Annotated in this window: 34 protein-coding genes and 5 pseudogenes; 9 read left to right on the top strand and 30 right to left on the bottom strand. The window is 56.5% G+C overall.

Annotated features, from left to right (window positions below; translation table 11 throughout):
• Positions 1 to 329 precede the first annotated feature (329 nt).
• Positions 330 to 975, top strand: a pseudogene (locus tag GV818_RS35065) (endonuclease V).
• On the opposite strand, the gene GV818_RS19970 reads toward GV818_RS35065, so the two are convergent.
• The 3 genes from GV818_RS19970 to GV818_RS19960 form a co-directional block, all read right to left on the bottom strand.
• A complete protein-coding gene (locus GV818_RS19970) occupies positions 956 to 1,825 on the bottom strand; it encodes a hypothetical protein (RefSeq protein WP_161777318.1) in 870 nt (289 codons plus the stop codon). The pseudogene GV818_RS35065 and the gene GV818_RS19970 overlap by 20 nt on opposite strands.
• A 115-nt stretch (positions 1,826 to 1,940) precedes the next feature.
• A complete protein-coding gene (locus tag GV818_RS19965) occupies positions 1,941 to 2,330 on the bottom strand; it encodes a hypothetical protein (RefSeq protein ID WP_161777317.1) in 390 nt (129 codons plus the stop codon).
• A 489-nt stretch (positions 2,331 to 2,819) separates the two neighbouring features.
• Positions 2,820 to 3,173 carry a hypothetical protein gene (locus GV818_RS19960; protein ID WP_161777316.1) on the bottom strand — a complete coding sequence of 118 codons (354 nt, stop codon included), beginning with the start codon at positions 3,171 to 3,173 and terminating at the stop codon, positions 2,820 to 2,822.
• Positions 3,174 to 3,519: 346 nt separating this feature from the next.
• On the opposite strand from GV818_RS19960, the pseudogene GV818_RS19955 reads away from it, so the two are divergent.
• Positions 3,520 to 3,800, top strand: a pseudogene (locus GV818_RS19955) (hypothetical protein).
• 168 nt (positions 3,801 to 3,968) lie between these two features.
• Here the strand turns inward: GV818_RS19955 and GV818_RS19950 are convergent.
• The 13 genes and pseudogenes from GV818_RS19950 to GV818_RS19895 all read right to left on the bottom strand — a co-directional run bounded on the left by GV818_RS19950 (position 3,969) and on the right by GV818_RS19895 (position 10,490).
• On the bottom strand, positions 3,969 to 4,403 hold the full coding sequence (locus GV818_RS19950) for a hypothetical protein (RefSeq protein ID WP_161758086.1): 435 nt from the start codon (positions 4,401 to 4,403) through the stop codon (positions 3,969 to 3,971).
• Positions 4,404 to 4,492: 89 nt separating this feature from the next.
• On the bottom strand, positions 4,493 to 4,774 hold the full coding sequence (locus tag GV818_RS19945; protein WP_161777315.1) for a hypothetical protein: 282 nt from the start codon (positions 4,772 to 4,774) through the stop codon (positions 4,493 to 4,495).
• A gap of 160 nt (positions 4,775 to 4,934) precedes the next feature.
• Positions 4,935 to 5,231, bottom strand: a complete 297-nt coding sequence (locus tag GV818_RS19940) for a hypothetical protein (RefSeq protein ID WP_256679493.1) — start codon at positions 5,229 to 5,231, stop codon at positions 4,935 to 4,937.
• Between the two features lies 1 nt (position 5,232).
• Positions 5,233 to 5,538 carry a polymorphic toxin type 50 domain-containing protein gene (locus tag GV818_RS19935; protein ID WP_161777323.1) on the bottom strand — a complete coding sequence of 102 codons (306 nt, stop codon included), beginning with the start codon at positions 5,536 to 5,538 and terminating at the stop codon, positions 5,233 to 5,235.
• A 142-nt stretch (positions 5,539 to 5,680) separates the two neighbouring features.
• Complete coding sequence (gene cdiI, locus GV818_RS19930; RefSeq protein ID WP_161777314.1) at positions 5,681 to 6,046, bottom strand: ribonuclease toxin immunity protein CdiI; 366 nt, start codon at positions 6,044 to 6,046, stop codon at positions 5,681 to 5,683.
• A 24-nt stretch (positions 6,047 to 6,070) separates the two neighbouring features.
• Positions 6,071 to 6,490 carry a CdiA family toxin C-terminal domain-containing protein gene (locus GV818_RS19925; RefSeq protein ID WP_161777313.1) on the bottom strand — a complete coding sequence of 140 codons (420 nt, stop codon included), beginning with the start codon at positions 6,488 to 6,490 and terminating at the stop codon, positions 6,071 to 6,073.
• A pseudogene (locus GV818_RS34515) lies at positions 6,423 to 6,656 on the bottom strand (hypothetical protein); the annotation flags it as partial. The pseudogene GV818_RS34515 and the gene GV818_RS19925, both read right to left, overlap by 68 nt.
• A gap of 579 nt (positions 6,657 to 7,235) precedes the next feature.
• A complete protein-coding gene (locus GV818_RS19920; RefSeq protein WP_161777312.1) occupies positions 7,236 to 7,511 on the bottom strand; it encodes a hypothetical protein in 276 nt (91 codons plus the stop codon).
• 158 nt (positions 7,512 to 7,669) lie between these two features.
• Positions 7,670 to 8,827: pseudogene (locus GV818_RS19915) on the bottom strand (IS3 family transposase).
• 59 nt (positions 8,828 to 8,886) lie between these two features.
• Complete coding sequence (locus tag GV818_RS19910) at positions 8,887 to 9,255, bottom strand: hypothetical protein (protein WP_161777311.1); 369 nt, start codon at positions 9,253 to 9,255, stop codon at positions 8,887 to 8,889.
• Between the two features lie 150 nt (positions 9,256 to 9,405).
• A complete protein-coding gene (locus GV818_RS19905; RefSeq protein ID WP_161777310.1) occupies positions 9,406 to 9,765 on the bottom strand; it encodes a hypothetical protein in 360 nt (119 codons plus the stop codon).
• Positions 9,765 to 10,100, bottom strand: a complete 336-nt coding sequence (locus GV818_RS19900; protein ID WP_161777322.1) for a restriction endonuclease fold toxin — start codon at positions 10,098 to 10,100, stop codon at positions 9,765 to 9,767. Before GV818_RS19900 ends, GV818_RS19905 begins: the two co-directional genes overlap by 1 nt.
• Before the next feature lie 66 nt (positions 10,101 to 10,166).
• A complete protein-coding gene (locus GV818_RS19895) occupies positions 10,167 to 10,490 on the bottom strand; it encodes a hypothetical protein (protein ID WP_256679492.1) in 324 nt (107 codons plus the stop codon).
• A 324-nt stretch (positions 10,491 to 10,814) separates the two neighbouring features.
• On the opposite strand from GV818_RS19895, the gene GV818_RS19890 reads away from it, so the two are divergent.
• Positions 10,815 to 11,036, top strand: coding sequence for a SymE family type I addiction module toxin (locus tag GV818_RS19890; protein ID WP_161777309.1), 222 nt, complete (start codon positions 10,815 to 10,817; stop codon positions 11,034 to 11,036).
• 65 nt (positions 11,037 to 11,101) lie between these two features.
• Here the strand turns inward: GV818_RS19890 and GV818_RS19885 are convergent, their stop codons facing one another.
• From GV818_RS19885 to GV818_RS19875, 3 genes and pseudogenes are all read right to left on the bottom strand, one after another.
• Complete coding sequence (locus tag GV818_RS19885; protein WP_161777308.1) at positions 11,102 to 11,458, bottom strand: immunity 8 family protein; 357 nt, start codon at positions 11,456 to 11,458, stop codon at positions 11,102 to 11,104.
• Between the two features lie 456 nt (positions 11,459 to 11,914).
• Positions 11,915 to 12,199, bottom strand: coding sequence for a hypothetical protein (locus tag GV818_RS19880; protein WP_161777307.1), 285 nt, complete (start codon positions 12,197 to 12,199; stop codon positions 11,915 to 11,917).
• A pseudogene (locus GV818_RS19875) lies at positions 12,196 to 15,468 on the bottom strand (DUF637 domain-containing protein); the annotation flags it as partial. The pseudogene GV818_RS19875 and the gene GV818_RS19880, both read right to left, overlap by 4 nt.
• Positions 15,469 to 15,796: 328 nt before the next feature.
• Between GV818_RS19875 and GV818_RS19870 the strand changes: the two are divergent.
• Complete coding sequence (locus GV818_RS19870) at positions 15,797 to 16,069, top strand: hypothetical protein (protein WP_178125013.1); 273 nt, start codon at positions 15,797 to 15,799, stop codon at positions 16,067 to 16,069.
• Between the two features lie 68 nt (positions 16,070 to 16,137).
• On the opposite strand, the gene GV818_RS19865 is transcribed toward GV818_RS19870, so the two are convergent.
• The 7 genes from GV818_RS19865 to GV818_RS19840 all read right to left on the bottom strand — a co-directional run bounded on the left by GV818_RS19865 (position 16,138) and on the right by GV818_RS19840 (position 30,104).
• Positions 16,138 to 16,530 carry a hypothetical protein gene (locus GV818_RS19865; protein WP_161777321.1) on the bottom strand — a complete coding sequence of 131 codons (393 nt, stop codon included), beginning with the start codon at positions 16,528 to 16,530 and terminating at the stop codon, positions 16,138 to 16,140.
• A 238-nt stretch (positions 16,531 to 16,768) separates the two neighbouring features.
• Entirely contained in the window at positions 16,769 to 16,966 is a 198-nt protein-coding gene (locus tag GV818_RS19860) for a hypothetical protein (RefSeq protein WP_161777305.1), read from the bottom strand.
• Positions 16,967 to 17,088: 122 nt separating this feature from the next.
• Positions 17,089 to 22,761, bottom strand: coding sequence for a hemagglutinin repeat-containing protein (locus GV818_RS34790; protein ID WP_372242105.1), 5,673 nt, complete (start codon positions 22,759 to 22,761; stop codon positions 17,089 to 17,091).
• On the bottom strand, positions 22,644 to 26,405 hold the full coding sequence (locus GV818_RS34785; RefSeq protein WP_306108700.1) for a filamentous hemagglutinin N-terminal domain-containing protein: 3,762 nt from the start codon (positions 26,403 to 26,405) through the stop codon (positions 22,644 to 22,646). Before GV818_RS34785 ends, GV818_RS34790 begins: the two co-directional genes overlap by 118 nt.
• Before the next feature lie 443 nt (positions 26,406 to 26,848).
• The gene (locus GV818_RS19850) at positions 26,849 to 28,699 is read right to left on the bottom strand and encodes an amidohydrolase (protein ID WP_161777304.1); all 1,851 of its coding nucleotides are present in this window, start codon (positions 28,697 to 28,699) and stop codon (positions 26,849 to 26,851) included.
• 52 nt (positions 28,700 to 28,751) lie between these two features.
• Positions 28,752 to 29,330 carry an antibiotic biosynthesis monooxygenase gene (locus tag GV818_RS19845; protein WP_161758079.1) on the bottom strand — a complete coding sequence of 193 codons (579 nt, stop codon included), beginning with the start codon at positions 29,328 to 29,330 and terminating at the stop codon, positions 28,752 to 28,754.
• Between the two features lie 132 nt (positions 29,331 to 29,462).
• Positions 29,463 to 30,104, bottom strand: a complete 642-nt coding sequence (locus tag GV818_RS19840; RefSeq protein ID WP_161758078.1) for a hydrolase — start codon at positions 30,102 to 30,104, stop codon at positions 29,463 to 29,465.
• A 161-nt stretch (positions 30,105 to 30,265) separates the two neighbouring features.
• Between GV818_RS19840 and GV818_RS19835 the strand changes: the two genes are divergently transcribed.
• From GV818_RS19835 to GV818_RS19815, 5 genes are all read left to right on the top strand, one after another.
• Complete coding sequence (locus GV818_RS19835; RefSeq protein WP_161758077.1) at positions 30,266 to 31,162, top strand: LysR family transcriptional regulator; 897 nt, start codon at positions 30,266 to 30,268, stop codon at positions 31,160 to 31,162.
• A 93-nt stretch (positions 31,163 to 31,255) separates the two neighbouring features.
• Positions 31,256 to 31,915, top strand: coding sequence for a methyltransferase family protein (locus tag GV818_RS19830; protein WP_161777303.1), 660 nt, complete (start codon positions 31,256 to 31,258; stop codon positions 31,913 to 31,915).
• Positions 31,916 to 32,549: 634 nt separating this feature from the next.
• Positions 32,550 to 33,914 carry a glutamine synthetase family protein gene (locus GV818_RS19825; RefSeq protein ID WP_161777302.1) on the top strand — a complete coding sequence of 455 codons (1,365 nt, stop codon included), beginning with the start codon at positions 32,550 to 32,552 and terminating at the stop codon, positions 33,912 to 33,914.
• A 58-nt stretch (positions 33,915 to 33,972) separates the two neighbouring features.
• Positions 33,973 to 35,286: an NAD(P)/FAD-dependent oxidoreductase gene (locus tag GV818_RS19820; protein WP_161777301.1), complete on the top strand. Its 1,314-nt coding sequence runs from the start codon at positions 33,973 to 33,975 to the stop codon at positions 35,284 to 35,286.
• 190 nt (positions 35,287 to 35,476) lie between these two features.
• Positions 35,477 to 36,439: a DUF2628 domain-containing protein gene (locus GV818_RS19815; RefSeq protein ID WP_161777300.1), complete on the top strand. Its 963-nt coding sequence runs from the start codon at positions 35,477 to 35,479 to the stop codon at positions 36,437 to 36,439.
• Between the two features lie 52 nt (positions 36,440 to 36,491).
• Here GV818_RS19815 and GV818_RS19810 read toward each other — a convergent pair whose 3' ends face one another.
• The 4 genes from GV818_RS19810 to aldA all read right to left on the bottom strand — a co-directional run bounded on the left by GV818_RS19810 (position 36,492) and on the right by aldA (position 42,291).
• A complete protein-coding gene (locus GV818_RS19810; protein WP_161777299.1) occupies positions 36,492 to 38,105 on the bottom strand; it encodes a GMC family oxidoreductase in 1,614 nt (537 codons plus the stop codon).
• Between the two features lie 80 nt (positions 38,106 to 38,185).
• On the bottom strand, positions 38,186 to 39,403 hold the full coding sequence (locus GV818_RS19805; RefSeq protein WP_161759167.1) for a mandelate racemase/muconate lactonizing enzyme family protein: 1,218 nt from the start codon (positions 39,401 to 39,403) through the stop codon (positions 38,186 to 38,188).
• Between the two features lies 1 nt (position 39,404).
• The gene (locus tag GV818_RS19800; protein WP_161759166.1) at positions 39,405 to 40,724 is read right to left on the bottom strand and encodes an MFS transporter; all 1,320 of its coding nucleotides are present in this window, start codon (positions 40,722 to 40,724) and stop codon (positions 39,405 to 39,407) included.
• Between the two features lie 142 nt (positions 40,725 to 40,866).
• Positions 40,867 to 42,291 carry an aldehyde dehydrogenase gene (gene aldA / locus GV818_RS19795; RefSeq protein ID WP_161777298.1) on the bottom strand — a complete coding sequence of 475 codons (1,425 nt, stop codon included), beginning with the start codon at positions 42,289 to 42,291 and terminating at the stop codon, positions 40,867 to 40,869.
• Positions 42,292 to 42,550 lie beyond the last annotated feature (259 nt).

The raw sequence follows: 42,550 nt of genomic DNA, 5'->3' as shown, positions 1-42,550 counted from the left end.
CAATCACCAATGAAAAATTTTCATTTGCTATTACTCCAACTAGTCTTTAGGTTTCAAGTTAAACACTTTCGCCTTGAAAATTCTGGTGAAGCCTGCCGCCGAAGACCAGGCTGAAAAGCGATTCGGTCGCCAATTAAATGCCCGCCGCTGACTTGTTCGGAGTTTCCTTAAGCATAAGACCTTCCAGACTCGCAACATGATAAACTTTCCAGCAGTCGAAAATTTCATAGTATGTATATAAAATATTAGCCTACTCAAACCAGCGCAACAGAGCTCCCCATATGCTACCCGCCATAAAACATGCTTGAGACATCCCTCCCAACTAAGCAATAGACTTACAAATAAAACTCTCAAAGCAAGTAGTCAAAAAAAACCGACTGGGAGTGGTAAACCGCATCGCAGGAATTGATGTTGCCTACCATAAAAATAACGATACACTAATTGCATCTATTGTTATAGTTGATGCACACAGCCTAGAAACTATCGAAAGCCATGCATGGGCAGGCATAGCGTCATACCCTTATGTACCTGGTCTTTTTTCGTTTAGAGAACTGCCTTCAATCGTAAGGCTTTTATCAACTATAACCCACCGACCTGATCATTTGCGACGGGCAAGGTATAGCTCACCCTCGTCGGTTTGGCTTGGCATCGCGCTTGGGAGTACTTTATGACATACCCACTATTGGATGCGGATAAAGTCGCTTCATCGGTGAATACGCACCTCCCCTTAATGAAAGGGGATGCCAATCAGGCCTGTTCGACGGCGACGAACTAATCGGGGCCGCGCTCAGGACTCAAAAAAATGTAAAACCTGTGTTCGTTTCAATCGGCCACCGAATCTCCCTTGAAACCGCCTGCCACTGGGTATTGAACGTCACACGCCACTATCGATTACCAGAAACAACTCGACTTGCAGATCGATATGGAAGGCAATTCTACGAACAGAACAAACACCTCATCGCCCCGCCAAACTAACCTTCCGATTGTTTAAATACACATCACATTCGGGTCGAAGCATCTGAAACTGTACGCACCCTTCACGCCACCAGTCAAAGCAACGCTTAGCAGCCACAATTTTCAATACACTCAACTGCTGAAGATTCTTCAAACACTGCAGGAGTTCCGGTGTCCCATTGACACCATCCAACTCCAACTCTCTGATACGCCGCTCATTTTCGCCCAAAAAAATGTAATCAATCACGGCCGTGTCAATACCATCCCCACTGAGTAAAACTCGGCCCGCACACTTAAGAGAGGAGAGCTCCGCTTTATCACATAACACAGGAAACCTTATGCAGCCAATCACTTTCGGCAACCTAGAAAAGTAGTCGCCCAACAAAGTCAACCGCTCCAGCCCTTCCAATGAGAATTTCAATGAAAACATAAAAACATTATTTTGGTGAACCGTCATCGCTTCCAGCCCGCCGCCTTCGAACCACTCATAACTCTGTGGAACATCCTCCCCGATCTCGACAGTACGCAACTGGCCATCTGGAAAGTATGTTACTTCCTCTATCACCCAGCCATATTCATACAAGCGCTCGCTGACACATACATCTCCTCTGAACTCATAGGAAAAGCCATTGTAGACCTTACCTTCCCAATAAAACTGTTCCCCCGTATAGTCTCGTTCCATTTCGATACCATTGCGCACCTCCCCAAGAATAAACTCGCTACGGTAGACATCAACAAAGCGGCCTTCCTCATACATACCGCCCCCCACCACATGACCACTCGAGAGTTCCAACACGCCCCCGGTGTATGGCACTCCCCGAAAAGTCCACAATCCACCCTGGTTGCTTAGCGCATTTTCTTTGATAATCATCAGTGCTTCCTTCCGGTAATCACATCGGCATGCTTCAGTACACCGCTGCAGTTCGAGCACGCCTCGAATTTATCCCCTTGACCCTGCCTAGGTGCCAGCTTGTAAGTGGCCACTTTCACATCATCAATTGATACCTTTGGGTACCGAGTAAGTCCTCGCTGCTGCTCTGGTGGGTGGTCAGGGTGCGGTCGTTGATCACGTCCCCCTCGGTGGTGGTCAGGGTTACGTCACGCCCGGCGATGATGCCCCCGGCGCGGTTGACCAGGTAGCAGTGGTGCTGCAGGAACTGTCGCTGGTGTGCAGCATTTTGCTGCGCGATGGGTGTGATTTGATGGATGTGACGACAAGGCGAATGCAGGAGCAGGTGCTTCAGTAAGCAAAAAAGGGCGGCTTGAAGGTCGCCCTTCTTCTCTTGTGATTGTCGGATACCGATCGACCAAAGGTCTACTGCCGCTTTAAAGTCGGCGGGACTGAAGTCGATCGAAAGTATAGGACTATTTCGCACTTTCTTAGACTACTACGTCCCCCCGGGGCTTCATGAAAAACCTTAAGAAGGGCTGAACGCCTAAACCACCGCTCTTTCTAAAGTAAAAACCCAAAAACAACTCATAAAAAACTCACAACTCATAACGTGGATCCGATTTAATATATGGCCCCACTACCTCATCCCAAGCAGCCTTTCCCTTTAGCTGTCAAGGGCTAGGGTCAAGCATATTAAAGATAAACCCCCTAACAACTCTGACAACCAAATTAAAATCAGACCGACTCAACTCATCAAAAGAATAGTACCTTAAGAAAAGTCCTTCCTCACTCTTAACTTGAGAGTGCACACCAAAATATTCCGGCAATAGTGCAGCATCCAAAAGTTCACCAAACGCATCCCATGCAGAGCCATTAACAACCCCACCAAGATATCGATACCCCTCAGGCCTAGGCATATTTTTAGATACCCAAACAGCCCCACCCATAACTACCTCACAACAATAAATCTTGACTACTGCCCAGCAGACAAAGCCTTAATATAGTCTAGAAAAACCCTCTGACTACTATCATTAAGAACTCTAAAGTCGACCGGCACAATATCCGCCTTTTCTAGATGACCAATAATATTAACCTTTTCTCTGCCGGACACCATATTTTTCTCAAAAACCTTATTTATCCCCTCAACCTCTTTAACACTCAAATGACCGGTCGGCAGGTTGTCGAGGCTGGCGGCCGCCGTGGCCAGGGTGCTGCGGCTTTCAATCAGGCCCTTGCGGTTGTTCAGGGCGCCACTGAGTTCCAGGTCGATCTGCCGGGCGCTGATCTGGCCACCGCGCTCGCCACTGCTGTCTAAGTCTACGACCAATCACCAACGCACTATCCTCAATAACAACATAATTATATATTCCTGCACCCTGGGCCAGCTTCGTGTCTACGATAAGTGTTGCCCACCCTTTTGGATGACCTGGAAACTGGTTTGAAAGGCTCGGAGCTTGTTGGTCTTTTGCAGAGACTAGTGCTCCTTTTGTAGGAAGCTGATCAAACACCGTATTCGGCGCCTTATTCGTCAGATCAGGCTCTTTCGAGTTTCTCCTAATACGCTCAAAAACCGCCTTTTCTGCATTAACCAAGGCCCCCGTTTCTTGACCATTTCCTTTTGCTGCGGAGGCTCGGGCGGTAGGGAGTTACAACGATAGATAGGAGTAAGATCCATGACGACTCTCAATCGATACATGCCTGTTACAGGCCGTAACTGCAATATTCCCTCACTGCTGATCGATACCCAAGCCCCCATTGACGTCCTGCACGATGCAGCGGCGTATCGCACTCGTGCCGTGACTCAGCTGCTGGAGAACTTCGCAACTTCTGATGAAGCGCCAAAGGCGCAGTGGTGCTGCAGGAATTGTCGCTGGCGTGAAGCATTTTGCTGCGCGATGGGTGTGACTTGATGGATGTGACGACGAGGCGGATGCAGGAGCAAGTGCTCCAGTAAGCCAAAAAGGTAGCTTGATCAGGCTGTGTGAAAACGCAGCCTGTTGAAAATTCACATAAACAGAAAGGGGTGGTATAAAACCGCCCGGCTTCAACCTTGATATCTAACTAAAAGCGCAGTATCCGTCCAGATCAAAAAAACACATTCCGCAAAAGTCAGCAACCACTTTCACAATCTAACAGAAAGATACTCCTCACTCTCCAAAAGAGTATAAACGTCTTTCTTGCAATCAAAATACACCTGAGCATCATCATATATCACTCGCCCTCCGAACGCTTTTCCTATCGCACAAGCAACAGCCACTGAAAACAACATATTATGTTTCGAGCCCCTTGTAACCTGAGCAACAATAGGCAAATCCATTTCTGAGATCTCTCTCAAATCCTCAGCCACTTCCATAAAACTAATCCAACAAAGAGGCTTCTGCTCTTGATCATGCACAAAGACAAAACTATTAATTAGCTCCCCCCCTCCGCCAAGACTCACACCAACCCTTAGCTGACCTGCCGATATAAAAAAACCGGAAAGAAAGTTAAACAGCCCGCCCAAGATACTCTTAAAATCAGGAACCACCCTGATCGGAACAAACAAACCAGCCGACATCATTCCCACCATTTATATTGAAAAACTCGACCAGAAGATATATTCATCCAGCCATCCTGAGTCTTATATAAATATTACTCACCGCCCCCTCACCAACAACATTTGAGACTGCCCCCCGACTTAAAGTGACTTAACATTTTCTCCATGGACACTCCTGCACTAGCTGCATCAATATACAAGCCCCCCTTATACCCAGCTTTAACCATATCCTCAGCACCACTAAGAATATTTCTTCTAACCGAATCTATACTAGCCTCTTTGATTGTCTTAAGTTGAACAGAAACACCATCAAGCCAGCCATCAATGCCCGCAAAGCTAGGTGTATCGCCCCCCTTAAACTCACCACCTCTAAATGAAACGATATCAGACACCTGTTTAAACTCGTGCTCCTCTAAAGCCCCCTAACTACAGACCCTTTCTTTGCTGAAGTTAATGCCAACGTAAAGTTAGCATCATTAGCCGCTGACCTATCAATACTTACAACCTTAGTTTCCCCTGAGACTAGATTTTTCGCGGTCTCTTTTGCCGCAGTTATTCGCGTCTAATATAAACTGGAATCACACTATCACCAGAAAAGTCCATCCTGCCACCACCAACCTCAATACTATATTTTACTGGAAATGCCTTAATCCCCATTATGAGCGAGTCAAACTCCGTGATTACATCATCTATCTCGCCAGTATCCTCAATCAAATCCTGCTCCAAGAAAAACCTGACATCCAACCCTTGCGAAAAGTCAATTAAAACAGCTCTAAAGTTAGAAGAGATCGCCCCTAACAAAGCTTGCATCAATGCGATAATTATTTGATTCCTAATAACCATACTCATATCATTCCACCAATTTAGGATTCGGGCTTGTAGGAACAATGCTTGGGCTTTTCGTTCCTTTGATTACGAAAACATTTGTCGGCTGGCTGCTTATCCCCGCGCCAATATTTACATTCGTTCCAGTGACTCCATCAACTCGAACTACAGGAAAACCCTGGGCATTTTTACCTAAAATAACTGCATTACCAGAGCGGTAAGCATCTAAAACTTTCTGCGCATCAGCGGCATTGCTCAAATACCCCCCTTTACCTCGCTCAGCCAGTTGAGGGGTTCCCTCTAGATGTCTTAACTGTTTCTGGCGACTAATTTCCGCAGAAACTTCAGGGAAATCTTTAGGTGTAAATGTTCCTTTTGCCGCTACACTTAAAAATACTAAACCAAAAAACGATAAGAAGAATTAATTATTAATATGCTTATTAAAATACAACCAACAAATACCACCGTCGCGCTTACGTAGGTATATTTTCCAGTAACTCATTAACTTTATCAGTATCTTCCGGATGAAATTTTAGATACCTTTCACAGGCGAGCCTGACGTAGTGATAACAGGTTTCCTCATTAACTGTGACGATATCATCTTCCGTTGGAGGATAGCCAACAGCAAACTGAACTCCTTCGAAATGTTCCTCCTTCTCACAACTACTCATGTCTGGAAAAAAACAATATACACCATCAAGCATAAATGACTCTTTTTGAATAATATTTTCTGTGGCATCTAAAAATCTATCATCAGAGTGCATAATATTAAAATAACCTACTACAATCTCATTCAGCCCAGAACAAACATCTGACATATCAAATAAATTCTCACTCATATGTATTTTATTAATCCTCCGTTATTAGTTGGGATGAAAATTTCTTACTACACCAGTCGTTTTATCGACATATACTCTAAAACTAACACCACCAGCAGCAACGTTAGTAACTCCATTAGGAGTTGCCATAGCCGTTTTATAACCACTAGCGGCGGCTTGTTGACCTAATTCTAATATTTTCTGATCTGTAAAAATCTTAGGATCATAAATTGTCTTTTCAAATGGCTTCGAACCATTACCTTTATAACCTCCAGTAAAATTCCCTGATGCATCTTTAGCAGGTACTTTGTACTCAACATGAGTAATTCCCTTAACACCTGTAGGTGTTTCACTTACAATATTTATACCTTTGTCTTTTACTAAACTATAAGTCGAGCACCTTACCCCGGCCTGAATCCACCACGGTCCCCAGCACCTCCATTCGTTGATCAGGATCTGTCGCACGACGGACCGAGAACTCTACTGGAAATGTATAGCCTGATGCTTTCATGATGACTTTGGCGTGCTGCGCATCGACCGCTACCGTACTTTGGTGTAGCTGGATGCCGTCGTTCAGAAAGCTGGGAGAAGAGTCTCTGACGTTGGAATGGCAGCCGGGTAATGTGAGCATCAGGATCAGCAGCGATAGTGAGGTTCTGCTCACGCATGAATGTCCTTTAAAAAACCTGCATAGTTGCCAATAGATAAAACTGGAACCATCGAGCCAGAGAAAATGAAGTAGTTTTTAATAACCAAGGACTAAAATCTTGAGTATCCCACTAGCAGCACAATAATAAGACCTGCCACTAAAGCAGGTGAAATCGAATATTTAGGGTATCTGACTCACCGCAGTAGTGGCACGCCAATCGCGATGAGCTTTGGCAGAACCTGACTTGACTATGATGGTGAATGCTACCAAGACGTACAACCCTATTGGACTAGCAATCAAGCGAAGACACCAAGCGCCACACCTCCCATAGACAAAAGCCCTACCCCCATAGCACCCACTTTATACGCCCCATATAGAGCCCCTGCCTGCCCCATACAAGACATCACGAACGCTTGCAACGGACTCTTATGGGCACTCATGGGTTTTCCCTATCTACCTACTTACGCCTCAACACACTACTGACGGAGCCGACTAACACACTTGACCGAGCAGATTTTCAAGAAATGCCCTCACTCCGTCAAACACCGTAATTCAGCAAAACTATCCAAGAATAGGGTCCCACAGCACACGTTTAGCATATGCCCGGGCCTCATCCTCAGAATCAAGATCCATGACTTCATACTCGTCATTCAACAGCATTTCCTTCCAGGAAACAGATTCATCCTCAAAAGCCTCGAGCAACTCTTTTTTAAGTTCCCCTCTCTTACCTGCGTTATCAACCGCCTCCTTATAAAGGTCAATCGCCATGGCCTCTGAAAAGCCAAAATCAGCAGAAAAAACCGTCTTCAGAAAATAACTTAAATTTACATACTTCATAGCACCACCTATGGTTTAGGCGCAGGAAAAATAGAAATGGTTTCCCATACGTTGTTTTTAGGGTTCAGCATATAAACTCCCTCAACACTTCTCAAGTTACCCACACTTTCCTGAGCCCCGAAAGTATCTTTGTTCTTTACAAGGTTGCCTTGTAGTGGTCAACTAATCCCGGACACTGCGTTAAGTTTTTCCTCGGCCACGGCGGGCGCCAGCCCGCTGTTGAATTGATGTGGCCGTTGCCAATTGTACCTCTGCATCAAAAAACGACCGATATCCTGCTGTGCCAGCGATGCGCTCATGTAGCCCACGCTCGGTATCCATTCCGTTTTCAGACTGCGAAACAACCGTTCCATCGGTGCGTTGTCGTAGCAGTTTCCACGCCGACTCATGCTTTGTGTGAAGCGATAACGCCACAGTCGTTGGCGAAAGCTTCGGCTGTCGTATTGGCTTCCTTGGTCGCTGTGAAACAGTACATTCTGTGGGCGACTACGCTGTTCATAAGCCATATCCAAAGCCTTGATTACCAGGTCGGTATCGGGTTTCGATGAAAACGCCCAGCCCACTACGCGGCGGGTGAAAAGGTCGATCCGCCACATAGTGCCAGCGACCTTCAGCCCAGACATAAGTGATATCACCGCACCAGACTTCATTTGGCGCAGACACGGTGAACTTCCGATCCAGCACGTTCGGGATATCTGGCCGCTCCACTGTCGCCTTTTTATAGGCATGTGAGCCGGGCTGCTTGCTGACCAGTTTCATCTCGCTCATCAGCTTGCGTACCTTGAATCGCCCAATTTTTATGCCGTTCTCTCGCATCATGCACATGATGCTTCGGCTGCCCGCCGCACTGCGGCTTTGGGTGAACAGCTCGTTCACGCGGCTGCGCAAGATCAGCCGCTCAACGTTCGGAGATCGACGCTTGCGGTAGTGCGCGTAATAGCAAGATCGGGTGACTTCAAATACCGAGCACAACAGATCAACAGGTTCTTCAGAGCGAAGCTGATCAATTAACGCGAACGCTCGTGTTCCTCGGCCATCAAGAGCGCGGTGGCCTTTTTTAGGATCGATTTTTCCCGTTCCAGCCGATTGATCCGGGCTTCCAGTTCCTGGATTTTTTGCTGCTCGGGCGTCAACGCTTTGCTTTGCGGAGTCACTCCATTGCGCTCTTGCTGAAGCTGGTTAACCCAGCGACGCAGCGCAGACTCGACAACTCCAAGTGAACGACAGGCTTCGATGTAGCTATAGCCTTGATCAAGTACGAGGCCTGCGGCCTCTCGTTTGAATTCAGCGGAAAAGGAACGACGTTGCTTGGTCATCAGACACCTCTATCTGGCGAGCATTCTCGCCTAAATGGGTGTCCGGTTTCATTAGACCACTACACCTTGACCAGATAACGGCCCTCCACATTGCTTAACACCTTCAAGCTGTTGCGAGCCATCATCACGCCAACTTCAACTTCTTGCTTGAGGTAGATAACCTCGCCAGCCTTAATGGTCACAGGCATGTCTGCCCAGTTTTCAGCCTTGGAGCGAATGACGTGCTGACGCCAAAACTCATTGAAACTTCCACCAAACAGCAAAACAAACAACAACCTCATACTACTAAACGAACCACTAATGCTTTTTACAAATTCAACAACTGCATTTTTAATTCCCGCCTCAACCTCATCTAACAATTCAAAACCTTGGCAAAAAATAAAACTTAAAAACCGGACAAGACCTAACGGCGCGGAGATAGCGATCACATTTTCAATATACTACAGATCAGTGCCATTCCAGTGTGCAACGCTCCAATGAAACCGGATACTCATTGAGGCGAGAACACTCACTAGATAGAGTTTTTTGAACTCCGGACTTCCGCGAAGATTCCATTTAGAATGACAGAACACCTAAACCTATCTTTTCCTCTCAAGTAAAACCCCGCTTTCAACTCTCAACACCCTTGAGTCATCGCCCTCTTCAAAATCCACATAAAAAAGCCCTTCAATTTCTACATTCGCCTTAGCAACCTCATCTAAAACAAATTTAAAGAAATCATATGCCCGCGAATTTATCACCCCCCCATAAAATACAAAAGCCACCCAATTAATTGGAATCTCAGGAAATACCCACCCACTCCAATATAAATCTGCGGCATCACTTTCTAATCCATGTTTACCGAAAGAAGCCCAAGATCCGGCCGCAAGATTTTTTATAGTTGGCACATCCTTAAAGTCACACTCAATCCATCCTCTAACTGAAACGTAACTAGACATCACCCCCCCAATCCAACCTTAACGACACCACCTTTATCCTCAATACACATCCTAACTTTGGAACAAACACCATGCTTAAACCAAAACTCGGTTCTTTTACCCTGCTCCACCGCGATTTCTATAGTAACTTTAATCTGATTACGAGTTGCCTTATTAAGGAAATTATCTGACCTTTCAATAGCCGAACATGTTCTTTTCACCTGTATCAACGCAGCGCCTGTAACAACATCAACCTCTCCACCATTAATAATCTGAGACACTCCTCCAACTCGACCTCTAACAAGGCCCTCATAGTGAACATCTAAAGCCTCACGATATTTTCCTTTTGAGTACAGCCCCCCTTACATTATCCGACATTTTAACGGAAGAACATTCAAGTACCGCCTCTCCTTTTCCGACATCTAATCAACCGAAAATGATGAAAAGTAAAATGACAACTTATTATCTTCTAGATCGATCAATTGATAACGCATCCTGTCAAAACCCGAATCTAGCTTACTCACGCTCATATGCATCAGCTGAGTCAATCCGCCGCCAATATCACGGGACGTAAAATCACTGATATCAATAAATCTGATACGCACCACATCAGTCCCTGCCTTTTCAGAGACCGAGATTGATAGAGATAAATCGTAGCCTCCCCCATCTTCATTCGACTGAATACTAATGGCGTACAAGCAATTGTGAGCAACAAGCAACTCATTCAACTGCAGAACTTTAATCATGATTTACCCTCGTTTCTTTACCATTGGCTCCATAGCCAGGACCATATTCGTAGGTATGCGTGTGCGGATCGGAATGATATTCCGCAGGCTTTCCTTTGTCTCCATATCCATGATTCGTATAATCCGTTCTCTTAACCTGTCGACCATACTGATCGTACTCGACCACAGATTTTTCAAGCTTCCCAGTCGCTGGGTTATACCTCTCTGGTGTCGTACTCTTTGTGCCAGGCGTCGTCTGATGCGGCTTCTTCCCAGTAAACACCTCGTCTGGAAACGTTCCTTCCTTTGCCGTAGTTCCTTTTGCAGCTACAGAGGAGCTGAATCATGGCTAAGGCCGATCATAGGGCAGCCCTACCCAAAACTGAACGTTTCGCCACCATCGCCGCTGATTTCTATCCGCCACTGGGCGATGCCGAAAATTCGCAACACTGCCTCGTTCCCTGGCTTCGACTGCATGGACACTGGCTGCAACAAGCGGGATTTGAGGTCAATCAGAAGATTAGAATTGAGATTAGTAAGAATAGGTTGGTGATTACGGCAGAGTGATAGATATCCCCGGCACTGCCGGGGATATTAAAAGTGTCAGTTCCTAATCCGTTTTTTACAGTTCACTATGGCTCGTAACCCTCAAACTCCCAAAGTCCTAGCCGTGAAACTTCCCTTGCAACTTCTTTCCAATTTTCACCAGCACAACCCAGTAAAAACCTTCTTATAGATTCATTAATTTTTTTATAATTATATTCACGAACAATCAAATAATGACTTCCAATAAGAACCACATCTTGCGCGCAATTTTCTTCAATCCATTTTGGAGTACAAACTTCTATATCAAATGACTCTTCCCCGTCCTCACCCACTGGACCAATCATCGCTTGAAGGAGAAAACTAAAGTTTGTTGGTGATTCCGGCTTGTAATTTTCCAGATCGTAAATGTCTGGGCTATGAAGCCGTTTTAATTCTGCCTTCATAGTCTAATCCGTTATATTCAGATGGCCATTTGATTGCCATCTCTTTGATTCTTGACCAGGGAGTCTTTGCTCAAAGTTAGCTTGAGCCTTCTCCTGATTGGGCTTGTAAGTTGGTGGCCTATATTGCTTTAAACCGTCACTACTGACTAAGGTTTTCCCATCACTAGCAACCTTATACCCATCTCCTACCCATGCTTTTCCCAAAGCATCAGCTTGCTCTCTTGTACCAGTACCAATATTAAAATTACCTTTACCTTTACCTTGTGAGGCATCTCTGATGCTGGCCGCTTAGCTTAGCCCAATCATCTGCTCCTGCTTTTGCATTCTGCAAATCAAGCACCGTATTCGGCGCCTTGCCCGTCAGATCAGGCCCTTTCGCATTGCTCCCAATACGATCCAAAGCAGATTTTTCAGCATTGACCAATACCTCTGCTTCCTTAGCAGTTCCTTTTGCAGCTAATCAGATTTTATGCCCACTTTAAATTTACACCACAATGGAAATTCGCCAGAAAACACAAAAAAATCATCAACGTATTGCAAACCCAGCACTTCTAAGCGCCGAGTAAGCTCATCCGCCGCCTCTCCTCCAAAGCAGGGCCCAAAGGAAACCACATCGGCATTTATATCAAGCGGCGCATCAAACTCAAGCAGTGCTGACAACCTATCAATATCTATAAATCTAGACATCAATTCTTGCCGACGAATAACGATCCCATATTCAACAACATTAATAAAACTCATGGCATCACTCCTGGAATTTTTATGCTATCCGGCACATTAATCTTAACGTTATAAATAGGTGAACTCTGATTTGGCTGAAAAATCTGCCCCCACTCCGGCTTCCCGCCCTGCTTTATAGCCTTTTCTGGAACAGCAAAGTCTATACGAATAGGACCAGTCCCGCCTGGCTGAGCCGCACCTGGGGTTGTTACGTAAACACGTCCACCAGCTCCAACGCCATTGGGAATAGCCGTCCCTCCATTTTGCATCCAATAAGGAACCTCATCAGGGGAAACCCAGCGAGATACTGGTGTATATCCAGGGGGCAATGGGCCCTCTGCTGCACCTGGACCACGAGGCGTGATAACTCTGTAATTTGGCCCAAGATCACTAATTAGTGTCGCTGGCTGAGGTGAACTAGGAAGTGCTGCTTTTGAAGCCTGCCCCGCTGCGACTCCCCCTCGTGCACCTCCCGAAAGGATCTTACCTAACGCCGCAGCCAGCCCGATGCCGCTGAGTTCACCGGCCATAAACATAGCCCAAGCCTTGGTGAATTCAGTAGCAGGTTGGACACCATCGAAACCAAGCCCTCGGGCCTGATCCACGAGAGCTTCACTTATCTGCTCAGCAGTAGCCCCCCGATTCCGCATATCTTCTGCGAGCGTGCTCGCCGCTTGCCCATACTGAGTCAGGCCCGGGGGAAGATGCTCCACGAAGTTGTATTGAGTAGCATTCTGCGCAACCCAGGCCCCCTTCTCGATCTTGGCTGTATCACTATCCTTCTGAGCCGCCGCCGCTAGCACACCCACAATTTGTGAGCTCATGATTAGCAGGTCTTTATTGCCATTTACCAAACCATTCAAATGGCCAACCAACGCTTCGTTGGCACCCGCAGCCAAGGCCCCAGTCTTGAAGTCACCACCGGTCGCTTGCGACAACAATCCCCCCACCATTGCATGAATAGCAATTTTCGGTAGAGAGCCATTGTCAAACACCTCCTTGGTGTAATCTCCCACGACATTGAAACTGGCCGCAGCCAAGGTATTGAACAAAGCACTTTTCAGAGCATCACTTGCACTGCCACCTTGCCCCAGAGCCTTGCTCAACAGCATGGAAGTGCCGCTCTGCAGTGTTTGGCTCGCAGCAAATTGCCCAACACCTGTCCAAGTGCTGAGGTTCGGCCCAATAACCTGATTCGTTACTGGGTTGGTGTAAGTGCCTGTCCACTCATTGAAATAACCAGATGTAAGCCCCGCAGTAACACCTGAGATCACATACCCTTTCATGGCGCTGGAAGAGGTCACATCCTTAAATACGGCCCCCAGGTTTCCGCCATTGTTGATAAAGCTAACGGTTGCATTAGTCGCCGCACCTGTAGCGATAGCTCCCGCACTCGACACCAACACTCCAGCAGTTCCCGAACTCATGGTCCCCGCAGCAACTGCTCCGCCGGTGGCGGTCCCCATAGCTCCCATTGCCATAGGCCCAACCACTGCAGCCATCACAATCGCAATGATGATCTGCGAAGCCGGCCCCAGCCCGGAATTGCTGTACTTGTAGGAGTCGTGGATCTCCTTCACCGCCCGCCAGTCAACATCACCGCGTTGCTCGGCTTCCTTGAGCCAAGCCAGTTGCGGGTCGGCCTTGACCATGGCGTCGATGCTCTGGCTGACGGTTTGCTGGTTGACCTGCCTCACATCGATCTTCAGGCCATCAACGGCTTTGATCACGATGTTGCCGGCCGCCACCATCTGGGTCTGGCGCAGGGTTTCGTCGGTATTGCCCTTGCCTTTGGAAGACACCCAGAAGGAGTTGTTATTGGTCTTTTCGTGACTCTCCTGATGCAGGTCCTTCACCCCTTCGAAGGTGATGGCGCCGCCGCTGTCCAGGGTGATGTCCTTGCCGCTTTGCAACTTGGCGACCTGATACTTCTGGTCGCCATCGCTCTTGAGCGTCAGGTTGCCACCGGCAGTGATTTCGCTGCCGATATGGGTGGTGCGGGTGACTTCATCACGCTGGGTCTGCAGGTTGCCAAAGCCCCCCTTCTTCTTCATGTCATACAGCGAATGCTCACTGTCCTGCTCCGCCAGCAGGTTCAGTTCGCCACCGGCCACCAGATAGGCTTCATCCCCAGCCTTGACCTTGCTGGAAATCAGGGTCATGTCCTGGCCGGACTTGAGCGTCACATCGCCGCCCGCCGTCACCGTGGTGGCTTGCTGGTGGACGCGATCCTCTTCGCTCTTGGTGGTGCCGGTCTTGCTGGCCCAGTGCTGTTCGTTCGCCGCCGAGGCCAGGGTCAGGTTGTCCTTGGCGGTCATCGAGACGTCGCCCTTGGCGTCGATCTGGCTGGCGACGGCGGTGACGTTGCCTCCGGCCTCAATGCTCAGGTTGCCGCCGCTCTCCAGGGTGGCGCCGTGCTGGGTTTTGCTCTGGTCGAGGTTGCCGATACCACGGTCATTGCTGACCACTTGCTCGACCGCATTGAGAGTGACGTCGCGACCGGCCTTGATGGTGGTGTTGCCGCCGCTGTGCAGCACGCTGCCGTTGTTGTCGAAGTCCCGTTCGGCGTCGATGCTCAGGCTGTTGCCGGCCTCGATGCGGGCGGCGCTGTCGAGGAAGTCGCGGCGCTGCTCGCGGACGTAGTCTTCGCTGCTGCTCTGGTGGGTGGTCAGGGTGCGGTCGTTGATCACGTCCCCCTCTTTGGTGGTCAGGGTTACGTCACGCCCGGCGATGATGCCGCCGGCGCGGTTGACCAGGTAGTTGCCCGCCAGCAGGTCCAAGCCCTTGCCCGCCTCCGCCAACCCACTATTGACTAGGTTCTCCCCTGCCACCGCCGACAGATCATTGGCTGCGCGCAAGGTGCCAACGTTGTTCAGATCCTTGCCGGCAATCAGGCTCACGTCCTTGCCCGCGATCAGGGAGCCGTTGGGCGCCAATCGGTTGTTCGAGTGCGCCAGGTACAGCACCGGCACCAGCACCTGTTCGCCATTCACTTCATGGCTTTCCAGCCAGACGATGTCGTGGGTCAGGGCGGCGATCTGTTCGGCGGTCAGGGTGATGCCCACCGACAGGTCAAGCGGTTGCTTGCTCTGGAGGGCGTTGTCCATCAGGTGCTTGAAGAGTGTTTCGTTGCTGGCCTGGCCGTCGATAAAGCGCTGGCCGGTGCGGGCCACCATGGCTTGCTGGATCAGTTTCTGTTCGTAAAAACCGTCCCCCAGGCGTTTGGCACTTTGGTCCGGGTTGTAGCCGAGCTTGGACAGCAGGTAGTCCGAGCTCATGAACTGCTTGAGCTGTCAGCAAGATGTTTCCAGTGTTTTTTATCCTCTTCGTGAGTTGCTAGTACTCGTCCTCCACGTTACCCTGCGGCCTTCGTAGCAAATGCTGCGATTGGACTTGGCGGTCCAAACAGATATAGGCGCAACAGCGCCCCCAATACGATTGCAGGCGCTTTTTTTGCGCCCGCATCCTCGTGTTATGGCGGGTTGCGCAGGGACTCCTTCGGGAGTGCCAGGTCCTATATCCCTGGTCCGCCAACCTTGTGCAATCCGTCACCCTTACTCTGCTTGGCGGCGGAAGGTGATGGCTCAGATTGATATAGGAGTAAGATCCATGACGACTCTGAATCGATACATGCCGATTACCGGCCACGACTGCAACATTCCCTCACTGCTGATCGATACCCAAGCCCCCATTGATGTGCTGCACGATGCAGCGGCGTATCGCATTCGAGCCGTGACTCAGCTGCTGGAGAACTTCGCGATTTCTGATGAAGCGCCCAAAGGTGCAGTGGTGCTGCAGGAACTGTCGCTGGTGTGCAGCATTCTGCTGCGCGATGGGTGTGATTTGATGGATGTGACAACAAAGCGAATGCAGGAGCAGGTGCTCCAGTAAGCAAAAAAGGGCGGCTTGAGGTCGCCCTTTTTCTCTCGCAGTAGATCGAATACCGATCGATCAATCGCCTACTTGCTCTCTTTGGCGATAGTGCCCAAGACTGCATCCTTGACCAGATAACGACCCTCCACATCGCTTAACACCTTCAAGCTATTGCGAGCAATCATTACGCCAACTTCAACTTCTTGCTTGAGGTAGATAACCTCGCCGGCCTTAACCGTCACGGGCATATCTGCCCAATTCTTAGCCTTGGAATTGACCTCATGCCGACCATGAATGATATAGAAATATATGTATCGCTCTCCATGGTTGTAGCCCATTTCCAAATCTGATTCATTGCCATCCAGGAAGACATTAAAACACCTCATCACACCCTCGTTGCTGGGGCGAATGGCGTATACCCGCCCCTTTTCGGTAAGTGCTGACTTGAGCAAAAAGCACTGAGCGACTTTTACAGGTATCTATTCCACTACAGAAAATCAAATACAACCACAACAAGAAAAACCAGGAGAAGCTCAACGCCTTTACAAAAATTCCTGACTATGCGAATCAAACCCTACACACACTTTCCACCACTTAATTCATAACACCAAACAGCACTTATTTACCCCAACAAGATCCACCCTAAATACAAGCCGACTTAGAAAGCTGCCACATACAGCCTCTAGATACTTCATGACAAACCACTTACTACACGACTCAATGAATCACACCAGACTCTATAACTCCATCAGCAATAGTCTTAGGCCCTTCAGTCAAATAAAATCTCTCACCAACACCCAGCTGCCCATAATTCAAACGCGGATAATATGTCAACTCCAACTTAACAGTATACGGCACACCGAATTTTGCGAAACTTGGAACTCCATACATCCGAACAGCCAATTCTTCACTCATAGTTTCTGCCCGAAAATATGGTGCATACCCATCACTCTCCGGTAGAGATATCCGACCGCCACAAGATGGCGATCTGAATGTGACTTTTGCCATCACAAAGGGAACACCTACTCCTACTCTATTCATTTTGGTACCAAATTAACCTTATTAAACAAATCATAAAACTCTGGAAACTCATAAACATCTATACCAATTGCTTTGCCTGCTCCACCTGGATCATCATGCCGATACACTTTGTCCAAAAAGTCCTTAGGGATTTCTATATACGTCTTAGTATAAGTCCTATCAGGATTAGCCTTAATAAAATCATCCAAACTTTTCTCATCAAAACCAAACCTCTTAAAAGTTGAGTTCGGATGAATATTATAATCTCCATATTTCAGAATATCCGCAAGCTCTTCTGGCTCAACCGCACGCCATAAACGTGTTGTTTCTACAGCATCGTGAGCTTTTACAACAGGAGACAATTTAATAGATGCCCATGCGACCCCTATCATCTGCAAAGTATTATCTATCAGTTGCTGAGTACCTTTAGCAACATCACGCTCAGTCTCAGTATCGTACTTAAAAGGTACCTTAACAATCTCTTTGCCAACATCATCCAAATGAAAAAGCTGCTTAAACGTATCGACCAAGCCATTGACCGCATCAGATGGTAGATTTCCAGCTCCCTTCCATAGGCCACTAATTGCTGTATCTTTCGTGTTTGACAGAATCTCCTTTTCTTTTTCTGTTTGATTTTTTCTCGATGCCACACTTAGCATCGTTTGGTACTCTGAGGTGAACTGCTTCCAAGTATCCAAATACATACTTGAATCTTCATACGCCGTCAAACTTCCCGGCGCAAACATCAACATTAAACGCCCACTCTCATCAACAAATGTCTGAGACTGGACTTTTAGAAACTCAAGAGCAGAAGCATCGGACATTGAGTGTTCAGCAGCAAACGTCTTATCAACATTTTGTTGCGCCTGAGCAAGAAGACGTGCTTCAGCAGTTTCCACAGTAATATTGTTTTCTTCTGCAAACTCTACAGCCAATGCTTTGATTTTCTTGACTTCAAGGGCATGCAATTGTCGGTTATGGATATCCACTCCGGCGGCATTCGCCCCACCAACAATCGCACCTGTGGTGCCTCCTGCCGAAGAACCCGCTGTAGCTCCAAGGCCAGTAGTGATTAATGTCGCAATGGCATCCTGGTTATGTTCCTCAATACCACTGCTCTTCAACGCCTCAGCAATGGCTGGCATGAGAGCTGCCGATGCCCCTGCTCCTAATGCACCACTTCCAGCGTTCCCGCTAGACAAGCCTATAGTTGCACCAGCCAATGCATGCAACAGAACCCTCGCTGCACCACCCTCAGCCCAAGCAGCCTTGGTAGCACTGTCCGCCTTGGGATTATTGTGTTGGGCATCTGCGTAATCACCGATTTTCTTGAAGACGTCAGCCGATGACGTGTAGGCAACAACACCAACAGCCGTCGAACCTCCCGCACCTCCCAATCCGGCCGCAACCAAGCCAGAAGCAATATCAGCCATGATTCGCTTGTCGCCACCCACACTCCAACTAGCAGCATCCTGAAGAGCGGCATTGGCTGCCGCTATCTGCTCAGGGTTCTGGGACTTCTCTGCTTCTCGCTTCGCCTTATTGGCCGCATCTGCTTTGGCCTTGGCAACAGTATTGATAACGCTGCTCGCCAGTTGCGCTGAACTCTGGATAAGGTCAATACGCTCCTGCATGGCCCTCTCATCAGGGCGGTCCAGGCGTTGGTTGGCATTGGCCGTGTCTCGATTCAAGCCCACCAAGTCATTGGCGCCAGCCGGGTCGCGAACAGTGATGGTTCCCTCACTGATCGCACTGCGGGTGCTACTGTGATCCGACTCCTTGAGCGCGATCGGCAGAGTACCCCCTATCTCCGAATGTGCCCATTTTCTTTGATCGTCGGGGGTCAGCCCACCCGGCTTGTCCCATTTGGTACTGGTATAGGAAGCACTCAGGCTCGCGGATTGGCTTTTGATTTCGCTCTTGTTCTTGATGTCGCTAACAAGCAGGCGTCCCGTATCCAAACGGTTCTGCTCAGCATTGGCATTGCTGGCGATGACCGCCCCCTGCAACTGGGTGGTCTCACCTATATGAATGTCATATCCACCTTTACCCGCATACAGCCCGGTCTGGTCTGTTACCGCCTTGTAATCGCTGTTCATCTTGCTGCCAGCGATATTTCCCGAGGCGGTGACCGTGGATCCGTAGCAAAAAGGTGGAATACAGAGGCTGACTCCTGCACCAGCGCTCTTTTGCTGGTTCTTCTGGCTGGCCTCATCTTGCCGGGAGGTGATATTTAAGTTGCCGCCAATATCAGCCTTGATCGTGTCTGCTCTTACTTGCGCCCCAGCCAAGGTAGTGTCTTGGCCACTGGTCAGAAGCAGTAAACCAGTATCGATGGTGCTATTGACCTGAGTAACTGAATGCCCAGTCCCCATGCCTTTCGCAATCTGCGCCCCAAGATCCAGAGTGAAACCATTTTGATCGCCAATATTAAAACTAGCGCCAACACTTGTTTTACTGTTGCTGTTCTGATTGTCCCATTGCGCACGATCTTGAGCGCTTTGCAGCACGATATCGTTCTTGGCTATCAAGGCCGTGTTCTCAGCCTTTAGGCTACTGCCAATGACGTGGATATCACCCTTGGCCCCAGCCCCATCGCCCCCTGCACTAATAACCAACCCCGCACCACTGGTCAGGGTCGATTGCTTTGCGGTTTCGCTGTCGTATTCACTGGAACTTTTACTGCGTGTATTGGCAAGTTCGGTACCGATCTTGATCAACGAGCCACTACTGTTGGCAGGCTTACCCTCAGACTCTTGCGCAGAACCTGAGTCCTGATTGCCCACAGCGTTATAAGCAGAAAGCAATGCCTGAGCACCCTTGACTGCCTTGAGCCGGCTATCGTCAGCTTCCTTGGCGGCACGGATATCGTTGCGAATACTCTTGGCGGTATCAATCACCACCCCACCGACTACTCGCCCCACCGCCAGACTCTTCGAGCTGTCAGAGCTGGTTTGCCTGGCGGTTTCAGCACCTGCCGCGATGGTGACATCCGCCCCGCTCAGGGACATGTCCTTGGTACTGACCAAGTCGCTGGCAACAACCTTGAGCTCTCGCCCCGCAGTCAGCTTTACGCTCCCTGCACTGGAGCCAATGGTGCTACCTGTAAGGGTCGTTTCCTGCGCATTGCTATCGCGCTTCTGACTGCTGATGGAAAGATGCTGGTTACCAGTGATGTCGTCCAAACCAAGGTTATTGGCAGTCAATACGCCGGTCAGGTCGCGACTTTTCTGTTTATGCATCTCTGTGCGCGAGAAGGTGTTGGCCGCAGCATCAATCGTGAACTCTCGAACAGCCTGTACGCTCAGATCCCTCGTACTGACCAGCGAAGAGCCGGTAACAGTCGCATCCCTACCGGCAGTCACACTGACGGTATCGCCCGACACCATACTGCCGACAGCCGTGGTACGAGTTTCGCTGACTTTATCTTCAACTTTGCTCGACTTCAGTCCACCCCAACTGCTCTTGCTCTGCTTACGCTCATGCCGATCACTCTCGAAGTCAGTAACAGCAAGAATCTGGACATCCTTGCCCGCTACCAGTTGTGCATTTCCTTTTTCAGCGACTACCACACTGCCCTGCAATTGCAGGTTTTCACCGGCTACCAGGACACTGTTAGTACCAGCACTGACCAAGCTACCTACATTGGAAATGCTCTCAGTCTCATCAAGGCGGAACTTCTTACTCGACGAACTCTTCTTGGTTTTACTGTAGAAGCTGTAGTCCTGATCTTCGGCAGCTTTGAGAACAAGATTTTTGCCAGCGACCAAATAGGCCTCATCGCCCGCCGTTACGCGGCTAGCAATCAGCGCCAACTCCAGTCCAGCACTCAAGGTCACATCACCACCACCTTTGACGCTGGTGGCCACCTGCTGAACATGATCCTCCTGCCCCTTGAAGCTCTTGGTCTGGCTGAACCAGTGCTGCTCATTCGCCGCCGAGACCAATGTCAGGTTTTCTTTGGCCGACATCGACACATCACGCTTGGCCTCCATCTGGCTGGCAATTGCCGTGACATCACGACCGGCACTGATGGACAGATCGCGACCCGCCTCAAGCGTTGAACCATGCTGAGTGACGCTCTGGTCACGGTAGTTGGCGTTCAACTGGTTGCCGACCACCTGCTCCACAGCCGTCAGGCTGACATCGCGGCCAGCGGTGATGCGGGTATCAGCGGCGCTTTTTAGGACTCCCGCGCTGTTATTGAAATCGCGTCCCGCATTGATGGTGAGGTTATTAGCAGCCTCAACCCGTGCAGCACTGTCGACAAAATCCCGCTGCAGCGCGTAGGGCCCTTTGTTGCTTTGGTGCGAGGTCAAAGTGCGTTCGTTAACCACGTCTCCATCAGTTGCCGTCAAGGCCACATCACGCCCAGCGATAACACCACCGGCCTTGTTCAGCAGATCCTTGCCTGCCGTCAAATTCAGGCCCTTGCCCGCCTCCACCACCCCACTATTGACCAGGTTCTCCCCTGCCACTGCCGACAGGTCATTGGCCGCACGCAAGGTGCCAACGTTGTTCAAGTCCTTGCCGGCAATCAGGCTCACGTCCTTGCCCGCGATCAGGGAGCCGTTGGGCGCCAATCGGTTGTTCGAGTGCGCCAGGTACAGCACCGGCACCAGCACCTGTTCGCCATTCACTTCATGGCTTTCCAGCCAGACGATGTCGTGGGTCAGGGCGGCGACTTGTTCGGAGGTCAGGGTCACGCCCACCGCCAGCTCAAGCTGTTGCTTGCTCTGGATGGCGTTGTCCATCAGGTGCTTGAAGAGTTTTTCGTTGCTGTCCTGGCCATCGATAAAGCGCTGGCCGGTGCGGGCCACCATGGCTTGCTGGATCAGTTTCTGTTCGTAGAAACCATCACCCAGGCGCTTGGTGCTCTCCTCGGGGTTGTAGCCGAGGTTGGACAGCAGGTAGTCCGAGCTCATGAATTGCTTGAGGTTGGTCAGCGCCGGGTTGGTTTCCACCAGGTATTTGTGCGGCCGGGACAGGCTCGCGGCGTCCGGCAGGCCGGCGATCTGTGCCGGGGTCGGGGCTTGCGCGGCACTGCTACCCTGGCCGCTGAGGCGGAACAGGCCGTTGCCGCTGGTGGGCAGGGTGAAGCCCGGCAGTACCAGGGGGTTGACCTGTTGCTGGGCCAGTTCCGGGGGCAGTTGCGGGTTGATCCGGATCGGCGTCGAGTAGCCGTTGCCAATGCCGGTGTCGATCAGGGTCTTGCCGGTGCCGACGTACTCGTAGAAGGAGCGGATCACGCTGTTGTCGAGGGTTTTGTCAGCCTTGAGGTTGACCTTGCCACCGGCCTGGATAGTGGCGGCGAAGGATTGGTCGCCATCCACCACTTTGCTGCTGGAGCCCAGCATCACCCCGGTCCAGCCGATAAAGGCGCTGAGGTCGGAGGCGAAGCTGGCCGACGGGGTCGGGTTGTTGCGGGCGTTGAAGGCGGCAGCCTGGGCGGCGGCGTTGCCGGTTTCGTTAACGAAGCTCCAGTAGCGCCGCAGGGTGGTGATTTCCTGGGGTTGCAAGCCCTGATTGTGGACGGTCTCGGCCTTGACGTTGATGTCACCGGCCGCGGTGATCAGGCTGCTGGTGTTGTCAGGGTCTGGGTGTCGATCTGCAGTTCGGCGCCGCTGTTGAGGCTGGCGGCGGCGCTGCTGTTGGTCACCCGCAGACGATCGGTTTCGGCGAGTTCCCACAGGCCGTTGACGCGGCCGCCGCCGCGGTCGTCGCAGCCGGCACCGGGAATCATGTTGCAGGACAGGCGGGTGATGCCGGCGGCACTTTTTTCGTGCTCGATGTACTCCAACACGTCCATCACGTTGTTGACCGTGGTGGCGGCAATGGTCAGCTTGCCGAGGCTTTCGATATCTCCCGAGCGGTTGTCCAGCAGGTCGGCCTTGGTTTGCTGGTTGTCCTTGGCAATCAGTGCGCTGCCCAGGCTGTACACCTGGGCGTAGCGGTTGGTGAAGCTCGTGGTCAGCAGTTGCAGGTTGCCGCCACTGGAGATCAGGCCTTGGTCGTTGACCAGGGTGGCGGCAGTGAGGGTCAGGTCATCACCACTGCCCAGGGTGCCGCGGTTGTTGATGCTGGAGGCGGTGAGGTGCAGGTTCTGGTTGCCGGTGATGCGTCCGGCGCTGTTCAGCGCGCCATCGATGTTGACGCGGGTGTTGCCGCCACCGGCGATGCTGGCGCTGTCGGTCAGGTCCAGTTGAGCGGCGTGCAGATCCAGTTGGCCAATACTGCTCAGGCGACCCTTGCCGGCGTAGTTGCCACTCAGGTCAACACTGATCGCAGCGTCGCTGCCGATCAGGCCGTCGTTGTTCCAGTGAGTACCGCTGCCGGTCAGGCCATTGCTCGCCAGGAGCTGGCCGTCGGTGGTCTGGGTCAGGTGGTCGACGTTGACTGTCAGTTGCTCGGCCTGGATCGAGCTGCTGTTGGTCCAGCGCTCGGCGTCCAGGGTCAGTTGCCCGGCGGTCTTCAGGCGGCCACCGACGTCGTCGAGGTTGGCCATCGAGATGCCGAACACGCCGCTGCCGCTGTGCAGCAGGCTGCCGCCGCGGTTGTTGAAGGTGCCGGCGTCGAAGCTCAGGTCGTGGTTGGCGGTTTCCAGGGTGCCGTCACGGTTGTCGAAGGTGCCGCCGATGTCGAATCGGCTGTTGCTCGACAGGCCCAGGGCGCGCATCTGCCCGCGCTGGTTGTCGAGGCTGGCGGCCGCCGTGGCCAGGGTGCTGCGGCTTTCGATCAGGCCCTTGCGGTTGTTCAGGGCGCCACTGAGTTCCAGGTCGATCTGCCGGGCGCTGATCTGGCCACCGCGCTCGCCGCTGTTGTCCAGGTCATGGGCGGTAATGCTCAGGCCTTGCTGGGCAAAGACCGCGCCGTCGCGGTTGTCGAGCTGGCCATCACTGGCAGTTTCAAGGGTGGCGCCCCCCTTGAGGGCAGACACCTTGCCTTCACGGTTGTCGAGGTTGGCCGCCTTGAGCGTGAGTTCGCCCAGTTCGGCGATGACCTGCCCGCCCTGGTTGTCGGCATCGGCGACGACCTCAAGCCCCAGGGAGGTCTTGGCCTGCAGCAGGCCATTGGCGTTGTCCAGGCGCTCGGCATTGACTTGCAAGTCGGCTTCACGGCTGAGGATGTCCCCCCCGGCGCTGTTCTGCAGTTGGCCGCTGGCACTGATCAGCACCGAGTCATCGGCCGCAATCCGGCCTTGCTCGCGATTGTCCAGCTGTTCGGTGAACAAGCGCAGCCACTGCTGGCTGGAGACTTGGCCGCCCTGGTTGTCCACGCCCGCGCTGCGCTTGACCAGCAACGGGCCAGCGGCGGACAGCTTGCCCTGCTGGTTGCTCAGGCGCCCCAGCAGGTCGAGGGTGACGGCGGCTTTGCCGGTGAAGGTGCCGTGGCGGTTGTCCAGGTCGCTGCCGGTGAACGTCAGGTCGCCGCTAGCGTTGACGGTGCCGCCGCTGTTGCCCAGGGTCAGGGCGTTCAGGGTCAGGCTCGCGGCGCTGTCAATCGAGCCGCCCTGGCTGTTGTCCAGCAGGTCGCTGAGTTTGAGGCTTTGTGCGCCAGCGCTGGAAATCACCCCTTTCTGACTGTTGTCGAGGCTCGCGGCCTTGACGTCCAGGGCTTGCTGGCTGACCAGGGCGCCGCCCTGGCGGTTGTTCAAGGCGTTGCTGAGGGTGATGTCGACAGCGCCCTTGAGGCTGGAGACGGTGCCCTGTTGGCTGTTGTTCAGGCCGGTGCCATTGAGGGTCAGGCCCTGCCAGCCCGAGAGCAGGCCGCCCTGGTTGTCCAATTCGGCAGTCCCGGTGATCTCCAGGGTCTGTTGTGCCATCACCACGCCGGTGAGGTTGTCCAGCCCGGCCAGCACCAGGGTGCTGCTGCCCTGGCTCGACAGTTCGCCGCCGCTGTTGCCCAGGTGGCCCAGGGTGGCGTTGAGTGACTGCTGGCTCTTGATCAGCCCGCCCTGGCCGTTGCGCACCTGATCGGCATTGAGTTGCAGGCGCTCGGCGCTGAGCAGCTTGCCCTTGTTCTGGTTGTCCAGGGTCCCGGCGCTGACCGTCACCTGGCGTTGCCCGCTCAGGGTGCCGCCCTGGTTGTTCAGGGTCTGCTTGGCCGTAACCGTCAGATCACGGCTGGCCACCACGCTCTTGCCGCTGTTGTTCAGGTTTTGCGCCGTCAGCGTGACATCGCCGTTTACGTTACGGCTGTTGTCGGCATTGACCCCGGCTTCGATGATGCCGTGGTTGTTCAGTTGCCCGCCGCTGCCGAGGGTGACGCTGTTGGCCGCCGCCAGGGTGCTGTGGTTGTTCAGGTCGCCCTGGGTCTGCACCTCGAGATCGGTCCCGGCGTACACCGCGCCCTGGGCGTCGAGGCTTTGGGCCTTGATCGCCACCGCGCCTTTCTCGGCGCTCGCCTCGGCCATGCGCAACTGGCCATTGGCATCGAGTTGGATATCGCCACCGCTGGCGATCATCTTGCCGTCGAGTTTCACCCCGACCCCGGCCTCGGTGCCCACCAGCTTGATGGCCCCGGCGTACATGCCGCCCAGGGCCGAGGAATCGATGGCTAGTTGCGGCGCATCCGCCGGGTTGGCTGCCCGCGCCGTGGCCTTGAGGGTTTTGGCGTCAACATCGTTGGCCCCGGCGATCACCGCCAGGTGCTTGGCCTGGATCTCGGCATTGACCCTGGCGCTGCGGGTGATGATTTCGAACTGGTCGATATTGTTCGCGTTCAGCCCCGCGCCTTCGATGGCGACGCTGCCCTGATCCACCTGATAACGCTGGAGCTGGCCATTCTCGATCACCGGCTTGCCGGTAGTCAGGGTGGCCTTCGGGGTGTTGATAAAGCCGCAGCCGTTGCAAGTCACGCCATAGGGGTTGGCAACGATCACATGGGCCGACTGCCCGGCCACTTCGGTGTAGCCCTTGAGCTGGCTGGGGCTGCCGCCGTTGACCTCGTTGAGGATCACATTCGCTGCGCGGCCACCCAGATTGGGGTTGCCGAGGATGATCCCGCCGAGCTGGGTTTGCTGGGTACGGTTGGTAGCGTTGTTGAGAATGACGCCCTGCTGGCCAACGTTGTAGTCGCTGAACTGGTTGTGCGACAGGCCACTGCCATTGGGCGTGGCAATGTTGACGATGGGCACGCCATTGCCGGCCTGGCCGAGGGTGGTGCCGCCACCGTTGACCACGATGCCGTCGGCCATGACCACCACGGGCTGCCAGAACATCACGTTGGCGAGGATGAACGCCAAGCCGCGTTTTGACAGGCCCCAGAACGAATCACGGGATTGCAGGGCAGCCGAGGGCTGACGGACCAGGAAGGCAAACTGACGAACATCCATGTCATGTTTCTCAGGTAAAGAGCGCAAATAAAAGTGCAACGGGATAGCAGCGGGGGAGTCACCCAGACAATCGGTGACGCACTTGCCCGCGGGTTGCTTGAGGGTTGCTCGACAGCCGCCCACCACGAAAACAGCAGGGCGAGGTGCAGCCCGGCTCGATCTCATCCTCGGGACAAGCGAACACTCTGTTCGGTGGTTCAGACGGCAGCAGGGTCAAGACGAAAGGCGCAATATTAAAGCGCCACTATTCTGGCGTCAATTTGCCGAAGGAATCACCGATGGAGGGTGTCTGGATGGCGACCGATACTAGACTCGCCTCGACGAACGAAATATCAGATTGATCCTAATAATCAGGAAAAAAATCTCGATAAATTTCAGTGATAAACAGAAGCACAAACGACCTGCAGGAGCCGGCAAGCCAGCTCCTGCAAGCGGGATTGAGGTCAGAAGGCGAAGCAGGAACAGCCAAACGCGCCCCAGAACCCCTGGAAGTCACTCACCGGCACCGACGAGTGCCGGGCTCGTTCATGGCCATGGGCATGCACCGCACACGGCCCGCTGCACTGGTGCACCTGGTTGAGCAGTGGCGAGGTGGGTTTCCAGTGCCCTGGCACCTTCGCCACTGGCGACCAGTCGGGTGTCACCGGCAAGGTCGGCGGGGCCAGTTTGGCGAAGTCCCCTGCCGCATGCACTACCTTGCCATCCACCACGGTCAGCAACGATTCGATCCACTTGATCGCCTCTTCCTCGACGCTGAAGTAGTCCGCCGACAAGGCCACCAGGTCCGCCAGTTGCCCGACCTTGATCTGGCCTTTCTGGCCCTGCTCCGAGGAGAACCAGGCGCTGCCATGGGTATAGAGTTCCAGCGCGGTGTCGCGGCTCAAGCCCTGGGGATACAGCTCCAGGCCGCCCACCGTCCTGCCGCTGACCATCCAGTACAGCGAGGTCCAGGGGTTATAGCTGGAGACCCGAGTGGCGTCGGTGCCGGCACCCACCGGAATGCCTTCGGCGAGCATGCGCTGGATCGGCGGGGTCATCTCGGCGGCCTTGGCGCCGTAGCGCTCGACAAAGTACTCGCCCTGGAACGCCATGCGGTCCTGGATCGCAATGCCACCGCCCAGGGCCCGCACCCGCTCGATGTTTTTCGGGCTGATGGTTTCCGCGTGGTCGAAGAACCACGGCAGGCCGTTGAACGGAATGTCGCGGTCGACCCTCTCGAAGACGTCGAGCATGCGGCTGATGGATTCGTCATAGGTGGCGTGCAGGCGGAACGGCCAGCGTTGCTCCACCAAGTGGCGCACCACCGGTTCCAGTTCCTGCTCCATGCTCTGCGGCAGGTCGGGGCGTGGTTCGAGGAAGTCCTCGAAGTCGGCGGCGGAAAACACCAGCATCTCCCCTGCCCCGTTGTGCCGCAGGAAGTCGTCGCCCTGGCCGTAGGTGACGCTGCTGGTCCAGTGCTTGAAATCCGCCAGCTCTTCCTTGGGTTTCTGGGTGAACAGGTTGTAGGCAATGCGCACGGTCAATTGCTGCTTGGCCGCCAGTTCGTTGATCACCTGGTAGTCGTCCGGGTAGTTCTGGAAGCCGCCGCCGGCATCGATGGCGCTGGTGACCCCCAGGCGGTTGAGCTCACGCATGAACTGGCGGGTGGAGTTGACCTGGTATTCCAAAGGCAGCTTGGGCCCCTTGGCCAGGGTCGCATACAGAATCATCGCGTTGGGCCGGGCGATCAGCATGCCGGTGGGGTTGCCGTTGGCGTCGCAGACGATCTCGCCGCCCGGCGGGTTCGGCGTGTTGCGGTCGTAGCCCACCACCCGCAGCGCGGCACGGTTGAGCAAGGCGCGGTCATACAGGTGCAGGACGAACACCGGGGTGTCCGGGGCCGCCTGGTTGAGTTCCTCCAGGGTCGGCATGCGCTTCTCGGCGAACTGGAATTCGTTCCAGCCCCCCACCACCCGCACCCACTGCGGCGCCGGGGTGCGCTGGGCCTGGTCCTTGAGCAGGCGCAAGGCGTCCACCAGCGACGGCACGCCTTCCCAGCGCAGCTCCAAGTTGTAGTTGAGGCCACCACGGATCAGGTGCAGGTGCGAGTCGTTGAGGCCGGGAATCACCGTGCGCCCCTGGAGGTCGATGACCTGGGTTGTGCTGCCGCGCAGGGCCATGGCCTGGGCATCGTTGCCCACGGCGAGAAAGCGCCCGTCCTTGATCGCCACCGCGCTGACCCCGGGCTTGGCCCGGTCCACGGTGTGCAGGCGGCCATTGAAGAGAATCAGGTCGGCAATTGCGTTGTGGTTCATGGCACTACTCCGAATGAAGGACGTGGGGCTCGAATCAAGGTTGCGAAGGGTTTCAGGCTGCGCTGTGCGGTTGCAGCCAACGACGGAACAGGCGGGTGACCCGGGGCATGAAGACGTAGACCACCAGCAGCACGATGCTCAGGGTGATCAGCACGTTGGCTTGCACGTAGCCACCCAGCCAGGGCAGTTGGGCAAACAGCGGTTTCCACAGTTGGGGCACCAGGAACGTCAGCGGCAGGATCACCAGGAAGGTCACGCAGGCCTGTTTCCAGCGTGGCGGCGGGGTCGGCGCCCCGACTTCCTGAGGGGTGAACCAGAACTCCCGGTCGGCGTTGATTTCGGTCTGGTCGCCGTCCGCCAGCAAGTGCCGAGCCTGTTCCACCAGTTCTCGACGATCGGCGGAGTCCAGCCACTGCTGCAACTGCTCGGTGCTGGCAAAGCGCAGCACGCTGGTGAACTGTCCCAGGCCACCGCTGTGGCCGCGGACCACGTCGATCCCCAAGTGCCCCGGGTAGGTGCGGGCCTTGGCGATGATCTGGCGCAGCCAGGTTTCGTAGGCCTGGTCCTGGCCTTGCTTGATCCGGTGGCGCACCAGCAAGGTCACGACACCGTCGGTGAGTTGGATATCCATCAATGACTCCACAGTGCTGGGGGGAGGAACACCGGACACCGGCGGCATCCGGAACAGTGCAACCTTGGGCAAGCGTAGAAGCTGGCTTGCCGGCAAAGGGGGCTGATCGCCCCTGGCCGACAAACCGATGCCTTACAGCTGACGCTGAGGCGCCTTGTGCACCATGGTGTAGGCGTAGTCCACGCCCATGCCGTAGGCACCACTGTGCTCACGCACCAGGTCCATCACCGCGTCGTAGGTGTCCTTGTGCGCCCAGTCGCGCTGGTATTCGAGCAGCACTTGCTGCCAGGTCACCGGCACTGCACCGGCCTGGATCATCCGCTGCACCGACATGTCGTGGGCCTCCTGGGTGGTGCCGCCAGAGGCATCGGTGACGATGTACACCTCATAGCCTTCGGCCAGGGCTTCCAGGGCCGGAAAGGTCAGGCAGACCTCGGTCCACAGCGCCGCCATGATCAGCTTCTTGCGCCCGGTGGCCTTGACCGCCGCCACCAGTTTCTGGTCTTCCCAGGAATTCATCGAGGTGCGCTCGATGGGCTGGTGATCCGGGAACACCGCCAGCAGCTCCGGCCAGATGTAGCCGCTGAAGCTGGCGGTTTCCACCGAGGTGAGAATGGTCGGCACCTTGAAGATCTGCGCCGTCTTGGCCAGGGCCACGGTGTTGTTCTTCAGGGTCTGGCGATCGATCGACTGCACGCCGAAGGACATCTGCGGCTGGTGGTCGATCAGGATCAGGGCCGAGTTGGTGGGGTTCAGCAGTTCACGAATGGACATGGCGCGTTCCTTTTGCAGTCAGAGAGTGAGGGTCGAACATGACCGGCTGATGGCGCCGCTTGCGCCCTTGTGCGTCCGGCTTGGTGGCTAATTTAGGCCCTGGCCGAAACAGGAACAATTCCCTAGAATCGAGAATCATTGATTCCAAATCAGGGACAATCATGGACCGTATCGAATGCATGCGCGCTTTCGTCGTCACCGTGGATCAGAACGGCTTTGCCGCTGCCGCACGCTCGATGGACGTACCGCGCTCCAAGGTCAGCAAGCAGATCCAGGCCCTGGAAGAGGCCATCGGCGTGCAACTGCTGCAGCGCACCACTCGCAGCCTGCACCTGACCGAGGCCGGCGCCGAATACTACGAGTCGGCGCGGGAAGTGCTAGCGGCATTGGACGAAGCCGAACAACGGGCCCGCGATGGCATGGGCGAGCTGCGTGGCGTCCTGCGGGTCAATGCGCCGATGTCCTTCGGCTTGCGGCGCCTGGGGCCGCTGGTGCCGCTGTTCCACGAGCAGCAGCCGAACATCGAGTTGCAACTGGTGCTCAGCGACCAGCAGGTGGACCCGGTGCGTGGCGGCTTCGACGTGACCATTCGCATCGCCAGCCTGGCCGACTCGTCGATGGTTGCCAGGCTGCTGGCCCCGGCGCCACGGATCATGGTCGCCGCACCGGCCTACCTGCAACGCGCCGGCACCCCACAGACGCCACGGGACTTGAGCAGCCACCAGTGCCTCAACTACGGCTACCTGCAAAGCGGCGTCAGCCTGCAACTGAGCAACGGCAAGGACACTCAGCGGGTCCACGTCACCGGGCCGCTGCATGCCAACAACGGTGACTTGCTGGCCCAGGCCGCCGAGGCCGGCATGGGCATCGCCCTGCTGCCCAACTTCATTGTCGAGGAGGCCCTGGCCGCCGGACGCCTGGTGCCGGTGCTGTGCCAGTGGCAGGCACCGCCGATCAGCATCCATGCGGTCTACCCCTCGGCCCGCCGGGTGCCGCAGAAGACCCGGGCCTTTATTGACTTCCTGATCAGCCAGCTCAGCGAAAAAACACCGACCTGAAGCGGCCCACGGCGCTGGCGGACGAACGACCGGGGATGCCCGTCAGCGGGCTCCTACACTCATGGGAAGCCCCTGATACCGCCGCAGGTCATCATGAAAATCTCTCCCCGGTTGGCCGTTTCGAGCATTCTCGGCGCCCTCGCCTACCTTGGCCTGGCGATCTGGGGGCGCGGGGGCTTCGCGGCCTTCTTCGCCCATCTGCCGCTGACGCTGATCGCCATCGCCACCCTGCTGATGGTGGTCGTTTCCCTGTTCAGCGAGGTCAACCTGAGCAGTGGCGAACAGGAAGACCAGGGCAATCGCTGGGTGCTGCCGGTGTTCGCCGTGATCGGTCTGTTGAGCGGCTTCCTCCCGGCCTACAGCGACCGCGTGGAGTTCTGGACCTTTGGCGACGAAAGCCTGCGCTGGCTCGGTGCCTGGCTGTTCATCCTCGGCGGTGTGCTGCGCCTATGGCCGGTGTTCATCCTCGGCCGGCGCTTCAGCGGGCTGGTGGCCATCCAGTCGGACCACAGACTGGTGGTCGATGGCCTGTACCGCTACCTGCGCAACCCCAGCTACCTGGGTTTGCTGGTGAACGCCGTGGGCTGGGCCCTGGCGTTTCGTTCCGGATTGGGGCTGCTGCTGGCGGCACTGACCCTGATCCCACTGATTGCACGCATTCACGCCGAGGAAGCCTTGCTGCGCGGTTACTTCGGCGACGAATACGACGACTACTGCGCTCGCAGCTGGCGCCTGCTGCCGGGCCTCTATTGAGCCGTTGTAAAATAAATTACACACCCTCATCTAGCCGGGTATAGCGCTCTAGCACGGGGATCAGAGCGCGGACGGCGGGTCAGTGTCGGGCCCCACTGGCTCCCTCCCCCCCTTACATTGGCTAACGGATTCTTGCAGTATTGATCCGCCCTGAGGGTGCGGACCGATTGATCCGCCCCGCCGGCGCCCGGTTCACAGCAAAAATAATAACCACGAACTCGACAGCGAGATCACCCGGCTGATGTTCCCCCCAAAACCGTGTTACGGATTCGCCAGACTTGCACTCACAGCCCGCGCCGATGGCTGTGGTACGGCTGTCGATCCTGGTGACTCACGGTCCCGCTGTTCACTCGTCAATTCGCCTCATGAGGTTCATGAGGACCGCGCTGTCGTCATCGGTTCCTCCTTGCTGGACAGGTCTTGCCCATGAAGCTTCTGGTCAACCTGCCCATGGCCCTGTGCCGTTCCCGCCTGCGCCACTCCTCACGCCCTCCGGATCACTCGCTACTGGCTTGATCGTGCCCCTGCACGAGCCATTCCCAGACCTGCTTTCCAGCCTTGCAAACGACCCGTGCGTGGCGTCGTTGCAGCACCTGAAAACCTGTGCGCCGTGAAGGCGCAAGCGAGAACCCTGATGAAATTTTCCGCCCTTGATGAAGCCCGTGGCTTCCTCTCCAGCAACCCCGATATCGACATGATCGAGCTGTTCATCCTCGATGCCAACGGCGTGCCCCGGGGCAAGCTGTTGCACCGTGAAGAACTGCTGGCGGTGTACGAAAGTGGCCGGCCCTTGCCCAGCACCATCCTCGGCCTGACCCTCAACGGCGACGACGTGGAGAACTCCGGGCTGGTGTGGGACGTGGGCGATATCGATTGCCGCGCCTACCCGCTGGCCGGGAGCCTGGTGCGCCTGCCGTGGCGGCAAATCCCCACCGCCGCGGTGCAGGTCAGCATGCACCCGCAAGAGGGCCTGCCCGCCAGCATCGCCGACCCGCGTCACTTGCTGATCAAGGTCATCGACGGGCTCAAGGCCGAGGGTTATCACCCGGTGATGGCCTGCGAGCTGGAGTTCTATCTGCTGGACGCCAAACGCGACGGCAACGGTCGGCCACAGCCCGCCCTGGATGCCGACGGCGGTCGCCCACGGACCACCCAGGTCTATGGCCTGCGCGAGCTGGAGCAGATCGAGCCGTTCCTCGCCGACCTCTATGCCGCCTGCAAGCTGCAAGGCATTCCTGCACGCACGGCGATCTCCGAATACGCCCCGGGCCAGGTGGAAATCACCCTGGAACACGGTGACGCCCTGGAAGCCATGGACCAGGCCGTGCGCTACAAGCGCGTGGTCAAGGCGCTGGCGCACAAGCACGGGATGCAGGCCACCTTCATGGCCAAGCCCTTCGATCATTTGGCCGGCACCGGCATGCACATGCACGTGAGCATCGCCGACGCCGCGGGCCGCAACCTGTTCGCCTCCGAAGACCCGGCCGGTACTCCGTTGCTGCGCCAGGCGGTGGGCGGCATGCTCGCCTCGTTGCTGGAGTCCTTGCTGCTGTTCTGCCCCAACGCCAACTCCTACCGGCGCTTCCAGGCCAACAGCTATGCGCCCCTGGCGCCGACCTGGGGTGTCGACAACCGCACCGTGAGCCTGCGCGTCCCCGGCGGCCCGGCCAACAGCCGGCACATCGAGCACCGCATCTGCGGTGCCGATGCCAACCCCTACCTGGCGGCAGCGGCGATCCTCGCCGGGATCCATCGCGGCCTGCGGGAAAACCTCGACCCGGGCCACCCGGTGGCAGGCAACGGCTACGCCCAGGCCACCGAATTGCTGCCCACCGACTGGCTGACCTCGCTGATCGCCCTGGAGCAATCGGCTTGGGCCCGGGATGCCCTGGGCAGCGAATTCCTCGGCGTGTACCTGGCGGTCAAGCGTGCCGAATACCGCCAGTTCATGGCCGAAGTCGGCGAGCAGGACTGGCGCTGGTACCTGACCCAGGCCTGACGCGCCGGCCGCTGCCTGCAGGCAGCGGCCCGACTCATTCATTTGCGAGGATTTCCCCATGACAGCCGCCTTCGATCCGCGGACCCCGGCAGCCGAGCGCAGCCCTTCCTACTACAGCGCCACCCTTAATCAGGAAACCCACTACCCGACCCTGCAAGGCAATCATCAGGTGGATGTGGTGATCATCGGCGGCGGTTTCACTGGCGTCGCCACGGCCGTGGAACTGGCCGAGCGCGGCCTGAAAGTGGCCATCGTCGAAAGCCACAAGATCGGCTGGGGCGCCACCGGGCGCAACGGCGGCCAGGTTACCGGCAGCCTCTCTGGCGACGCCGCGATGCGTAAGCAGATGCGCCGCAACCTTGGCGACGAGGTGGATGATTTCATCTGGAACCTGCGCTGGCGCGGGCACCAGATCATCCAGCAACGGGTGGCCAGATACGCCATTGCCTGCGACCTCAAGCACGGCCACCTGCATGCGGCCTACAAGCCCAGCCACCTGCCCGGACTGCGCGCCGACTACGAAGAAGCCGTGCGCCGCGGCATGGGCGACGAGGTCAGCCTGCTGGACCGCGAGCAAGTGCACAGCCTGCTGGATAGCCCGCTCTACCACGGCGCGATCAAGAACACCCGCAACCTGCACCTGCACCCGCTGAACCTGTGCATCGGCGAAGCCCGCGCCGCCGAGAGCCTGGGCGCCTTGATCTTCGAGCACAGCGAAGTGCTGGAAATCGTCCACGGCCAGCGCCCGGCAGTCATCACCGCCCAGGGCCGTATCGACGCCAGGCAAGTGCTGCTGGCCGGCGATGTCTACCACAAGCTCGAGCCGCAAAAACTCAAGGGCAAGATCTTCCCGGCCATGGGCGGCATCGTCACCACCGAGCCCCTGGGCGAGTTGGCCAAGCGTCTCAATCCTGAGGACTTGGCGGTCTACGATTGCCGCTTCGTCCTCGACTACTACCGCATGACCGCCGACGGCCGCCTGCTGTTCGGCGGCGGCGCCAACTACAGCGGCAAGGATTCGCGCGACATTGCCGGCGAACTGCGCCCGTGCATCGAGCGCACTTTCCCGGCCCTCAAGGGCGTGGGCATCGAGTTCCAATGGAGCTGCGCCATGGGCATCGTGATCAACCGCATCCCGCAGCTGGGCAAGCTCTCGGACAACGTCTGGTACTGCCAGGGCTACTCCGGGCACGGTGTCGCCACCAGCCACATCATGGGCGAGATCATGGCTGAAGCGCTGACCGGGCACCTCGGCGACTACGACACCTTCGCCGCCTGCCAGCACATCCGCGTGCCCTTCGGCGACCAGTTGGGCAACCCGATGCTGGCCGCCGGCATGTGGTACTACCAGATGCTCGAACGCCTGCGCTGAAGAGTGGGCCATCACCGAGGCCTGGCCATCCGACAAGACCGCGGCTGACCCCAAGGCTTGCTGATCGGCCTCGTTGTTCAGTAGGCTGCCCTCCCCTCGAAGGCATGGAGCGCCCCACTAACGGGCGCTACAGGCTTTTGGCATTGTTCAAGACCGCCCGAGCCCATGGCTTGCGCTAAGCGAGACCGCCATGAGCCGTGTGCTCACCCCGGAAACAATAGAACGGATCAATCGCCACCTGATGCGCGGCCAAAGGGGCGATGTCGAAACCACGTGCATCCTGCTGACCATCATCCTGATCCCCTGCATCATCGGTATCTCCCTGCTCAATGGGCCGCTGTTTGCCAAAATCATCCTGTGCGGCTTCCTCTGTGTCTTTGCGGCGGGTTGGTGCGCAATCAAATGGGCGAACCTTCAGGAGCAACCGAAGGCCGATGTCAGCGGCCTCGAGGTGGAGCAACTGGAAGGCTATTTTGACCGCCAATGGGTGCGTGTCGGCGGTGGTAAACCCTATGTCAAATACAGCTTCAACGAATACCTGCTGCACTCACGAACCTCGGCCGACACCTTCTTTCATGGCGACCGGCAATTGAAGCTGAACCGTCGCTACCGCGTCGACGCCCTTTACGTCACTGGCCTGACGTCCTACGACACCGGCTACTACTTGCTGGAGGAGACCTTCAAGCAAATCACCGATGACAGAGATCTCAGCAGCGAGCAGAAAAAGCAGGTGGCCGAGCGTGAGAAGCGAATCAGTCTGTGGCTCAAGGCCCAGCAGAAACGCCTCTACCGCATCTACCAAAACCCCAAGGGCGAACTCGCGGCGGTGGCCGTCGGCTTCAATTTTGCAGCCTGCTTTCTCAGCCTGTTCTGGTCGTTCTTCGCAGGCCTGTACTGGGTCACCGGGATTGCCCTGATAGCCCTGAGCCTGGCCCTGCTGCTCCCCAACGCTGCCGATGACCGCCACTGGTTCTGGCTCGGCCTACTGCTCAGCGCCGGGATCTTTGGTGTGCTTGGCAACCGCTGGCGAGAAAGACACGTGCTGTCCAAAGGCTTCGTCCAGGTCGATGCCCTGCTATCTTGCAATCCCGATCAGGCAAAAGTGGCCTACAAAAGAAAAGTCGAAGAAGCGGCGCCGGAGTTCGGTCAATAGCCCCAACGCTGGCCTGCGGGCGAGCGCAAGCTCCCCCCCCGCAAGCAAGCGTTCAGGCATCCTCGAGAATCAGGTCGGCACCCTTCTCCGCCACCATCAGCACCGCGGCATGGGTGTTGCCGGAGGTGACATTGGGGAAGATCGAGGCATCGACGATGCGCAGGCCCGCCAGGCCGTGAACCTTGAGGCGCGGGTCCACCACCGAGTTCTGCGGGTCGTTGCCCATGGCACAGGAACCGCACAGGTGGTAGATCGAGCCGCTGTTCTCGCGGAAATATTGCAGCATCTGCGCATCACTGTGCACCGCCGCACCCGGCAACACTTCGCCCACGGTAATGCCCTTGAGCGCCGGTGCCTGCATGATCTGGCGCAGCAGCCGGCTGCCCTGCAGCACCTCGTCGATGTCCTTCTCGGTGCTCAGGTAGTTGGGGTCGATCAGGGCTGCGTCCCGCGGGTTGTTCGAGGCAATCTCGATGCTGCCGCGGCTGGTGGGCCGGCACGGGTTGAAGCACAGCAGAAAACCTGAGTACGGCTCGGGCTTGAGACTGGCCTTGTTGCTCTTGGGAATCTGGTACGACAGCGGGTTGAAGTACAGCTGCAGGTTGGGATGTTCCTGGAGCTCGTCGCCACGGAAAAAACCGCCGGCCTGGTTGACGCTCATGGCCAGGGCGCCCTTGCGGGTCAGCAGGTACTGCAGCCCCAGCTTGAGCTGGCCGAACAGCGAGCTGAGTTCATCGTTCAGGGTCGGCACATTGGCCTTGTAGTAGTAGCTGACGCACAGGTGATCCTGCAGGTTCTGCCCTACCGCCGGCAGGTGCTTGAGCAGCGGGACCTGGTGCCTGGCCAGCAAGGCGCGGTCGCCCACGCCGGACAGTTGCAGGATCTTCGGCGTGTCCACCGCCCCTGCGCAAAGGATCACTTCCTTGCGAGCGCTGAACGTCCGGGTGACACCCTGCTGGGTCACGCTGATACCGATGGCGCGCTGCTGCAGATCATCGAACAGCACCCGGTCCACCAGGGCGTGGTGCAGCACTGTCAGGTTCGTTCGGCCCAGGGCCGGGTGCAGGTGGGCAAAGCTGCTGGAGCAGCGCTGGCCATTGCGGGTGTTGACGTCGTAGATGCCCGCGCCTTCGAACTTCGGCCCGTTGAAATCATCGCTGCGGGGATACCCCAACTGCTCGCAGCCCTTGAGGAACACCTCGCAGATCGGATGGGTCTGGCCCTGCATCGGGGTGATGCTGATCGGCCCGCTGGCGCCGTGGTATTCGCTGTCGCCCAGGGGGTGGTTCTCCAGCTTGCGAAAGTACGGCAGCACTTCCTTGAAGCTCCAGCCAGGGTTGCCAGCCGCCGCCCAATCGTCAAAGTCGTGGGCCTGGCCGCGCACATAGATCATCGCGTTGATCGAGCCGGAACCGCCCTGCACCTTGCCCCGGGGCGCATAGATAGCGCGGTCGGCGAGCTGCTTCTGTGGCTGGCTGTAGTACATCCAGTTAAACGTCGGGTTGTAGTACATCTTGGCGAAACCCACCGGGATCTTGAACCAGAACGATGAGTCCTTGCCGCCAGCCTCCAGCAGCAGTACCGAGTATTGCCCCGACGCCGAAAGCCGGTTGGCGAGAATGCAGCCGGCGGCGCCGGCGCCAGCGATGATGTAGTCGTATGTCATGCAGGGTTACCGCGTCAGTCGTATTGAAGGCAGCCGCCAGCGGCTGCCCATGCCCCGTCCGGGATCGGCGGGAAAATGCCTCAGCCCCTGGCCGGGGAAGTGTCCTTGACGTCGGCCGGAGTGGCGGCCATTTGCAGGTGCAGGCGTTCGCCGCTGTAGGGCGAGTGCCGGCGTACCACCTCCATGTTCAGCTCCACCCCCAGGCCCGGCTCGGTGGACGGGATGATGTAGCCGTCCTCCCACTGCAGGGGCTTGGTCAGCACCTCGGCGTGGAAGCCGCCCCAGGTCATGATGCTTTCCTGGATCAGGAAGTTCGGCGTGCAGGTCGCCAGCTGGAAACTCGCCGCGGCGCCAATCGGGCCGTTGTACAGGTGCGGGGCGATCTGCGCGTAGTAGGCCTCGGCCATGCTGGCGATCTTCTTCGCCTCCAGCAGGCCGCCGCAGCGCGCTACGTTCATTTGCAGGATCGAGGCGCCACCGGCCTGCAGCAGCTTGAAGAACTCGTACTTGGTGGTCAGGCGCTCGCCGCTGGCAATCGGGATACTGGTCTTGGCCGCGACCTGGGCCATGGCCTCTTCCTGGCCGGGCGGCACCGGCTCTTCGAACCACAGCGGGTCGTACTTCTCCAGGCGCTTGGCCAGGCGAATCGCCGACGACGGCACCATCTGCCCGTGGGTACCGAACAGCAGGTCGCACTGATTGCCCACCGCCTCGCGAATCTTGCGGCAGAAGGTTTCGCAGCGCTCCAGCACTTCCAGGGACAACTGGTGCCCCGAGTAGGCGGTGTAGGGGCCGGCCGGGTCGAACTTCAGCGCAGTAAAGCCCTGCTGCATGTTCTGCACTGCACATTCGGCAGCCAGGTCCGGGTCGTCATAGTCGTATTCGCCGCGGCTGTTGAGCGGGTACAGGTAGGTGTAGGAACGCAGGCGTTCGTGGACCTTGCCGCCGAGCAGTTCATACACCGGCTTGTTCGCCGCCTTGCCGATGATGTCCCAGCAGGCCATCTCCAGGCCGCTGACCACGCCCATCATGGTCAGGTCCGGACGTTGGGTGAAACCGCTGGAATAGGCCTGGCGGAAGAAGCGCTCGATGTGGTGCGGGTCCTGGTCCAGCAGGTAGCGCTGGAACACATCCTCGATGATCGGCAGCATCGCCTTGGGACCGAAGGTGGCGGCGTAGATCTCGCCCACGCCTTCGATGCCGCAGGCGGTCCTGAGTTTGACGAACAGCCAGTACATGCCACCGATATGCGGCGGCGGTACGGCGACGATATGGGTTTCAAGGGCGACAATTTTCATCTCAGGCACCTGCCTTCTGCTTCAGGGTTGAACGGTTGACGCGTGCCCGCAGGGCAATCGCGGCCAGGGTTCCGAGGGCGCCGACCGCGGCGATGTAGCCGAAATACAGGCGGTAGCCCAGGGCCCCGGGAAAGTGTTCGGTGAGGTAGCCGTTGATCAACGGAATGAACGTGTCCGGCAGGTAGCCCACCACCGAGACGATGCCAATGGCCAGGCCGGTGATGCGCAGCGGGATCTGGCAGGTGTCGAGGATCGCCCAGTACAACCCGCGAATCGCATAGGTCATCAGGCCGATGAAGATCACCGTAGCGATCAACAGCCCAAGGCTGCCCAGGGCCGGGAACAGGATCAGCCCGACAATCCCCAACGTTGCCAGCAACAGCGCAAAGATCAGCACCGAGATGTTGGAATAGCGGTCGCCCAGCCAGCCGCCGCCGATGCCGCCAAGGGGGCGCATCCACAGTTTGATGGTGGTGATGGTGCCGGCCATGACTGCGGTCATGCCGTTGCCCTGCAGGTAATCGGAGAAACTGTAGGTGGCCCAGAAGATGTGATAACCGCAGAACACGATGGCGGTCACCAGCCACAGTTCGGGGATCTTCACCAGGGTCGCCAGGTCGCTGAGCAGGTTGAACCTGCCCTGCTCCACCGGCGCCGTGTCCGCCATGGACTTGGGGTCCTTGAGCAACACCAGCACGCAGCCAATGGCGATACAGGTGAAGGAGTACAGGTACACCACCTGCTTGAACCCCTCGGCCGTCGACTCGCCGCGGGTCTCGGTGGCCAATGCGAACAGCCCCAGGGCCACGGTGGCCAGCAAGGCTTCCACCAGGCCGCGACCGCCATCGAGAATGCCGAAGAAACGCCCCTGCTCGGAGTGCCGGGCGATCATCTTCACCCGCTTGAGCACCGAGGCCCAGAAGGTCAGGCCGGTGCTCAGGCCCCAGCAGCCGAAGATGATCATCAGCCCGCTCATCGAAGGTGCAGTGGAATACCACAGGCCCAAGGCACCGGTGGCCACCAGGGAGAAGAAGATCAGGAAGCGCGGAGCGATGCGGTCCGCCAGCCAGCCGCTGGGCAGGTAGCTGAGGAGAAAAATCGTGCCGAGCATGGAGTACAGGTAACCCAGCTCGCTGTGGTTGATCTGCAACACTTCGAGCATGGTGGTCTGGTAGACCTGGCGCAGGTAGAGGATCGGGTAGATCGCCCCCGCCGCCAGCACCAGCAGCATCAATTGAACGTAGCGGCTGCGTGTGTCGCGGCTGCCCAATGGCAACGCAGCAGAAGCCTGGACCCCAGCAGCGCCGGCGTGTTTAGACATGACTGTGCCCTCGGGCACCGGTATCCGGCGCCCTCATTGTTGTTATTAGGGGGTGAAGCTGCGGCCAGCCTTGAGTTTCAAGCGGCAAAAGCTCATGCGCCGCTTGCACCTGAAGCTTGCCGCTTGGAACCTGCGGCGGTCTTTAGAACGGCATGACCACCAGGCGGGTCTGGGTGAACTCGAGCATGCCGTGCTTGCCGTCGTCGCCGCCCAGCCCCGAGCGTTTCCAGCCGGCGTGATAACCCTGGTAGGGATCGGCCGGGGTACGGTTGATGTACAGCTCGCCGGCCTCGATGGCCCCGGCAACCTTCATCGCGGTGCGGTAGTTCTCGGTGTAGAGCACCGAGGACAGGCCGAACTGGTGATCATTGGCCAGGGCCAGGGCTTCATCGATATCGCGGTACTTGAGCACCGGCAGCACCGGGCCGAAGATTTCCTCCTGGACGATCTCCATGTCCTGACGGCAACCGCTGAGCAGGGTCGGCGGGTAGAAATGCCCCGGGCCTGCGGGCAGTACACCACCGCTTTCGAGCACCGCACCGTCGGCCACGGCGCGCTGTACCAGGGCGTGGATGTTGGCCTGGGCCGCGGCATTGACCAGCGGCCCCATCAAGCTCGGGTCTTGGCGGCGGTCGCCGAATTTCACGGCGCTGATCTGGTCCTTGAGCAAGGCCAGGAACCGCTCATGCACGCTTTCATGCACGTAGACCCGCTCCACCGCCGTGCACAGCTGGCCGCAGTGGGTGGTCTTGGAACCGATGATGGCAGTGGCCGCCAGCTCCAGGTCGGCGTCGGCCTCGATGATCGCCGGGGTCTTGCCCCCCAGTTCCAGGGACGGCTTGGCGATATTGGCCTTGCAGTAGTCGAGCACGATGCGCCCGGCGTTGACGCTGCCGGTCAGGGTGATCATCCCCACCGCCGGGTGGGTGCAAACCGTGGCCGCGGTCGCGTGATCCATGGTCAGGATGTTCACCACCCCGGCCGGCAGCCCGGCCTGTTGCACCGCCCGGGCAATCTCGAAGGCCGAGATCGGCGTGTTGTTGCTCGGGCGCACCACCACGGTATTACCGGCGATCAGCGCCGGCGCGACCTTGCGCAGCAAGGTGTAGACCGGGTAGTTGAAGGGAATCAGGCAGGCCACCACGCCAATCGCTTCGCGGTGCAGGAAGAGCTTTTCGTCGGGGCTGTCGCTGGGGATGATTTCGCCTTCGATACGCCGTGCCCACTCGGCGTGGTAGCGGGTGATCTGTGCGGCGTAGCGGGCCTCGTTGCTGGCGTCCAGCAGGCTCTTGCCGGACTCGGCGGCCAGGGCCTGGCCAATGGCCTCGGCGCGCGCCTCCAGGGCATCGGCCAGGGCGCGCAGGTAATCGCCACGCTGGATGCTGGTGAGCGCCGCCCACGGCTTTTGTGCCTTGGCCGCGGCAACCACCGCAGCCGTCGCCTCCTCCTGGGTGGCCGCCGAGACTTGGCCCACCGAGGTTTCAGTGGCCGGATCGTAGACGGCGATCAAGGCGTCGCTGGCAGGTTCGATGAAGTGACCGTTAACAAAATTTCGCTCGAGTCGCATGGAGATGGCCCCGTGGTTGGCAGAGAGGTGGCGCAGGCAGCCTGGAGGCGATCCAGGCCCGGCGGTCAAAGGGTCTGGGAGGTTCGAGCGGACACAGCGGCGGCGCCTGCGGGCCGGTCAATGGCCTGCGGGCAACGATGAAAATGACGGACAAGGCGCGGCGACAGGCAATCGACTAGGACTGGATACGGCATGGCTGGGCACTCGGGTTGTTGTTATGTGAGTGCCAGCAGTCTTGTCGTCCGCCGCGATCAGGACA

Origin of the sequence: Pseudomonas sp. Fl4BN1 (genome assembly GCF_009908285.1) — a bacterium.
Lineage (GTDB): Bacteria > Pseudomonadota > Gammaproteobacteria > Pseudomonadales > Pseudomonadaceae > Aquipseudomonas.
This window is presented reverse-complemented; position numbering and strand designations above follow the sequence as displayed.

Bases quoted from the DNA above. Each gene is read 5' to 3' on its own strand.
- GV818_RS19905 (WP_161777310.1), bottom strand. From the start codon at position 9,765: ATGTCTAGTTACGTTTCAGTTAGAGGATGGATTGAGTGTGACTTTAAG.
- GV818_RS19895 (WP_256679492.1), bottom strand. From the start codon at position 10,490: ATGATTAAAGTTCTGCAGTTGAATGAGTTGCTTGTTGCTCACAATTGC.
- GV818_RS19950 (WP_161758086.1), bottom strand. From the start codon at position 4,403: ATGTCGGCTGGTTTGTTTGTTCCGATCAGGGTGGTTCCTGATTTTAAG.
- GV818_RS19810 (WP_161777299.1), bottom strand. From the start codon at position 38,105: ATGACATACGACTACATCATCGCTGGCGCCGGCGCCGCCGGCTGCATT.
- GV818_RS19835 (WP_161758077.1), top strand. From the start codon at position 30,266: ATGGACCGTATCGAATGCATGCGCGCTTTCGTCGTCACCGTGGATCAG.
- GV818_RS19970 (WP_161777318.1), bottom strand. From the start codon at position 1,825: ATGATTATCAAAGAAAATGCGCTAAGCAACCAGGGTGGATTGTGGACT.
- cdiI (WP_161777314.1), bottom strand. From the start codon at position 6,046: ATGAGTGAGAATTTATTTGATATGTCAGATGTTTGTTCTGGGCTGAAT.
- GV818_RS19860 (WP_161777305.1), bottom strand. From the start codon at position 16,966: ATGAGTGAAGAATTGGCTGTTCGGATGTATGGAGTTCCAAGTTTCGCA.
- GV818_RS19820 (WP_161777301.1), top strand. From the start codon at position 33,973: ATGACAGCCGCCTTCGATCCGCGGACCCCGGCAGCCGAGCGCAGCCCT.
- GV818_RS19890 (WP_161777309.1), top strand. From the start codon at position 10,815: ATGGCTAAGGCCGATCATAGGGCAGCCCTACCCAAAACTGAACGTTTC.
- GV818_RS19800 (WP_161759166.1), bottom strand. From the start codon at position 40,724: ATGTCTAAACACGCCGGCGCTGCTGGGGTCCAGGCTTCTGCTGCGTTG.
- GV818_RS19825 (WP_161777302.1), top strand. From the start codon at position 32,550: ATGAAATTTTCCGCCCTTGATGAAGCCCGTGGCTTCCTCTCCAGCAAC.
- GV818_RS19885 (WP_161777308.1), bottom strand. From the start codon at position 11,458: ATGAAGGCAGAATTAAAACGGCTTCATAGCCCAGACATTTACGATCTG.
- GV818_RS19815 (WP_161777300.1), top strand. From the start codon at position 35,477: ATGAGCCGTGTGCTCACCCCGGAAACAATAGAACGGATCAATCGCCAC.
- GV818_RS19940 (WP_256679493.1), bottom strand. From the start codon at position 5,231: ATGAGTATGGTTATTAGGAATCAAATAATTATCGCATTGATGCAAGCT.
- GV818_RS19830 (WP_161777303.1), top strand. From the start codon at position 31,256: ATGAAAATCTCTCCCCGGTTGGCCGTTTCGAGCATTCTCGGCGCCCTC.
- GV818_RS34785 (WP_306108700.1), bottom strand. From the start codon at position 26,405: ATGGATGTTCGTCAGTTTGCCTTCCTGGTCCGTCAGCCCTCGGCTGCC.
- GV818_RS19920 (WP_161777312.1), bottom strand. From the start codon at position 7,511: ATGAAGTATGTAAATTTAAGTTATTTTCTGAAGACGGTTTTTTCTGCT.
- GV818_RS19805 (WP_161759167.1), bottom strand. From the start codon at position 39,403: ATGAAAATTGTCGCCCTTGAAACCCATATCGTCGCCGTACCGCCGCCG.
- GV818_RS19840 (WP_161758078.1), bottom strand. From the start codon at position 30,104: ATGTCCATTCGTGAACTGCTGAACCCCACCAACTCGGCCCTGATCCTG.
- GV818_RS19880 (WP_161777307.1), bottom strand. From the start codon at position 12,199: ATGAGTTTTATTAATGTTGTTGAATATGGGATCGTTATTCGTCGGCAA.
- GV818_RS19850 (WP_161777304.1), bottom strand. From the start codon at position 28,699: ATGAACCACAACGCAATTGCCGACCTGATTCTCTTCAATGGCCGCCTG.
- aldA (WP_161777298.1), bottom strand. From the start codon at position 42,291: ATGCGACTCGAGCGAAATTTTGTTAACGGTCACTTCATCGAACCTGCC.
- GV818_RS19845 (WP_161758079.1), bottom strand. From the start codon at position 29,330: ATGGATATCCAACTCACCGACGGTGTCGTGACCTTGCTGGTGCGCCAC.